Annotated in this window: 53 protein-coding genes and 1 tRNA gene (1 of these 54 running past the window's edge); 17 read left to right on the top strand and 37 right to left on the bottom strand. The window is 61.4% G+C overall.

The annotated features are described in order from the left end of the window. The 11 genes from recB to rppH form a co-directional block, all read right to left on the bottom strand. Positions 1–607, bottom strand: partial view of an exodeoxyribonuclease V subunit beta gene (recB, locus tag Q9R34_RS18930; RefSeq protein WP_485895708.1) — the 5' portion only. 2,930 nt of this gene lie to the left of the window's left edge; only the first 607 of its 3,537 coding nucleotides appear in the window; its start codon is at positions 605–607; its stop codon lies beyond the left edge, outside the window. Beyond that, a complete protein-coding gene (gene ptrA, locus Q9R34_RS18925) occupies positions 604–3,495 on the bottom strand; it encodes a pitrilysin (protein ID WP_485895706.1) in 2,892 nt (963 codons plus the stop codon). The genes recB and ptrA overlap by 4 nt, the downstream gene beginning before the upstream one ends. Before the next feature lie 117 nt (positions 3,496–3,612). After that, complete coding sequence (gene recC / locus Q9R34_RS18920; protein ID WP_485895704.1) at positions 3,613–6,990, bottom strand: exodeoxyribonuclease V subunit gamma; 3,378 nt, start codon at positions 6,988–6,990, stop codon at positions 3,613–3,615. A gap of 102 nt (positions 6,991–7,092) precedes the next feature. Continuing rightward, positions 7,093–7,452 (bottom strand): prepilin-type N-terminal cleavage/methylation domain-containing protein, encoded by a 360-nt coding sequence (locus tag Q9R34_RS18915; protein ID WP_434126872.1) that lies wholly within the window; start codon positions 7,450–7,452, stop codon positions 7,093–7,095. Further along, complete coding sequence (locus Q9R34_RS18910; protein ID WP_434126873.1) at positions 7,379–7,771, bottom strand: DUF2509 family protein; 393 nt, start codon at positions 7,769–7,771, stop codon at positions 7,379–7,381. Before Q9R34_RS18910 ends, Q9R34_RS18915 begins: the two co-directional genes overlap by 74 nt. After that, on the bottom strand, positions 7,768–8,301 hold the full coding sequence (locus Q9R34_RS18905) for a prepilin peptidase-dependent protein (protein WP_485895702.1): 534 nt from the start codon (positions 8,299–8,301) through the stop codon (positions 7,768–7,770). Before Q9R34_RS18905 ends, Q9R34_RS18910 begins: the two co-directional genes overlap by 4 nt. Beyond that, a complete protein-coding gene (locus Q9R34_RS18900; protein WP_485895700.1) occupies positions 8,292–8,756 on the bottom strand; it encodes a prepilin peptidase-dependent protein in 465 nt (154 codons plus the stop codon). Before Q9R34_RS18900 ends, Q9R34_RS18905 begins: the two co-directional genes overlap by 10 nt. Positions 8,757–8,943: 187 nt before the next feature. After that, on the bottom strand, positions 8,944–9,738 hold the full coding sequence (gene thyA / locus Q9R34_RS18895) for a thymidylate synthase (protein ID WP_485895698.1): 795 nt from the start codon (positions 9,736–9,738) through the stop codon (positions 8,944–8,946). Beyond that, positions 9,735–10,616: a prolipoprotein diacylglyceryl transferase gene (gene lgt / locus Q9R34_RS18890; RefSeq protein ID WP_434126915.1), complete on the bottom strand. Its 882-nt coding sequence runs from the start codon at positions 10,614–10,616 to the stop codon at positions 9,735–9,737. The genes thyA and lgt overlap by 4 nt, the downstream gene beginning before the upstream one ends. A gap of 119 nt (positions 10,617–10,735) precedes the next feature. Then, entirely contained in the window at positions 10,736–12,982 is a 2,247-nt protein-coding gene (ptsP, locus tag Q9R34_RS18885; protein WP_434126877.1) for a phosphoenolpyruvate--protein phosphotransferase, read from the bottom strand. Positions 12,983–12,993: 11 nt separating this feature from the next. After that, a complete protein-coding gene (gene rppH / locus Q9R34_RS18880; protein WP_033752842.1) occupies positions 12,994–13,524 on the bottom strand; it encodes an RNA pyrophosphohydrolase in 531 nt (176 codons plus the stop codon). 686 nt (positions 13,525–14,210) lie between these two features. On the opposite strand from rppH, the gene mutH reads away from it, so the two are divergent. The 4 genes from mutH (at position 14,211) to Q9R34_RS18860 (ending at position 17,220) form a co-directional block, all read left to right on the top strand. Next, positions 14,211–14,888 carry a DNA mismatch repair endonuclease MutH gene (mutH, locus tag Q9R34_RS18875; RefSeq protein WP_434126878.1) on the top strand — a complete coding sequence of 226 codons (678 nt, stop codon included), beginning with the start codon at positions 14,211–14,213 and terminating at the stop codon, positions 14,886–14,888. A 60-nt stretch (positions 14,889–14,948) separates the two neighbouring features. Beyond that, entirely contained in the window at positions 14,949–15,659 is a 711-nt protein-coding gene (locus Q9R34_RS18870) for a TerC family protein (protein WP_434126879.1), read from the top strand. Positions 15,660–15,820: 161 nt separating this feature from the next. Continuing rightward, positions 15,821–16,039 (top strand): YgdI/YgdR family lipoprotein, encoded by a 219-nt coding sequence (locus Q9R34_RS18865; protein ID WP_434126880.1) that lies wholly within the window; start codon positions 15,821–15,823, stop codon positions 16,037–16,039. 140 nt (positions 16,040–16,179) lie between these two features. Further along, a complete protein-coding gene (locus Q9R34_RS18860; protein WP_485895695.1) occupies positions 16,180–17,220 on the top strand; it encodes an NADP(H)-dependent aldo-keto reductase in 1,041 nt (346 codons plus the stop codon). 184 nt (positions 17,221–17,404) lie between these two features. Here the strand turns inward: Q9R34_RS18860 and dinB are convergent, their stop codons facing one another. Continuing rightward, positions 17,405–18,457 carry a DNA polymerase IV gene (dinB, locus tag Q9R34_RS18855; RefSeq protein ID WP_434126882.1) on the bottom strand — a complete coding sequence of 351 codons (1,053 nt, stop codon included), beginning with the start codon at positions 18,455–18,457 and terminating at the stop codon, positions 17,405–17,407. A 288-nt stretch (positions 18,458–18,745) separates the two neighbouring features. Between dinB and dpaA the strand changes: the two genes are divergently transcribed. Beyond that, entirely contained in the window at positions 18,746–19,492 is a 747-nt protein-coding gene (gene dpaA / locus Q9R34_RS18850) for a peptidoglycan meso-diaminopimelic acid protein amidase (protein ID WP_434126883.1), read from the top strand. On the opposite strand, the gene Q9R34_RS18845 is transcribed toward dpaA, so the two are convergent. Continuing rightward, positions 19,463–20,230 (bottom strand): class II glutamine amidotransferase, encoded by a 768-nt coding sequence (locus tag Q9R34_RS18845; RefSeq protein WP_434126884.1) that lies wholly within the window; start codon positions 20,228–20,230, stop codon positions 19,463–19,465. The two genes, dpaA and Q9R34_RS18845, sit on opposite strands and share 30 nt — an antisense overlap. A gap of 54 nt (positions 20,231–20,284) precedes the next feature. Next, positions 20,285–20,863 (bottom strand): D-sedoheptulose 7-phosphate isomerase, encoded by a 579-nt coding sequence (lpcA, locus tag Q9R34_RS18840; RefSeq protein WP_434126885.1) that lies wholly within the window; start codon positions 20,861–20,863, stop codon positions 20,285–20,287. Between the two features lie 224 nt (positions 20,864–21,087). Between lpcA and fadE the strand changes: the two genes are divergently transcribed. Continuing rightward, the gene (fadE, locus tag Q9R34_RS18835) at positions 21,088–23,535 is read left to right on the top strand and encodes an acyl-CoA dehydrogenase FadE (RefSeq protein ID WP_485895692.1); all 2,448 of its coding nucleotides are present in this window, start codon (positions 21,088–21,090) and stop codon (positions 23,533–23,535) included. 184 nt (positions 23,536–23,719) lie between these two features. Here the strand turns inward: fadE and mtnK are convergent, their stop codons facing one another. Next, on the bottom strand, positions 23,720–24,919 hold the full coding sequence (mtnK, locus tag Q9R34_RS18830) for an S-methyl-5-thioribose kinase (RefSeq protein WP_434126887.1): 1,200 nt from the start codon (positions 24,917–24,919) through the stop codon (positions 23,720–23,722). A 131-nt stretch (positions 24,920–25,050) separates the two neighbouring features. On the opposite strand from mtnK, the gene mtnA reads away from it, so the two are divergent. Then, entirely contained in the window at positions 25,051–26,070 is a 1,020-nt protein-coding gene (gene mtnA, locus Q9R34_RS18825) for an S-methyl-5-thioribose-1-phosphate isomerase (protein WP_485895690.1), read from the top strand. A gap of 32 nt (positions 26,071–26,102) precedes the next feature. On the opposite strand, the gene Q9R34_RS18820 is transcribed toward mtnA, so the two are convergent. From Q9R34_RS18820 to Q9R34_RS18810, 3 genes are read right to left on the bottom strand one after another with little or no spacing between them, the layout of a single operon-like run. After that, positions 26,103–26,645 (bottom strand): 1,2-dihydroxy-3-keto-5-methylthiopentene dioxygenase, encoded by a 543-nt coding sequence (locus Q9R34_RS18820; RefSeq protein ID WP_048781551.1) that lies wholly within the window; start codon positions 26,643–26,645, stop codon positions 26,103–26,105. Next, on the bottom strand, positions 26,642–27,319 hold the full coding sequence (gene mtnC / locus Q9R34_RS18815; RefSeq protein ID WP_485895687.1) for an acireductone synthase: 678 nt from the start codon (positions 27,317–27,319) through the stop codon (positions 26,642–26,644). The genes Q9R34_RS18820 and mtnC overlap by 4 nt, the downstream gene beginning before the upstream one ends. Further along, entirely contained in the window at positions 27,316–27,930 is a 615-nt protein-coding gene (locus tag Q9R34_RS18810) for a methylthioribulose 1-phosphate dehydratase (RefSeq protein ID WP_485895685.1), read from the bottom strand. Before Q9R34_RS18810 ends, mtnC begins: the two co-directional genes overlap by 4 nt. Before the next feature lie 132 nt (positions 27,931–28,062). Here Q9R34_RS18810 and Q9R34_RS18805 point away from each other — a divergent pair, with 132 nt between their 5' ends. Both Q9R34_RS18805 and Q9R34_RS18800 read left to right on the top strand, forming a co-directional pair. Then, positions 28,063–29,223, top strand: coding sequence for a pyridoxal phosphate-dependent aminotransferase (locus Q9R34_RS18805; RefSeq protein ID WP_485895683.1), 1,161 nt, complete (start codon positions 28,063–28,065; stop codon positions 29,221–29,223). After that, positions 29,211–29,981 carry an amidohydrolase gene (locus Q9R34_RS18800; RefSeq protein ID WP_485895681.1) on the top strand — a complete coding sequence of 257 codons (771 nt, stop codon included), beginning with the start codon at positions 29,211–29,213 and terminating at the stop codon, positions 29,979–29,981. Before Q9R34_RS18805 ends, Q9R34_RS18800 begins: the two co-directional genes overlap by 13 nt. 83 nt (positions 29,982–30,064) lie before the next feature. On the opposite strand, the gene katG is transcribed toward Q9R34_RS18800, so the two are convergent. The 10 genes from katG to hpxU all read right to left on the bottom strand — a co-directional run bounded on the left by katG (position 30,065) and on the right by hpxU (position 39,609). Further along, positions 30,065–32,323, bottom strand: coding sequence for a catalase/peroxidase HPI (gene katG, locus Q9R34_RS18795; protein ID WP_485895679.1), 2,259 nt, complete (start codon positions 32,321–32,323; stop codon positions 30,065–30,067). A 106-nt stretch (positions 32,324–32,429) separates the two neighbouring features. After that, a complete protein-coding gene (gene uraH, locus Q9R34_RS18790) occupies positions 32,430–32,765 on the bottom strand; it encodes a hydroxyisourate hydrolase (RefSeq protein ID WP_485895677.1) in 336 nt (111 codons plus the stop codon). Next, positions 32,762–33,256: a 2-oxo-4-hydroxy-4-carboxy-5-ureidoimidazoline decarboxylase gene (uraD, locus tag Q9R34_RS18785; RefSeq protein ID WP_485895675.1), complete on the bottom strand. Its 495-nt coding sequence runs from the start codon at positions 33,254–33,256 to the stop codon at positions 32,762–32,764. The genes uraH and uraD overlap by 4 nt, the downstream gene beginning before the upstream one ends. Further along, on the bottom strand, positions 33,253–34,512 hold the full coding sequence (hpxK, locus tag Q9R34_RS18780) for an allantoate amidohydrolase (protein WP_485895674.1): 1,260 nt from the start codon (positions 34,510–34,512) through the stop codon (positions 33,253–33,255). The genes uraD and hpxK overlap by 4 nt, the downstream gene beginning before the upstream one ends. Then, on the bottom strand, positions 34,509–35,741 hold the full coding sequence (locus Q9R34_RS18775) for a pyridoxal-phosphate-dependent aminotransferase family protein (protein ID WP_485895672.1): 1,233 nt from the start codon (positions 35,739–35,741) through the stop codon (positions 34,509–34,511). Before Q9R34_RS18775 ends, hpxK begins: the two co-directional genes overlap by 4 nt. Before the next feature lie 18 nt (positions 35,742–35,759). Then, entirely contained in the window at positions 35,760–36,491 is a 732-nt protein-coding gene (locus tag Q9R34_RS18770; protein WP_434126898.1) for an amino acid ABC transporter ATP-binding protein, read from the bottom strand. Beyond that, positions 36,472–37,128, bottom strand: a complete 657-nt coding sequence (locus tag Q9R34_RS18765; protein WP_485895749.1) for an amino acid ABC transporter permease — start codon at positions 37,126–37,128, stop codon at positions 36,472–36,474. Before Q9R34_RS18765 ends, Q9R34_RS18770 begins: the two co-directional genes overlap by 20 nt. Then, positions 37,128–37,793: an amino acid ABC transporter permease gene (locus Q9R34_RS18760; protein ID WP_485895670.1), complete on the bottom strand. Its 666-nt coding sequence runs from the start codon at positions 37,791–37,793 to the stop codon at positions 37,128–37,130. Before Q9R34_RS18760 ends, Q9R34_RS18765 begins: the two co-directional genes overlap by 1 nt. A 9-nt stretch (positions 37,794–37,802) precedes the next feature. After that, positions 37,803–38,588, bottom strand: coding sequence for a transporter substrate-binding domain-containing protein (locus Q9R34_RS18755; protein WP_485895668.1), 786 nt, complete (start codon positions 38,586–38,588; stop codon positions 37,803–37,805). 181 nt (positions 38,589–38,769) lie between these two features. Beyond that, positions 38,770–39,609, bottom strand: coding sequence for a MurR/RpiR family transcriptional regulator HpxU (hpxU, locus tag Q9R34_RS18750; protein WP_434126901.1), 840 nt, complete (start codon positions 39,607–39,609; stop codon positions 38,770–38,772). Between the two features lie 135 nt (positions 39,610–39,744). Here hpxU and Q9R34_RS18745 point away from each other — a divergent pair, with 135 nt between their 5' ends. Genes Q9R34_RS18745 through hpxZ form a run of 4 tightly spaced genes read left to right on the top strand, consistent with a single transcriptional unit; the run spans position 39,745 to position 43,304 of the window. Next, the gene (locus Q9R34_RS18745) at positions 39,745–41,331 is read left to right on the top strand and encodes a gamma-glutamyltransferase family protein (RefSeq protein WP_485895665.1); all 1,587 of its coding nucleotides are present in this window, start codon (positions 39,745–39,747) and stop codon (positions 41,329–41,331) included. Between the two features lie 14 nt (positions 41,332–41,345). Then, positions 41,346–41,531 carry an oxalurate catabolism protein HpxX gene (gene hpxX, locus Q9R34_RS18740; RefSeq protein ID WP_033752868.1) on the top strand — a complete coding sequence of 62 codons (186 nt, stop codon included), beginning with the start codon at positions 41,346–41,348 and terminating at the stop codon, positions 41,529–41,531. Continuing rightward, positions 41,528–42,925 carry an AtzE family amidohydrolase gene (locus Q9R34_RS18735; protein ID WP_485895663.1) on the top strand — a complete coding sequence of 466 codons (1,398 nt, stop codon included), beginning with the start codon at positions 41,528–41,530 and terminating at the stop codon, positions 42,923–42,925. The genes hpxX and Q9R34_RS18735 overlap by 4 nt, the downstream gene beginning before the upstream one ends. Continuing rightward, positions 42,915–43,304, top strand: coding sequence for an oxalurate catabolism protein HpxZ (gene hpxZ, locus Q9R34_RS18730; protein ID WP_434126905.1), 390 nt, complete (start codon positions 42,915–42,917; stop codon positions 43,302–43,304). The genes Q9R34_RS18735 and hpxZ overlap by 11 nt, the downstream gene beginning before the upstream one ends. Before the next feature lies 1 nt (position 43,305). Here hpxZ and Q9R34_RS18725 read toward each other — a convergent pair whose 3' ends face one another. The 5 genes from Q9R34_RS18725 to Q9R34_RS18705 form a co-directional block, all read right to left on the bottom strand. Further along, positions 43,306–44,034 (bottom strand): HPP family protein, encoded by a 729-nt coding sequence (locus tag Q9R34_RS18725; protein ID WP_485895747.1) that lies wholly within the window; start codon positions 44,032–44,034, stop codon positions 43,306–43,308. 140 nt (positions 44,035–44,174) lie between these two features. Next, on the bottom strand, positions 44,175–45,386 hold the full coding sequence (locus Q9R34_RS18720) for an oxalate decarboxylase family bicupin (protein WP_485895661.1): 1,212 nt from the start codon (positions 45,384–45,386) through the stop codon (positions 44,175–44,177). A 310-nt stretch (positions 45,387–45,696) separates the two neighbouring features. Further along, positions 45,697–46,653, bottom strand: coding sequence for an allantoinase PuuE (puuE, locus tag Q9R34_RS18715; protein ID WP_434126907.1), 957 nt, complete (start codon positions 46,651–46,653; stop codon positions 45,697–45,699). Positions 46,654–46,687: 34 nt separating this feature from the next. Then, the gene (gene hpxA / locus Q9R34_RS18710; RefSeq protein ID WP_096072615.1) at positions 46,688–47,419 is read right to left on the bottom strand and encodes an allantoin racemase; all 732 of its coding nucleotides are present in this window, start codon (positions 47,417–47,419) and stop codon (positions 46,688–46,690) included. After that, positions 47,416–48,138, bottom strand: a complete 723-nt coding sequence (locus Q9R34_RS18705; RefSeq protein WP_485895658.1) for a GntR family transcriptional regulator — start codon at positions 48,136–48,138, stop codon at positions 47,416–47,418. Before Q9R34_RS18705 ends, hpxA begins: the two co-directional genes overlap by 4 nt. Before the next feature lie 144 nt (positions 48,139–48,282). Here Q9R34_RS18705 and Q9R34_RS18700 point away from each other — a divergent pair, with 144 nt between their 5' ends. Next, positions 48,283–49,779, top strand: coding sequence for an NCS1 family nucleobase:cation symporter-1 (locus Q9R34_RS18700; protein ID WP_485895656.1), 1,497 nt, complete (start codon positions 48,283–48,285; stop codon positions 49,777–49,779). 54 nt (positions 49,780–49,833) lie between these two features. On the opposite strand, the gene Q9R34_RS18695 is transcribed toward Q9R34_RS18700, so the two are convergent. Both Q9R34_RS18695 and dnaQ read right to left on the bottom strand, forming a co-directional pair. After that, positions 49,834–49,910, bottom strand: a tRNA-Asp gene (locus Q9R34_RS18695). Positions 49,911–50,044: 134 nt separating this feature from the next. Next, entirely contained in the window at positions 50,045–50,776 is a 732-nt protein-coding gene (gene dnaQ, locus Q9R34_RS18690; RefSeq protein ID WP_434126910.1) for a DNA polymerase III subunit epsilon, read from the bottom strand. 54 nt (positions 50,777–50,830) lie between these two features. Between dnaQ and rnhA the strand changes: the two genes are divergently transcribed. Beyond that, the gene (gene rnhA / locus Q9R34_RS18685) at positions 50,831–51,298 is read left to right on the top strand and encodes a ribonuclease HI (RefSeq protein ID WP_033752878.1); all 468 of its coding nucleotides are present in this window, start codon (positions 50,831–50,833) and stop codon (positions 51,296–51,298) included. Here rnhA and Q9R34_RS18680 read toward each other — a convergent pair. Beyond that, positions 51,280–52,017, bottom strand: a complete 738-nt coding sequence (locus Q9R34_RS18680; RefSeq protein WP_434126911.1) for a class I SAM-dependent methyltransferase — start codon at positions 52,015–52,017, stop codon at positions 51,280–51,282. The genes rnhA and Q9R34_RS18680 overlap by 19 nt on opposite strands. 42 nt (positions 52,018–52,059) lie before the next feature. Here Q9R34_RS18680 and gloB point away from each other — a divergent pair, with 42 nt between their 5' ends. Both gloB and mltD read left to right on the top strand, forming a co-directional pair. Continuing rightward, positions 52,060–52,815, top strand: coding sequence for a hydroxyacylglutathione hydrolase (gloB, locus tag Q9R34_RS18675; protein ID WP_485895653.1), 756 nt, complete (start codon positions 52,060–52,062; stop codon positions 52,813–52,815). A gap of 71 nt (positions 52,816–52,886) precedes the next feature. Continuing rightward, on the top strand, positions 52,887–54,266 hold the full coding sequence (mltD, locus tag Q9R34_RS18670; RefSeq protein WP_485895651.1) for a murein transglycosylase D: 1,380 nt from the start codon (positions 52,887–52,889) through the stop codon (positions 54,264–54,266). Positions 54,267–54,494: 228 nt separating this feature from the next. Here the strand turns inward: mltD and Q9R34_RS18665 are convergent, their stop codons facing one another. After that, a complete protein-coding gene (locus tag Q9R34_RS18665; protein WP_434126914.1) occupies positions 54,495–55,286 on the bottom strand; it encodes an endonuclease/exonuclease/phosphatase family protein in 792 nt (263 codons plus the stop codon). Positions 55,287–55,448: the final 162 nt, after the last annotated feature.

Raw genomic sequence — 55,448 nt, 5'->3', positions numbered from 1 at the left:
CGCCCTGCAGCCAGGGCCGCAGCGTCGTCAGCAAACTCTCTGGCCCGTTCCACTCGGCGACGATGGCGCGCGCCACATCCAGCGTCAGCGGATAGCAGTGGCGTCGCCAGAAATCCGCCGTCGCCTGCTTAAACAGCGCCGCCTCATCCTCTATCAGCTCCTGCTCGAACAGCATGCCGGACTCGAAGGCGTTCAGGTTAAGCATGCGCTGGCAGAAGCCGTGAATGGTGAAGATCGCCGCTTCGTCCATCTGACGCTCCGCCGCCAGCAGCAGCGAAGCGGCCTGCGAGAGATCGTCAATCTGCTCCAGCAGAAGCGCCAGCATCGGATTGCCGCTCGCGCCGCGCACGCAGGCCAGGCGCAGCTCGTGAATATTTTCGCGGATGCGCCCGCGCAGCTCAGCGGTGGCGGCCTCGGTAAAGGTCACCACCAGTATCTCTTCCACCGACAGCGGACGGCTGTAGCTGTTTTCGCCGCCTAACCCTAACAGCAGGCGCAGGTAGAGCACGCCGATGGTAAAGGTTTTGCCGGTGCCCGCCGAAGCCTCGATCAGACGCTCACCGCGCAGCGGCAGCGTCAACGGATTCAGCGATTCAGGGTAACTCATTGCGTCTCACTCTTGACCGGTAGCGACTGCTGCAGTTTCGCCACCTCATTCCAGGTTTTCCAGCCGGACAGTTGGGCAAAAGCCGCTTTATCTGTGCTGTTGCCGGCAATCTGCGACGTCATCGCCATCCCCTCTTTCTGCAGTACGGCGCGATGGAAGAAGTCCGCCAGCGCGTCCGGCGTCAGCTGCTGGATCTGCGCGATAACCTTCTGCCGCGTATCGAAGGCGTAATTCTGGCGATCGAAGTCGCGGCTATAGCGCGACGCCTCTTCGTCAAGGGTCTGCGGCCGCTGCTTCAGCTGATTGATCATCGCCTGCTGATACTGCGCGAAGTCGCTCTGCGGCATGGCGCGCAGCCGCTTCTCCGCCTGCGGGTAGAAAGCCTGGTAGCGCTGCAGCAGATAAGCGGGCTGCTTGCTGTTGCTCTGCAGCAGGAAGCCGATGCCCCACTGACGGCCGATCGGCATCTGGAAAGCGAAAACCGCATAGCCCAGCTGCTCTTCGGTGCGCAGCTGGTTGTAGAACCAGGGCTGCACGATCTGGCTCAGCATCGAACTGTTCGCCATGCCCTGATACTCGTCGTAGCCGAGCGGCACATAGAGCGCCGCCAGCGCCGAATCGGTGCTGCTGCCCGCTTTTTGCAGGTTGGCTTTTACCGGCTTAGCGAAAGAGACGTAGTTGCTGCGCCAGAGCTGCGTGCCCTGCGTCTGCATCTGCTGCTTCAGCTCGCGGCCAAGCTGGGTCACGCTTTCAGCGCTGAGGTTGCCCACCGCCAGCAGTTCAGGCGTCGCATGATGGATCAAATTGTCGCGATACGCCACCACCTCGTCGAGGGCGATCGCCTTCACCAGCGCGCGGCGCGTCTCGCGCTGCGTATAGGGGAGCTGCGACAGCATCTGCATCGGCTGGATCGCCAGCTCGAACGCCTTGCCCTTGTCCGCCGCGTCAAGCTGATCGAGATACCAGGATTTCGCCTGCTCCAGCTGCTGCGGCGTAGGCTGAAAGGTGGCATAGCCTTCCACCAGCTTTTTCAGCAGCGTCGGCAGCCGCTGGGTAAAGCCGCTGGCGCTGAAGACCAGCCCGTCGTTTTCGCTGGTAGAGAAGCTGATACCGCCGACCGACGCCTGCGAGTTAAGCTCATCCAGCGCCAGGCTGGAGAGATAGTCGTTGAGGCCGAACAGCACCTGCTGGCGTGCGTCGCTGATGGCGTGCTGGTTACGCAGCGCCAGCGTCACCGAGGCTTTCGGCTCGCTGGCGTAAAAACGGCTCGGCATCCAGTAGATCGGCATGCCGAAGTCGTTGGGCAGCGCGACCGGATGGCTGTAGCTTTTGCCATCCTGCGGGATCAGGGTGAAATCGTCAGGAATATAGGGATTCAGCGTCGGCATCGAGAGCTGGATCTGGCTGGCGCGCTGACGCCAGTCGGCGAAGGTCTGGTCGCTAATGCGATCGACCTGATAGGGCGCGTTAACGAAGTAGGCCTCTTTGTTGTGCGGCTCCTGCGGGCTGATATACCAGATGCGCGCCTGCTGCGGCGTCATCTCGTCGAGGCGCGCTTTAATGGCAGCGGCGTCATAGTCGTCAGCCAGATAAGGCGCATCCAGCGTATGCTCCACCGGCACGCGCAGCATGGTGTCCGCCAGCCACTCGATGTAATCCATATCGCGCGTCAGCGAGGGATAGCGAAAATCGAGCGCCAGCACGTGCGAAACTTCGTCAAAGTAGCGCTTGTCGATGCCCTGCTCGCGCAGCATGGCGATGTAGCTGAAAATCGCCGCCACCACCTCATCGCGCTGCGCCAGCCCTTTGTCGGTGAGCGAGGCGGTAATGGCGAAGACGCCGCTGCTGCGTTCGCTCATCGGATCGGCACCGGCATTGACGCCGTCAGCCAGCCCACGCTTTTGCAGCCAGTCGGCCAGGGTGTTTTTGCTGCGGTTGCCGATCAGATAGCCGATCAGCGTATCGGTTTTGCTGCGGAAGCGATCGCTGTTATTGGCGATGCGGAACTCGATCTTCAGCTGCTTGCGCGGCTGCGCCGGAACGTAGTGGATAATAATGCCCTGCTGCGCCTCGGTCACCACAGGCACGTCGATAGCGGGTACCGTCGCGTTGTGATTGGCGATGCGGCCAAAAGTGTTGGCGGCGATCTGCGCCATCTCCGGCAGCGGTTTATTACTGTAGAGCACCGCCTTCATCAGGTTGGCGGAGTAATGGGTATGGTAGAACGCCGACAGCGCGTCGAGCAGTTTGCTGTCAGGCTTATCCTTCAGCGTGTCGAGGTTGCCGCCGGAAAAGCGCGAGCCGGGGTGGGCCGGATTGAGCGTCTCTGCGCCAACCTGCGCCATACGCAGACCGTCGCGCGAGCGCGCCATCGTCAGCTCGGCGTTGACGGCGTTGCGTTCGCGATCGGCGTTGACCGGATCGAGCAGCGGCGCGGCAATGGCATCCGCCATGCGGTCCACCGCCGGCTCCAGCGCATCGTTTTCCACCTCAAGGTAGAAGGCGGTGCGGTAGGCGGCGGTGCTGGCGTTATGGCTGCCGCCATGCTTTTTCAGGAACTCCGCCAGATTGTCCGGCTGCGGATAGCGCTGCGATCCCATCAGCACCATGTGCTCAAGGAAGTGCGCCAGCCCGAGCTGTCGATCCGGATCGTCCAGCGAGCCGATAGGCAGCGTCAGCGCCGCCAGCGACTTCGGCGCCTGCGCGTCGGAAACCAGCAGCACGGTCAGGCCGTTATCGAGCCGGACGGCCTGATACTGGCGCGGATCGTTTTCGCTTTTGCGAATAGTTTCATTGACCGGCGTCCAGCCCGTCGCGGCTTGCGCCAGCGTGGCGCAGGCCGCCAGGCTCAACATCAGCGCCGCTATCCAGCGAGCGTATCTACGCATGTAAACCCCTTCTGTTACCCTTGAAACTGCGCTGCCAGGCAGGCGCAGCCGAAAATGGTGCAAACTGACAGACCTTGTTATCCGGCGTCGAGGTGTCAGAGCTCGTCGCGCCGCTTGCTATTCATCATCCAGGTGAGCCTGCAACACCGGCAGATACCAGCGCTGCGCAGCCTCGGCAATTTGCGCAATCTGCGCCTCGTTCAATACGCGACAGAGTCGCTGCAGGTAGGGATCGCCGCCCTCGCCTTCCTGCTGATAGCCGCCCGTCCAGGCCTGCAGCAGGCGGTTGCGCGCCTTGACCTGGGTCGCTTCGTCCAGCAGCAGCTGCTGCGTTTTCTTGTCGTAACTCGCCGTCAGCCAGGCGCCACCGCTCTTGTTGAGCAGCATCAGCGGCTGCGACATGCCTTGCTGATAGCCCTGCATATAGCGCGTCAGCATCGCCTCCGCCTCTGGCTGCGCCACTGCCGCAAAGCGCCAGCGGCTCTTTTCTCTGCCCATCATGCGGCTTTCCCCGTCGCCGCCCAGCGCACAGTAGATAAGGTGCTCCAGCCAGAGCAGCAGGCCGTCGTTCATGTTCAGCACCCCAGGACGCCAGCGCAGCAGGCCGTCGCGCTGGACCTGCGTCAGCCAGCCGGTCAGCGTGACGCCGCCGAGCGGCAGCGTGACTTCCCAGCTGTCGCCTTCGCTGCGCTGCTCGATGACCGCCGCCGCCACCTCCTGCATCTCCTCCTGCTGCGCCTGCCAGAACAGCTCGCCGAACGCGCCGTAAGGCAGGTTGCCCGCCGCGCGATGCAGCGCGTAAAGACGCTGCGTATCTTCGCCCTCCACCAGCGCGTTCAGCAGCTCGGCGTTGATCTGGTAGCGCTCCAGGCTGTCGAGCGCGAAAGGCTCGTTGTCCGACAGCTCCGTCTCTTCCAGCCAGAAAGCGACGCCGAGCCGCTGGTGGAACCAGGCGCGCACCGGATGCCGCCAGAAGCGCAGGAACTGCTCACAGGAGACCGATTCGATCTCCGGCAGCGGCAGCGGCTGCACAAAGTCGGGCTGCGCCTCGCCTTTCCCCTGGGCAGCGGGCAGCCATTCGCGTGCAAAGCTGTGGCTGCGCGACTGCGGATGAAAATTCTCGGCGGCGAACGGCATGCGGCTGTGCAGATGCTGAATATGGTGCTGTACGCGCTGCGCGCTCTCGTCCAGCTCCTTCGCCTCGTCGCCAGGCAAGCAGAAGCTCTGGCCGATGTAATCCAGCAGCTCTGTGACCAGCACCGAGGGATAGCGTTCCGTATTATCCTGAATTGCGCGGCCGATATAGCTGATATAGAGCCGATCCTGCGCCGAAAGCAGCGCCTCAAGAAAGAGGTAGCGGTCGTCGTCGCGGCGGCTACGATCGCCTTTACGCGTCTGCTGCTGCATCAGGTCGAAGCCCGGCGCCGGCAGCGTACGGGGATAGACGCCGTCGTTCATGCCAAGCAGGCAGACCACGCGGAAGGGAATCGAGCGCATCGGCATCAGCGTGCAGAAGTTAATCTGACCGGCGAGAAAGCGCTGGCTGATACGCTGCTGATCGAGACGCGCGCGCAGATCGTCGCGCAGCAGCGTCACCGGAATAGCCGCCTCATAACGCGCCGCCTGGCCATATTCGATCAGCTGCTTCCACTGCTCTTCAACCAGCAGCAGCGCGGCTTCCGCTTCGGCGTCGCCGTGGAAGAAGTCGTTGATCATTTCCCGACAAAGCGGCAGCCAGCCCTCCAGCGGGCGGGATTCGCTGAGCCGCGCGCGCCAGTGGTTCAGCCGCATCAGCAGCTCCGCCAGGTGTCCGGCCAGCTCGCCGACCAGGCCGCTCGACTCATCGTAGGGCAGAATGCCCTGCCAGTCGCCGTGATGGCTCTCCATTGCATAGCCCAGCAGCATGCGCTCCAGGCCGAAACGCCAGGTGTGCTGGCCGGTGACCGGCAGCGCCAGCGCTTCGGCGCTGTCGTCGTCCAGCCCCCAGCGCACGCCCGACTCATCTACCCAGCGGCGCAGCAGGCGCAGACCGCTCTCATCCACCGAAAAACGGTTCGCCAGCGCCGGCACCTCCAGCAGCGCCAGCACATCTTCCGCCGCAAAGCGGCTGTCCGGCAGCGCCAGCAGGCTCAGAAAGGCGAAGATCGCCGGATGCGCCTGGCTGGCGCGGCGATCGGAAATAGAGAATGGCAGGTAGCGATCGGCGGGCGCATTAGCGAAGACCGCCTGAATAAAAGGCGCATAGCTGTCGATATCAGCCACCATCACGATAACATCGCGCGGTTTGAGGCCAGGATCCGCCTCCATCATCGCCAGCAGATGATCCTGCAGGACCTCCACCTCGCGCTGGGCGCTGTGGCAGATCTGCACGCTAATCGACCGATCGTCAGGATCGAGCAGGCGCTTGCTGCCGCTCCAGGCGAGCTCTTCCGCGTTCAGCCCCAGCACCGCGTTATCCTGCAGATGCAGCAGGTCATGCTGCATGGCGTGCAGCAGGTTGTCTTCCTCGACCTCGACGAAGGCGTCAACGTCATCCGCCTCGTCCATCTGACTCAGCAGGAACAGGTTGTCGCGGCCCAGCTTGCCCCAGGAGGCGAGCAGCGGGTTGCTGAGCTGCTGTTCCCCTTCGGCGTTGAAACGCGCGGGCGCGTCGAGCGGATCGCTGAAAAGATCGCGCGCCTCTTCGCTGTCGAGACGACGGCGCTGGCGGCTCTGCAGCTTCGCCAGGAAGGCGTAGTCCTGAATATCGCCCCAGTAATCGCGGCAGGGATTGGTAAACAGCAGATGAATATCGATATGGCGGCCCAGCGCCTGCAGCGCCTGGAGATAGACCGGCGGCAAGGCGGAGATGCCGCAGATAAAGACGCGCTTCGGCAGGCTGGGCGGCGCATGCTCGGCTCGCTCCAGCGTCTGAATAAAGCGCGCATAGAGACTGGCGCGGTGCCATTTCGGCTGTCCCAGCGCCTCGGTGTAGGCCACTAAATCGCGCCACAGCGCCGACTGCCACAGCTGCGCATCCCCCAGTCCCTCTACCAGCCCGCCCTGCTCCCAGCGATTCAGCCAGTCGGCGCGATAGACCAGATACTGGTCGAAGAGATCGGCGACGCGTGAGCAGAGCTGGAACAGCTTGCGCTTGTCGCTGTCGTCATGCAGATAGTGGCGCAGCGAGACAAAGGCCTCCTCGGTCAGTAACGTCGGCAGGCGGTGCATCAGCTTCCAGCTCATGCTGGCTTTGGTAAAGGCGCTTTCGGCAGGAATATCCGGCAGCACGCGCACAAACATATCCCAGATAAAGGAGGCAGGAAGCGGAAAGTCGATATTGGCGGCGATGCCGAAGGTGTGCGCCAGCTCCATCTGCAGCCACTGCGCCATGCCGGGACTCTGCACCAGCACGGTTTCAGCGGCGAAGGGATCGCTAAGGGGGTCATGTTCAATCACCGCTGCCGCGAGAATCTTCAGAACATCGAGCTGGTTTGAGTGATAAACGTGAAACATGCAAACTCCTGTGGTGACACTGTCTGGCGCGGCAAAGCGGCAGACTGGTCACTCTACCGCGTATCGCCGGGGTTTCCCATAGCGCGGGGGCGCTTTTGCCTCTCAGCAACGTAAACGGGTTAGCCTGGCGCGCACCGCGTACGGCCCGCTGACCTCGGCGCGCTCCAGCATGCAGGTCGAGAGCGCGCCGCTGCGCTGGAGCGAGCTGCGCCAGCCTGCGACCTCGTGGCCCATCAGACGCTGCGCGGCGACGCGCACCGCCACGCGCTGCTGCCACTGCTGGTCAAAGCCCTGCGTCAGGGCACGGTGATAGTGCAGCAGCGCGCTGACGCTTGTCGCCAGCAGCAGCAGCGCGAACAGCGCTTCCGGCAGGCTGAACCCGCGTTGCCTACAGGCAGCGCGCCGCTGCCAGCGGGCAGTAGTCGATCCAGCCGTGCGGCAGCGGCCTGATCCGCTCGCCATCCCTCGCCACCCAGCGCCGCAGCGCCAGTTCGCTCGCCGCCGCGCGGCCTGTAAGTAACGCTCGCTCATCGCTTACCCTCTGCAAACAGCTTTGCCAGCCCTGCTCCGGCGCCTGCTGGCAGCCCTGCGTCCTCCAGCTCAGCGTCAGCCCCCACTGCAGCGCCGACTGCGCCGCCCAGAAATCGCGATAGTGCTGCCGCTCGTCGGCTACCAGCGACATGCCCTGCTCCAGTCGCTCCCGGCTGGCGTGCAGCGTCAGGCTGCCTGCCAGCAGGATCGTCAGCACTATGCCCAGCGCGCTGTTACCCTGTTGATTCACAGATTTTCGCCCTCGATCCAGCTCTCCAGCGTTTCCAGCCAGCGACCGGCGCGACCGGTCAGTTGCAGCTTAATCAGCGCGCCCGCGCGTTCAACGCTGAACTGCTCAATAGTGAGAAAGGCGGGATCGGTCAGGCGTTCCCAGCCGGTGTCGCCGCAGCCGTCCACGCCGCGCTGGGTTTCCAGCTGCTTTTGCCGCAGCCGAAAGCCGTAGTAATCGCTTTCGCTGTGGCCCACGCCTTCCCATTTCCCGTTGCTGTTGTCATCCCAGCGCAGCAGCAGGCAGCTGGCGGAGAGGCTGAGCGCCGTCCCGCCGCACTCGCCGTTGCAGTAGCCAGCACGGCGCACCGCTTTTTCCAGCGTCTGCATCAGCTGCTGCAGATCTTCCCGCAGCTGAACGCGCTGCTGAAGGCGCAGGCTCTCGCCGATCAGCAGCGGTAAAAAGCGTCCCGCGCTCAGCATCAGCACGGCGCTAACGGCCATCGCCACCAGCATCTCCAGCAGGCTGAATCCTGCCATCTTCAGTCGCATCCCTGCTCCTCCGGCTGGCAGAGACGAATGCGGGCGCGGGCGGAGATGATCAGCCGCAGCCTGCCGCTGGCGTTGCCGAACTCGAGGCTGCCCGCCTTCGCCATATTGCGGCGGCCATAAAAGCCCGGCTCGCCGCGCAGGCTCAGCATCTGCACGCCAGCATAGGGCGCGACGAACCGCAGCCGCCCGCTGCGCGCGCAGCCGCCGTCGGGCTTCGGGCCGCTGCCCAGACAGCCGCGCTCGCCCGGTATCAGCCAGAGCGCGCGATCCTGGTTTTGCCAGTTAGCCTGGGCGCGCAGCCGCTGTAAAAAGCCCTGCAGCTGTTGCGCAGCTTCGCGCAGCTGCTGTCGCTGCTGCCAGCGCTGCCAGCCCTGCAGCGCGCCGAGGCTGAGGATGCCGACGATAACCAGCACGAACAGCAGTTCCGCCAGCGTAAAGCCTTTCTCTGTTTTCATGGCGCTACTCTGCCGCGCTGCGCGCACCGTCGCCAGCGGCGCTGGCCAGGCATGCGTGCCGCTTTCCCGCAAAAACGCGCGTGTTGCAGCGAGCCGCAAAGAAATGCGGCAGAAGGCGCAAAAGCTGGATAAAAAAAGCCCCGGCGAGCAGGGCTTCGCCGGGGCGTGGTTAGCGCAGATCGGAAGGTTACACCGCGACCGGCGCCTTAATGGCCGGATGGGGATCGTAGCCTTCGATTTCGAAATCCTCGAAGCGGTAGTCAAAGATGGAGTCGGGCTTGCGCTTAATCACCAGCGTCGGCAGCGCGCGCGGCTCGCGCGTCAGCTGCAGACTCGCTTGCTCCAGATGGTTGCTGTAGAGATGCGTGTCGCCGCCGGTCCAGACGAAATCCCCGACCTGCAGGTCGCACTGCTGCGCCACCATATGCACCAGCAGCGCATAGCTGGCGATATTGAACGGCAGGCCAAGGAAGATATCGCAGGAGCGCTGGTAGAGCTGGCAGGAGAGTTTGCCGTCTGCCACGTAAAACTGGAAGAAGGCGTGGCACGGCGCCAGCGCCATCTCGTCCAGCTCGCCGACGTTCCACGCCGAAACGATAATGCGGCGTGAGTCGGGATCGCGCTTCAGCTGTTCGATAACCTTCGCAATCTGGTCGATCTCTTCGCCGCGCGCGCTGCCCCAGCTGCGCCACTGTTTGCCGTAAACCGGCCCAAGATCGCCGTTTTCATCCGCCCACTCGTCCCAGATAGTGACCTTGTTCTCTTTCAGGTAGCGGATATTGGTCTCCCCTTTCAGAAACCACAGCAGCTCGTGAATGATGGAGCGCAGATGCACTTTTTTCGTGGTCACCAGCGGAAAGCCATCCTGCAGGTTGAAACGCATCTGGTGGCCAAAAATCGACAGCGTGCCGGTGCCGGTACGGTCAGATTTCGGCGTGCCGTGGTTCAGCACGTGTTGCATCAGGTCCAGATACTGTTTCATTTTACCTCTCGAGTGTGTTGCTGCGGGCGACGACGATACGCCCAGACCATCATGATAATGCCCGCCAGGATCATCGGAATGGAGAGGATCTGCCCCATACTGACGCCGCCCTCGAACAGGCCGAGCTGCGCATCCGGCTGACGGAAGAATTCAACGATAATGCGAAACGCGCCGTAGCCGATGAGGAACAGGCCAGAGACGCTGCCCATTGGACGCGGTTTGCGAATAAACAGGTTAAGGATAATAAACAGCACCACGCCTTCCAGCATCAGCTCATAGAGCTGGGAGGGATGACGCGGCAGTACGCCGTAGGTGTTCAGCAGCTCCTGATAGCGCGGGTTATTCGCCGCCAGCGCCACATCCTCGCTGCGCGAGCCGGGGAAGAGCATGGCATATTTGAAATCAGGCGCTACGCGGCCCCACAGCTCGCCGTTGATAAAGTTGCCGAGACGGCCTGCGCCGAGGCCGAACGGGATCAGCGGCGCGATAAAGTCAGAGACCTGGAAAAAGGTGCGTCTGGTGCGGCGCGCAAAAATCAGCATCACCACGATAACGCCGATCAGGCCGCCGTGGAACGACATGCCGCCATCCCAGACTTTAAACAGATAGAGCGGGTTGTCGAGAAACAGCGGCAGGTTATAGAAGAGCACGTAGCCGATGCGGCCGCCGAGGAAGACGCCGAGGAAGCCAGCATAGAGCAGGTTTTCAACCTCCTCTTTTTTCCAGCCGCTACCGGGTTTGTTGGCGCGGCGCACCGCCAGCCACATGGCAAAAACAAAGCCGACGAGGTACATCAGTCCGTACCAGTGCAGCGAAACCGGTCCGATAGAGAAGATCACCGGATCGAACTGCGGAAATGCGATATAGCCGTTATTCATCATTCACCATTCAATTTTCTGCCCTGAAAAAGGGGCGCCAGGCGGATATGTTAAAGGCTGCGCATGATAGCACAGCCTGGTTTTTTACAGAGCAGCGTAAATGTAAACGAGGATAACGCTTAGCGCCCGCCGCGGATCAGGCCGCCCAGCCCGCGCCGCTCCATAAAGACGGCGACCAGATGGCGGACCTCCGACGCGGTGTGTGCGCTCAGGCCCTGCTCGCTTAGCTTTTGCGTCTCTTCTTTATCCAGATGGCGCAGCAGATATTTTACGCGCGGCACGTTCTTGCCGTTCATGCTGAGATGGTGATAGCCAAGCCCCACCAGCAGCGCAACGCACATCGGATCGCCCGCCATTTCACCACAAAGGCAGAGTTCAAGATTCGCCAGACGGGCTTCGGTGGCGATCGCCTGCAGCGCGCGCAGCATCGCGGGATGGAGCGGATCGTAGAGGTTGGCGACGCGCGTGTTGTTGCGATCCACCGCCATCAGATACTGGGTCAGATCGTTGGTACCGACCGAAACGAAATCGACGCGCGACTGTAGCTGCGGGATCATAAACAGCATCGACGGCACTTCGATCATTACGCCGATGCGCGGTTTGGGGATCACATAGCCCAGCATCTCTTCTACTTCGCGTCCGGCGCGCTGGATAAGACGCACCGCGTCGTCGATCTCGTCAATATGGCTGATCATCGGCAGCAGAATGCTGAGGTTGCCGGAGGCGGCGTTGGCGCGCAGCATAGCGCGCACCTGTACCAGAAATATCTCTGGCTGATCGAGCGTCAGGCGAATGCCGCGCCAGCCGAGGCAAGGGTTCTCTTCGCTGATCGGCATATAGGGAAGCTGTTTATCAGCGCCGACGTCGAGCGTGCGCAGCGTGACCGGCTTGTTGTGAAACAGCTGCAGCATGCCCTGATACTGCGCCACCTGCTCCTCTTCGGACGGGAAGCCGTTCTGCAGCATAAAGGGAATTTCGGTGCGGTAGAGGCCGATGCCGTCTACCCAGCTGTCGAGCGTCTGCTCATGCTCCGGGCTGAGGCCAGCGTTGAGCATCACCTGAATGCGCTCGCCGCTTTTCAGCTCGCCCGGCTGATCCACCACCCCTTCCGCCATTTTGCTCAGCGCGTTCTCTTCGCTGATCAGACGCTGGTACTCCTGCACCAGCACCGGCTCGGGATCGATTAACAGCTCGCCGCGGTAGCCGTCGACGATCAGCAGTCGTTTATTGAGCTGCGCAGGCAGAATATCCGCGCCCATGACGGTGGGAATGCCCATGGCGCGCGTCAGGATAGCGGCGTGCGAGTTAGCGGCGCCGTCGCGCACCACGATGCCCGCCAGCCGCTCGTGCGGCAGCTCCGCCAGCGTGGTGGCGGTGAGCTCGTCGGCCACCAGCACAAAGCGTTCCGGCCAGGCATTGGTGCCGACCAGCGAGTCATCGAGATGAAACAGCAGACGCTGGCCCAGCACGCGCAGATCGCCCGCACGCTCGCGCAGGTAGCTGTCGCTCAGGCTGGCGAACTGGGCGGCGAATTTTTCGATAACCTTTTTGACCGCCCATTCGGCGACCGAACCCTGCTCGATCTCGTCGAACAGATCTTTCTTCAGGCGGGCATCGGTCAACAGGTGGGAGTAAAGATCGAAGATCGCCGCGCTCTCTTTCTGCACGCCAGCGGCAAAGCGTTTACTGAAGCGGCGAAATTCGCTGGCGGCTTCGCTCATCGCCAGCACCAGCCTTTCGCGTTCACGCTGCACGTCGAGCGTCGAGGCGGCGGAGACCTGATCCAGCAGCGGCTGCGTTTCGTCTACCCAGCCCGGTGCGACGGCGACGCCCGGCGCGGCGGCGATAGCGCGCACCCGCGTCTGGCGGAACTGGCCGAAAAGCTGGCCGAGCTGCGACTGCGACAGCAGGGTCGCCATCTGCGTCGCCAGCGTGACCAGGAAAGACTCTTCGCTCTCGTCGAACTGTCGATGTTCGCGCTGCTGCACCACCAGCACGCCCAGCAGCTGGCGGCGGCTGATGATCGGCACGCCAAGGAAGGAGCGATAGCGCTCTTCTTTCACTGCGGGGATATATTTGAAGCTGGGGTGACTTTGCGCATCCGCAAGGTTGATGGGCTCGGCAAGCCGTCCCACCAGGCCCACGATCCCTTCGTCGAACGCCAGCGTGACGGTGCGCCCGCGCGGTTTTTTCAGGCCGCGTGTCGCCATCAGGTAGTAGCAATGGTGATCGTGATCCGCGAGATAAACGGAGCATACTTCCGTGTCCATCGCCAGGCAGATCTCATTGACCAGGATGTCGAGCGCGTCGTTAAGCCGCGGCGCGCCCGCCACCTTTTCTACTATTTCGCGCAACTGAGTGAGCATAAGGGCGTGGCCTATCCTCTTTTCCGTCGATGGGCTGGCGCGCTGCGCTGCTGCCCCGCACTCTCCTGCATCGACATTACCACGCCAGCGAATTCCTTCATTACGCGGCGATAGACGTCGCGTTTAAAGGAGACAACCTGACGCACCGGATACCAGAAGCTCACCCAGCGCCAGCCGTCGAACTCTGGCGTGCTGCTGTGTTGCACATTGATATCCGCGTCACTGCTCATCAACTGCAGAAGAAACCACTTTTGTTTCTGGCCGATACATACCGGCTTTGTGTCCCAACGCACCAAACGTTTTGGCAATTTGTAGCGCAACCAGTTTCGGGTAGATGCAAGTATTCGAACATCTTTACGGTGTAAACCCACTTCTTCGAACAGTTCGCGATACATCGCCTGTTCGGCGGTTTCACCGGGATTGATGCCTCCCTGAGGAAACTGCCAGGAGTGCTGTCCAAAGCGCCTGGCCCACAACACTTGTCCTTGCCTGTTACAGATTACGATACCAACATTCGGGCGGTAGCCATCATCATCGATCACTGGACTACCTCAAAGCTAAATTTGAATAGCCTGATTGTTTCACACTCCTTACAGGCGGTAAACCACTGGATTGTCGGGAAGAACGCGGCACAGCACCTGGATAACTCACAGTATTGCCCCAAGTTATAAACAATTACGCCGGCAAAGAGGCGATCTTATTCACGTTTTCTGTGGATAGCTTTGTGCAGAACACGGGAATTAGCTGAAGAAACTTTTGCGCCCCTTATCAGCCCCGCATAGTGACAAATGATTTTTATAGTTTAAAAACAGGAAATTAATTGAATCTTATTCAGAATAAAAACAGCCCTGTTTGCGGTGGAAGGCGCGAAAGCGTTTTAGCTGGTTAAAGATCAAGCGACGTCGTTTTTATCCACAGACAATGCAGTAAACTTGCTCATCGATGGATAAAAAAGCGCCTTTTCCGCTAAAGTCAAGGCTGTAAATGGAACCAGTAGCGGGAGGCTGGCAGGGTTATCCCACCGATCTGTGGATAACTCAGGCGAAGATCCTGTTCATTATTGCCGTCAGTCCGGGATAACCTTGTACGGTCGTCGCAGGCCAGCAGGGCGTGCAATTAAAAAAGCATGAGGAATCATGCTATTATCGGCATCCTTTTGCCTGGCGCCGCTGTGGGAAAAGTTTGCGGAAGAAAAACTGTCTATTTTTTAACCAACAGAGTATTCGTCATGTTCCAGCTGCCTGCCCCGCCCGAAAATGAAGCCGTTCTGCTGGCGCGCGCCCATGCGCTGGCAGGCCAGACGCTGGCGACGCTGGCCGCGCAGGCTGGCCTGCCGATGCCGGCCGATCTGAAACGCGATAAAGGCTGGGTCGGCATGCTGCTGGAGCGCTATCTGGGCGCCAGCGCAGGCAGCAAGGCGGAGCAGGATTTCGCCCATCTCGGCATCGAGCTCAAAACCATCCCTGTCGACGCACAGGGCAAACCGCTGGAAACCACCTTTGTCTGCGTGGCGCCCCTGACCGGCAACAGCGGCGTGACCTGGGAGACGAGCCACGTACGCCATAAGCTGGCGCGCGTGCTGTGGATCCCGGTAGAGGGCGATCGCGCAATTCCCCTTGCCCAGCGTCGCGTCGGCGCGCCGCTGCTGTGGAGCCCGAGCGAAGAGGAAGATCGCATGCTGCGCCAGGACTGGGAGGAGCTGATGGATATGATCGTGCTGGGCCAGGTTGAACGCATTACCGCGCGCCACGGCGCCTGGCTGCAGATCCGACCGAAAGCCGCCAATAGCCGGGCGTTGACCGAAGGCATCGGCGAACACGGCGAGCCGGTCATGACGCTGCCGCGCGGTTTTTACCTGAAAAAGAGCTTCACCGCCCCGCTGCTGGCGCGTCATTTTTTACTGTAAGTTCATCAAAGCGGATGCGTATAATCGCCGTTTACTTTTCGTTTAAGATTGAGTGTACGCATGTTTGAGTGGATAACCGATCCCAACGCCTGGCTGGCGCTGGGCACGCTGACCATCCTCGAAGTGGTTCTGGGTATAGATAATATTATTTTCCTGTCGCTGGTGGTGGCGAAACTGCCTAAACATCAGCAGGCCAGCGCGCGTCGTCTCGGCCTGATGGGCGCTATGCTGATGCGTCTCGCCCTGCTGGCCTCGATCGCCTGGGTTGCGCGTCTGACCCACCCGCTGTTTACCCTTTTTGATCACGCTTTCTCCTGGCGCGATCTGATCCTGCTCGGCGGCGGCCTGTTCCTGCTGTGGAAATCGAGCATGGAGATCCATGAAACCATCGAAGGCGGTGAAGAGGAGCACAAGACCAACGTGCACTCTTTCTTCGGCGCTATCGTGCAGATTATGCTGCTGGATATCATCTTTAGCCTGGACTCGGTGATTACCGCCGTCGGCCTTTCCGATCATCTCTTTATTATGATGGCTGCCGTGGTGATCGCCGTACTGATGATGATGTTCGCCGCGCGCGCCATCGGCGAGTTTGTCGATCGCCATCCTTCGATCAAAATGCTCGCCCTCTCTTTTCTGATTCTGGTAGGTTTTACCCTGATTCTGGAGAGCTTCGCCGTGCATGTTCCAAAAGGTTACATCTACTTTGCCATGTTCTTCTCTATGGCGGTCGAGTGTCTGAACCTGATGCGCACCAGGAAAAGCGCGGCATAAAATGTCAAGGGCGGCCACAGGCCGCCCTTTTATTTTCAGATTCATGCGATAACGCAACGCGCCAAAACCATTTATTACTACACTTTTTGCTGTCGATGCTGCGTAGCCTCTGACAGGGCGACGCGGCCCACTGGCTGACGGGAGTGAGAGGAATACATGTGATGAAAGAGTTGGCAGGCGTAGCAGTGTTGTTTTTTGCCGCCGTGACACTGAGCGGATGCAGTTCAGATTATGTTATGGCAACCAAAAACGGCCAGATGATCATGACGGAAGGCAAGCCGACCATCGATAAAGAGACCGGTCTGGTGAAATATACCGATCAGTCAGGCCATGAAGTGCAGATAAATGGCGACGAAGTGTCGACCATTATTGAGCGTTAAGTGCCATTTCAGCTCACCTGTCCCGCAATTTGCCCGGACAGGTGATTTCCCCGATTTTCCCCACTTCCTTCCCTGCTAACTCACGCGCTATAGTCCCAAATGACACACCATTACATTCCATAACAATAAGGAAGACGGCTATGCATTATCACCGCATCCCCCATAGCACGCTGGAAGTGAGTCAACTGGGGTTGGGAACCATGACGTTTGGTGAACAGAATAGCGAAGCCGACGCCCACCAGCAGCTCGATTTCGCCCTTGCCAGCGGCATCAACTTTATCGATACCGCTGAAATGTATCCGGTGCCGCCGCGCCCGGAAACCCAGGGTTTGACCGAACAGTATATTGGCAGCTGGCTGAAGGCGCGCGGCAGCCGCGATAAGGTGATCCTCGCCAGCAAGGTTGCAGGTCCGTCACGCGGCGCAGATGCCTCGATTCGTCCGAACCAGGCGCTGGATCGCAAAAATATCCGCGACGCGCTGGACGCCAGCCTGAAGCGCCTGAATACCGACTACCTCGATCTTTATCAGCTGCACTGGCCGCAGCGCCAGACCAACTATTTCGGCAAGCTGGGCTATCAGTACAGCGAGACCGCGACGCCCGTCACGCTGCTGGAGACGCTGGAAGCGCTGACCGAGCAGGTGCGCGCCGGCAAAATTCGCTATATCGGCGTATCGAACGAAACGGCCTGGGGCGTGATGCGCTATCTGCAGCTGGCGGAGAAGCATGAGCTGCCGCGCATCGTGACCATTCAGAATCCCTACAGCCTGCTGAACCGCAGCTTTGAAGTGGGCCTGGCGGAAATCAGCCAGCATGAAGGGGTGGAGCTGCTGGCTTACTCCAGCCTCGCCTTCGGCACCCTGAGCGGCAAGTATCTGAACGGCGCGAAACCGGCCGGCGCGCGCAATACGCTGTTCAGCCGCTTTACGCGCTACAGCGGCGAGCAGTCGCAGCGGGCGATTGCGGAATATGTGGCACTGGCGCAGAAGCATCAGCTGGATCCGTCGCAGATGGCGCTCGCCTATGTACGTCAGCAGCCGTTCGTCGCCAGCACCCTGCTGGGCGCAACGACGCTGGAGCAGCTGAAGATCAATATCGACAGCTTCAACCTGACGCTGGACGCTGAAGTTCTGGAAGGGATCGAGGCGATTCACCGCCGTTACACCTATCCGGCGCCATAAGAGCCGTCGTCTGTTAGCCTGGCGCCTGCGCAGGTCGCCAGGCCCGATCGCAAAGTCGCTTTACGCATCCATGCTCGCTCGGCCCGCAACATCCCTGTTGCGGGACGCTTTGCTCTTCGGGCCTGGCGACCTGCTTTTCCAACACTTTGCGGTCTGTAAGGCTCAGTTCAGGTGCCCTGTCTGACTACAACCCCAGCAGCAGCTGCCGCTCAAGCTGCGGATCGAGCAGCGTAACGTGCAGCCCCACCAGCCGCACGCCGCGTCCGGCGCGGCGCTCATCCCAGGTTTTGCGCGCCACCGCGATCAAATCCTCTTTGTTCAGCTCCGGCCAGATATGCTCCTGCGTCGTCAGCTGGAAATCGTTGAACTTGAGCTTCACGCCCTGCCGCGCGATTTGCCTGTCGGGCCGAACCTGCGTCAGGCGGCGCTCCAGCTCCGCATAGAGAAAATCGATAATCTCCAGGCAGGCTTCCCAGCTGTGAATATCTTCCGCCAGCGTGCGCTCGACGCCGACGGACTTGCGTTCGCGCTCCACCACCACGCCGCGCTCGTCGATGCCGTGGCTGCGCTCCCACAGCACGCGGCCAAACTTGCCGAAGCGCTTGAGCAGCTGCGCCACATCCGCTTTCTGCACGTCGGCGCAGGTATGCAACCCCATCTCCTCGAGCTTTTTCGTCGCCACCTTGCCGACGCCAGGGATCTTCGCCAGCGGCAGCGACAGTAGAAAATCGGGCATCTCCTGCGGCGTAATCACGTACTGCCCGTCGGGCTTGTTAAGATCGGAGGCGATTTTTGCGAGAAACTTAATCGGCGCGATGCCGGCCGAGGCGGTCAGCCCCGTCTCGCGCTGAATAGTATTGCGGATCTCGCGGGCGATCAGCGTAGCAGAGCCGTGACAGTGCGGACTGTCGGTGACGTCGAGATAGGCTTCGTCCAGCGACAGCGGTTCAATCAAGGGGGTATAGCGCAGAAAGATGTCGCGGATCTGCTGCGACGCCTCTTTATAGGCGTCGAAGCGCCCCGGCAGCAGCTTCAGATGGGGACAGAGCTTCAGCGCCATGGCGGTGGGCATCGCGCTGCGTACGCCGAACTTACGCGCCGGATAGTTGGCGGTGCTGATTACGCCGCGTCGTTCGCGGCTGCCGCCAATGGCGATGGGAATATCGCGCAGCGCCGGATTGTCGCGCATCTCTACCGCTGCATAGAAGCAGTCCATATCGACATGTATGATTTTCACGCTTGCCCGCCATTCGTTTTCCGTCACGCCTTATGATACTGTATAGATGTACAGATGCAAAAGCGCCGCCGCGTCAGGCGCGCCTGAAAAACGGATTTACCCTCCGTCGCCACTAAAGTTTACAAATTTATGGCCGTCATACCTTGAGGAAAACGCGAATTTACCTGGCGGCGTCTTGATAAAAAAACAGACAATGCTAATGTTGCGCTGCGGTAGCGGAGTTTTCCGATAATGCAAGTCTGAGACGCGTCTCGCGTCATCGTTCTCTTCACTCAAGGTACACACAGCATGGGCAAAATCGCACTTCTGTTTGCGATGATTTTGATGCCAGCCCTCAGCATGGCAATGACTCCCGAGCCGACGCAGCCAGTGTCGACGCCGGTAAGTAAAGAATTAAAGAAACAGTTACTCGGTACCCCGGTCTATCTGCAGATTTTCAAGGAAGAACGCACGCTGGAGCTCTATGGCAAAATCGGCAATGAATTTCGCCTGCTCGATACCTACCGCATCTGTAACTTTTCCGGTGGCCTCGGCCCGAAGCGCCGCGAAGGGGATTTTAAAAGTCCGGAAGGCTTTTACAGCGTCAGGCTCAACCAGCTTAAGCCCGACAGCCGTTTTTATCGCGCCATCAACGTCGGGTTTCCTAACCAGTACGATCGCGAGCATGCCTACACCGGCAACTATCTAATGATCCACGGCGACTGTAAATCAATCGGCTGCTATGCGATGACCGACGCCTATATGGACGAGATTTTCACCTATGTGAACGCGGCGCTGCGTAACGGCCAGTCAGAGGTGCACATCAGCATCTTCCCGTTCCGCATGACCGACACCAACATGCAGCGCCATCGCTACTCCACCTACGCCAGCTTCTGGCGCGAGCTGCAGCCCGGCTACGCTTACTTTGCGAAATACCATCAGCCGCCGACGGTCAGCGTCGCCAGCGGCAGCTACGTGATGAACAGCGGCAGCCCGGCGATCGTCAATCCCGAAGCCGCCTCTAAATCATTCCTGGCGCTCTCCAAGGTAGAATAGCGCCCACTCGCCTGGCACGATGCGGTGCCAGGTTTCATTTGCCGTCAGCGGCTGCGTCGCAATCACCGTCACCACGTCGTTGGCGGTGGTGTGCTGCTGGAAATCAATCTCGACATCCTGATCGAGCAGTTGCGCTTTGCCGAAGGGCGCGCGGCGCGTGATCCAGTAGAGGTTGGTCGAGCAGAACGCCATCAGATAGCGCCCGTCCGACAGCAGCATATTGAACACCCCTTTCTGCCGCAGCTCTCCCGCCAGCTCCGCCACATAGCGAAACACCGCTGGCCAGTTGGCGGGCGTGCGCGGATAGCGCGTCGCCAGCTTGTGCAGCAGCCAGCAGAACGCCTTCTCGCTGTCGGTTTCGCCCACCGGGCGGAAATGGCCGGTTTCCAGCTGGCGATAGCCTTTGAGCTGGCCATTATGCGCGTAGGTCCAGTTACGCCCCCACAGCTCGCGGGTAAAGGGGTGGGTATTCTCCAGCGAGACCGGCCCGCGGTTCGCCTGGCGAATATGCGCCACTACCGATTGCGATTTAATGGGGTACTCCTGCACCAGCCGCGCAACAGGCGAGTTATAGCTCGGCAGCGGATCTTTAAAGGTGCGGCAGCCCCGGTCTTCATAAAAGGTGATGCCCCAGCCATCTTTATGCGGCCCGGTTCCCCCCCCGCGCTGCACCAGGCCGGTAAAACTGAAACAGATATCGGTTGGAACGTTAGCGCTCATCCCGAGCAATTCGCACATAGCTACCGCCTTAGTCAGAAAAGCCGCCAGCCAGCAAGATGGCGGCCGGCACCCTTACTTCACCATCTCTTTTTCGATCAGCAGCATCAGGATATGGATCACTTTGATATGGATCTCCTGGATGCGGTCGGCGTAGCCAAAGTGCGGCACGCGAATGTCGATGTCCGCCGAGCCCGCCATTTTGCCGCCATCTTTGCCGGTCAGGGTAATGACCTTCATGCCCTGCGCGCGCGCCGCCTCGATCGCCTTGATGATATTGGCGGAGTTGCCAGAGGTCGACAGCCCCAGCAGCACGTCGCCCGGACGGCCCACCGCTTCGATATAGCGGGAGAAAACGTAGTCGTAGCCGAAATCGTTGCTGACGCAGGAGAGATGGCTGACGTCGGAGATGGCGATCGCCGGGTAGCCCGGACGGTTCTCGCGGTAGCGTCCAGTCAGCTCTTCGGCGAAGTGCATCGCGTCGCAGTGCGAGCCGCCGTTGCCGCAGGAGAGCACTTTCCCGCCCGCCTTAAAGCTGTCGGCCAGCAGCACCGCCGCGCGCTGAATGGCGTGAATATTCGCCTCGTCGCTAAGGAAGGTATTAAGCGTGTCCGCTGCTTCATTCAGCTCGGAGCGAATGATGTCCTGGTACATAGGGATGTCCTTGTTAGTAAAAGAGTGACTCTGCAAGTTTAACGGAATGGCGGGTTGGCGCAAAGCGCGCACCGCGCGAAAGCCCGCCTTCGCTCCGCAGCGGATTTGTCGATTTTGTGAGTAAGGTTGTAATTGCGATGTAAACAAATTGCTAATTGGGCGCAGGTGGCATACACCTCTACAGATAACAGGTCAGACCTCTTACTACTTACGGAGCCGTGATTATGATGGTTGTGTCGATCCTCGCGACGCTGGTGTTAATCAGCGCCCTGTTTTATCACCGCATTTCTCTGGCGGCGAGCAGCGCGATTTTACTCTTGTGGACCGCCGCTTGGGCGGCGGCGCACATCTGGACGCCCTGGCTGCTGCTGCCGCTGGCGATCCTTCTGCTGCCGCTTAACCTCCCCTCAATGCGCCGTTCGCTGTTTTCAAAGCCGATACTGCAGCGCTTTCAGAAGGTGATGCCGCCGATGTCGCGCACGGAAAAAGAGGCGATCGACGCCGGGACCACCTGGTGGGAAGGCGACCTGTTCCAGGGCAAGCCGGACTGGCAGAAGCTGCACAACTATCCGCAGCCGCGCCTGACGCCGGCCGAGCAGGCGTTTCTCGACGGCCCGGTGGAAGAGGCGTGCCGCATGGCGAACGACTTCGCCATCACCCATGAGATGGCGGATCTGCCGCCGGAACTCTGGGCCTATCTGAAAGAGCAGCGTTTCTTCGCCATGATCATCAAGAAAGAGTATGGCGGCCTCGAGTTCTCCGCCTATGCGCAGGCGCGCGTGCTGCAAAAGCTGGCGGGCGTTTCCGGCATTCTGGCGATTACCGTCGGCGTGCCTAACTCGCTTGGCCCAGGCGAACTGCTGCAGCATTACGGCACCGACGAGCAGAAAGATCACTATCTGCCGCGTCTGGCGCGCGGCGAGGAGATCCCCTGCTTCGCGCTGACCAGCCCGGAAGCGGGCTCCGACGCCGGCGCCATCCCCGATACCGGCGTGGTCTGCATGGGCGAGTGGCAGGGCAAGCAGGTGCTCGGTATGCGCCTGACCTGGAATAAGCGCTACATTACGCTGGCACCGGTGGCGACCGTGCTGGGGCTGGCCTTCAAGCTCTCCGACCCTGACCATCTGCTGGGCGATACCGAATCGCTGGGCATTACCTGTGCGCTCATCCCTACCAGCACGCCGGGCGTTGAGATCGGCAAGCGCCACTTCCCGCTCAACGTGCCGTTCCAGAACGGCCCGACGCGCGGCAACGCTATTTTCGTGCCGATCGATTTTATTATCGGCGGGCCGCAGATGGCCGGTCAGGGCTGGCGGATGCTGGTTGAGTGCCTGTCGGTAGGACGCGGCATTACCCTGCCCTCGAACTCCACCGGCAGTCTGAAAAGCGTGGCGCTCGCCACCGGCGCCTATGCGCATATTCGTCGCCAGTTCAGGGTCTCTATCGGCAAGATGGAAGGCATTGAAGAGCCGCTGGCGCGTATTGCTGGTAACGCCTACGTGATGGACGCCGCAGCGACGCTGATCACTACCGGCATTATGCAGGGCGAAAAACCGGCCGTGCTGTCGGCGATTGTGAAGTACCACTGCACCCACCGCGGCCAGCGCGCCATCATGGACGCCATGGATATTGCGGGCGGCAAAGGCATTATGCTCGGCAACAATAACTTCCTCGCCCGCGCCTATCAGGGCGCGCCTATCGCCATTACGGTTGAAGGCGCCAATATCCTGACGCGCAGCATGATTATTTTCGGTCAGGGCGCTATCCGCTGCCATCCGTACGTGCTGAAAGAGATGGCGGCGGCGGCCAGTCAGGATCTGAATGCCTTCGACGCCGCGCTGTTCAGCCATATCGGCTATGTCGGCAGCAACGCCGTGCGCAGCCTGTGGCTCGGCCTGACGGCCGGACGCGGCAGCGCCACGCCGACGCGCGACGCCACGCGCCGCTACTACCAACACCTTAACCGTCTCAGCGCTAACCTGGCGCTGCTGGCGGACGTGTCGATGGCGGTGCTCGGCGGCAGCCTGAAGCGACGCGAGCGTATTTCGGCGCGACTGGGCGATGTACTGAGCCAGCTCTACCTCGCCTCTGCCACGCTGAAACGCTATGACGACGAGGGACGTCACGAGGCCGATCTGCCGCTGCTGCACTGGGGCGTGCAGGATGCGCTGCATCAGGCTGAGCAGGCGATAGAGGATCTGCTGCGCAACTTCCCCAACCCACTGGTGGCTGGCGCGCTGCGCATGATGATTTTCGCTGGCGGCAAGCACTGCCCGGCGCCGAGCGATCGTCTCGATCATAAGCTGGCGAAGCTGCTGCAGCTGCCTTCCGCCACGCGCACAAGGCTGGGACGCGGCCAGTATCTGACGCCGAGCGAGCATAACCCAGCCGGTCAGCTTGAGCAGGCGTTGCAGGAGGTGATGGCGGCGGAAGTGATCCACGATCGTCTGTGCAAGCAGCAGAAAGAGCACTTCTCGTTTACCCGGCTGGACGCGCTGGCGCAGCGGGCATTAAAAGCGGGCTGGATTGACGCCGCCGAGGCCGAGGTGCTGACGCGCGCCGAAGCGAGCCGTCTGCGCGCCATTAACGTCGATGAGTTTGAAGCGGATGCGCTGGCGGTGCCGGTGAAGCAGCCGACGATGAAGGCGGCGCGGGAGAGCGAGGCGGCGTAACAGTAATAACAGTAAGGCTGGCGTGGAAAGAGCATGAGGCATGGAGCATGCGCGGGTGGCAACGCTCGATCGCAAAGTCGCTCAAGGCATCCCTGCTCGCTCGGCCCACGCCATCCCTGGCGTGGGACGCTTTGCTCTTCGAGCCTTGCCACCCGCGCCTAAACTAACGTGCGGCCTGCCGCCCTTACCCCGCCTGCCGAATACGCGCGATCAGCGCCTCGGCGTCCTCGATGTGATCCGCCGCCAGAATCAGCGTCCGCCCCAGCGTAATGCAGCTGCGAATACACTCGGTGCGCATCGCCTCATCCTTAATCAGCTTCATATCCGCCACGTGGGACATGCCGACGGTGCGGCGAATCAGCTCGGTGCCGCAGTAGCCAATGGTATCGGCCCACACCTTGCGCAGAAACGCCTGCGCGTAGCCCGGATAAGCCAGCGCCACGTCCGCTGTTTTCTCCTGCGCCAGCGCCAGAAAGCGCGCGGCGAAACTGTTCCACACCTCGCGCACGTCGTTAAGACGCAGCTCGCGCCCTTCCGCCGCCTCGCGCGGGGCCAGCAGCCCCGGCAGACCGCAGTAATTGATCAGCAGATTGCCCAGCGCCGTGCCGACGTCAAAGCCGATCGGGCCAAAATAGCCGAACTCCGCGTCGATCGCCTTCAGGCTGTTGTCGGCAACGAAAATCGAGCCGCTGTGAATATCGCCGTGCAGCAGCGCTTCGGCATGGGCGAAAAAGCGATGCTTCAAGCCGGCAACGGCGATGCGTAGCGCCTCATCGTCGCGCAGGCTGGCGACCAGCGGCTCCAGCGCCAGCGGGTAGCTGTTGCGCTCGTGATCGGTGTAGGGATCGTTGAAGAAGAGATCTTCGGTAATCTCGCACATCTCTGGATTGATAAAGCGCGCCACTGCGGCTTTTTTCTGATGAGGATGCAGCACGAAATCGGAGGTGTGAAACAGCGTCTGCGCCAGATATTCGCCCAGCTGCGCCGCCGCCTGCGGGTAGAAAGCGCCCTTCACCAGCTCGCTGCGCCAGATGCGGTGGCTGGAGAGATCCTCCATCACCATCACCGCCAGCGTCTCGTCATAGTGCGTCACCCTCACGGTGTGCTGGGGGCAATGTTTATAGTGCTCGATCAGGGTTTGCGCTTCCAGCCGCGCGCGGTCCAGCGTCAGCGGCCAGGATTCGCCGACGCAGCGCACGTAAGGCAGCGCCTGTTTAACGATAACCCGGCTGTTGCCCTGACGGTCGAAAATTTTGAAGACCAGGTTAAGGTTGCCATCGCCAATCTCTTCCGCCTCGACCAGCGAAGCGGGATCGTTTACGCCGCCAAACTGCCGGGCATACTCAACGGCATCCGCCGCGGTGAAGGTACGGTATTGCGACATTGCCTTTCCTCTTATACCAAACTGAAACGAAATCCCGCCAGGGCAGCATAATAAGCCGTTCAGACGTCTATACATCCGTTCCGCATGTTGGCACAATACGCGACAACAACGCAACAGGGATTTCACAGACAATGCAAACACTCCGCACCACCAGCTTACAGGTTCGTGACAGTCAGCTCTGGATCCTCGATCAGCAGGCGCTGCCGCAGCAAAAAAACTGGCTGCCAGCGCACGACGTGGCGCAGCTGGTCGACCATATTCACGCCCTGCGCGTGCGCGGCGCGCCGCTGATCGGCCTCTCCGCCTCGCTGCTGCTGGCGCTGCTGGCTGAGGCGGGCGTAAGCCGCGACGCGCTGGCGCAGGCGCTGGAGGTGCTGCGCGCCGCGCGTCCTACGGCAGTCAACCTGATGAATAATCTCGATCGCATGAAGCTGGCGCTGGCGCAGCCAGATTTTGCCGCCGCACTGAGCCAGGAAGCGCTGCGCCTGGTCGAGGAGGATCGCCAGCTATGCGACAACATCGCCGAGGCGGGCAGCGCGCTGGTGAAGCCAAACAGCCGCCTGCTGACGCACTGTAACACCGGCGGGCTGGCAACGGCGGGCGTCGGCACGGCGCTGGGGGTGATTGCCCGCGCGCATCAGCAGGGCAAGGTAGCGAACGTCTGGGTGGGTGAAACGCGCCCGCTGCTGCAGGGTGGGCGCCTTACCGCCTGGGAGCTGGGCGAGCTGGCGATCCCTTTTCAGCTGATCACCGATTCAATGGCGGCCAGCCTGATGGCGAGCGGCCAGGTCGACGCCGTCTGGGTCGGCGCGGACCGCATCGCGGCCAACGGCGACGTGGCGAACAAAATCGGCACCTACAGCCTGGCGGTGCTGGCGCAGTACCATCAAATCCCCTTCTACGTTGCCGCACCGCATACCACGCTGGATCGCCAGTGCGTCAGCGGCCGCGACATTCCTATCGAGCAGCGCGCCGCCAGCGAAGTGACCGGCGCGGCGGGCAGCTTCGGCAGCGTGCAGTGGGCGCCGGAAGCGGCAAACGTCTTTAACCCGGCGTTCGACGTGACGCCTGCGGCGCTGATTAGCGGCTGGGTGCTGGACACCGGCGTGGTGACGCCGGAGGCGGTTGCGACGGGGATTTTTCAGCCCTGACCGGGCGCGCTGAGCGCGCCCGGCTGGCCTGATTAAGGCAGGCGCGGATAGGCGTCGGCGATGGCGTCGCCGGTAAAGTGCGCCACCCAGCCTTCCTGATTATCGAAAATGCGGATAGCGGTGAAGTTGGGCGAGGAGCCCATATCGAACCAGTGCGGCGTGCCCGCCGGTACTGAGATCAAATCGTTCTTTTCACACAGGATCTGGTAGACCTGCCCATCGAGATGCAGGCAAAAAAGGCCCGCGCCCTCGACGAAGAAGCGCACCTCATCTTCGCCGTGGGTGTGCTCAGAGAGAAACTTCTGACGCAGCGTCTCTTTTTGCGGGTTGTCGGCGCGCATGCTGATCACATCCCAGCTCTGATAGCCTTTCTCCGCCACCAGCCGATCGATAGCGTGCTGATAGGCTTCAATGACGTCGGCGGGTTGGGGGTTATCGCCTAAATCGCGATCCGCCGCCCAGCGCTCGAAGCGCACATTCTTTGCATTCAGCCGTTCGCGGATCATCTCCGCATCGGTACTGTGCCACACCGGCAGCGTGGCTTCGGTATCGGTAAAAATGGTCAATGCGCTCATGCTAAAACGACTCCCGAAAAGGTGTTCACCTGATGATGGCGGCTTTCGCTGTCTGCGGGGCCGCGAATTAACTGCACGGTATTCCATCCGGCTTCCGCTGCCGCATCCAGCTCCTGACGAATGTCGGAGAGGAACAGCAGCTGCTCAGCGGGCAGGCCGGTTTGTTCAGCGATAGTGCGGTAGGAGGCGACCTCTCGCTTGGCGCCAACGCGCGTGTCGAAATAGCCGCTAAACAGATCGGTAATATCGCCTTCATCACTGTAGCCAAATAACAGTTTTTGCGCCGCAACCGAGCCGGAAGAATAGACGTAGAGCGCAAGGCCCTGCTCCCGCCAGGCGCGCAGCGTCGGCACCACATCGGGATAGAGATGGCCGGTAAAACTGCCGTTCACATAGCCGTCGCGCCAGATCATCCCCTGCAGCGCTTTTAGCCCGGTGGATTTGCGATCCTCATCCATAAAGCCCAGCAGGATAGCGGTGAGCGCCTCAAGGTCAGCTTCCGGCTGGCCCGCTTCGGCGCGCACCGCGTCGAGCGCGGCGCTGACGTCAGGTTGCGCATGCTGCGCACGGATAAAGGCGGCGAGATGTTCACGCGCGTAAGGAAAGAGCACATCATGCACGAAGCGAATATCGCTGGTGGTGCCTTCTATATCAGTAACAATGGCGCGTATCATGGGGCCTCCAGCAGGCGACGTTGGCGTTCACATTCAAATAAAAACTCCAGACCTTCCAGATGACGACGCGCTTCATTCACGTCCTGGCCCCAGCAGGTTAAGCCGTGGCCGCGCAGCAGAAAGCCATAGCGCAGCGGAGCGTTGCGGGCGTACGCCTCAATGCGCCCCGCCAGCGCGTCGATATCCTGATCGTTATCAAACAGCGGGATCGCCACGCTGGCAAGATGGGTGCGCTGCCCCGCCAGCGATTTCTGCATCTCATAGCCTTCCAGCCGCAGCGCAGCGCCCTTCTCAACGCGCGACAGCACCGTCGCGTTCACCGTATGGGTATGCAGCACTGCGCCCGCCTCGGGGAACAGCCGGTAGATCAGGGTATGCAATCCGGTTTCCGCCGACGGCCTGCGCCCGGACGGCGCGCGGCTGGTGGCGATCTCTACCTGAATAAAGTCGTCGCGCGTCAGGCTGCCTTTATCCTTGCCCGACTCGCTGAGCAGGCAGAAGCGGGCATCTTCGCGTACTGACATATTGCCGCCGGTGGCGGGCGCCCAGCCTTTGGCGCCAATCCAGTGGCAGGCCGCCACCAGCTGGTCGAGTGGAGAGAGTTCAGACATAGCGTATCAGGCATCCTGTAAGGTAGGTTTTAGACGTCTAAGCGTCTCGATTGCCAAATACTAACATCCTGTTTATAGTGGCTTCAACACAGGGTTACTCCGCAATAACATTCGCGCTTAAGGCCATTAACCATGACGCAGCCCAACCTGACGCCGGAGAGTAAACTTCCTGCTCTCGGCACCACCATCTTTACCCAGATGAGCGCGCTGGCGCAGCAGCATAACGCCATCAACCTTTCGCAGGGCTTCCCCGACTTTGACGGCCCGCGCTATCTGCAGGCGCGCCTGGCGCATCACGTCAGCGAGGGCGCCAACCAGTATGCGCCGATGACCGGCGCGCTGCCGCTGCGCGAGGCGATCGCCAAGAAAACCGCTGAGCTGTATGGCTACCGCCCCGACGTCAACAGCGATATCACCGTGACCGCCGGCGCGACCGAAGCGCTCTATGCGGCGATCACCGCGCTGGTGCGTCCGGGGGACGAGGTGATCTGCTTCGACCCAAGCTACGACAGCTATGCGCCCGCCGTCGAACTGTCGGGCGGCGTGCTAAAACGCATCGCGCTGCAGCCGCCGGGCTTTCGCGTCGACTGGACGGCGTTCGCCGCGCTGCTCTCCGACAAAACCCGTCTGGTGATCCTCAATACGCCGCACAACCCTTCCGCCACCGTCTGGCGTAAAGCGGATTTCGCGGCGCTCTGGCAGGCGATCGCCGAGCGGGAAATTTACGTGTTGAGCGACGAAGTGTACGAGCATATCTGCTTTGACGAGGCGGGCCACGCCAGCGTGCTGGCGCATCCGCAGCTGCGCGAGCGCGCCATCGCCGTCTCCTCTTTCGGCAAGACCTTTCATATGACCGGCTGGAAGGTCGGCTACAGCGTCGCGCCCGCCGCCATCAGCGCGGAGATCCGCAAGGTGCATCAGTATCTGACCTTCGCGGTGAATACGCCCGCCCAGCTGGCGATCGCCGATATGCTGCGCCACGAACCCGCCCACTACCGCGAGCTGTCCGCGTTTTACCGCGCGCGCCGCGACCGTCTGGCGCAGGCGCTGGAGAAGAGCCGCTTTAGGGTGCTGCCGTGCGAAGGCACCTATTTTCTGCTGGCGGACTACAGTGCCATCTCCGATCTCGACGACGTCAGCTTCTGCCAGTGGCTCACCAAAGAGGTGGGCGTGGCGGCGATTCCGCTGTCGGTGTTCTGCGCCGACCCGTTCCCGCACAGGCTGATCCGCCTCTGCTTCGCCAAACAGGAAGCGACGCTAGACGCCGCCGCGGAGCGCTTATGTCAGATTTAAACATTACCGTTTTGCAGGAAACCCTGCACTGGATGGATGGCGAAGCAAACCTGCGCCATTTCGACGCCGTGCTTGAGGGGGTGACGGGCCGCGATCTGATTCTGCTGCCCGAGATGTTCACCACCGGCTTCGCGATGGAGGCGGCGCAGCGTTCGCTGCCGCAGGCGCAGGTGGTCGACTGGCTGCGCAAACACGCCGCGGCGAGCGACGCGCTGGTGGGGGGCAGCGCGGCGATTCAGACGGAAAAAGGCGCGGTAAATCGCTTTCTGCTGGTGGAGCCAGACGGCACGCTGCACCAGTACGACAAGCGTCATCTGTTCCGCATGGCGGACGAGCATAGCCACTATCTGCCGGGCGAGACGCGCGCGGTGCTGGAATGGCGCGGCTGGCGCATTCTGCCGCAGATCTGTTACGACCTGCGCTTTCCGGTCTTCTCCCGCAACCGCGACGACTACGACCTGGCGCTCTATGTGGCAAACTGGCCGGCGCCGCGCGCCCTGCACTGGCAGGCGCTGCTGCTGGCGCGCGCCATCGAGAATCAGGCCTACGTCGCAGGCTGCAACCGCGTCGGCAGCGACGGCAACCAGCATCACTACAGCGGCGACAGCCGGATTATTTCGCCGCAGGGCGAGATCCTCAGCGAAGCGGAGCCGTTTGCCCAGGCGCGGCTTGACGCCACGCTGTCGCGGGAGGCGCTGATCGCCTATCGCGAGCGCTTTCCGGCCTGGCGCGACGCCGATAGCTTTACGCTGTCGTAGCGCGCCTGCGGTCGCATCAACGCGAGCCAAAAAAAAGCCGCAGCGGTTACGCTGCGGCTTTCTCGTTTTTACGCGTCGCGCGATCAGATATCGAAGCGGTCCAGGTTCATTACCTTAGTCCAGGCCGCCACGAAGTCGGTCACGAATTTCTGGTGCGCATCGCTGCTGGCGTAGACTTCCGCCAGCGCGCGCAGGATGGCGTTTGAGCCAAAGACCAGATCGGCGCGGGTCGCATGATATTTCACTTCCCCACTCTGACGGTCGCGCCCTTCGAACAGCTCCTCGCTCTCATCGGTAGCGCGCCATGCGGTGCGCATATCCAGCAGATTAACGAAAAAGTCGGTGCTCAGCACGCCAGGGCGATCGGTAAAGAGACCACGATCGCTGCCGTCGAAGTTGGTGCCCAGCACGCGCAGGCCGCCCAGCAGCACCGTCAGCTCCGGCGCGCTCAGCGTGAGCTGCTGCGCTTTATCCAGCAGCAGCGTCTCGGTCGACGACCCGCCCTGCACGCGACGATAGTTACGGAAACCGTCGGCCAGCGGCTGCAGAAGATCGAAGGATTCGACATCGGTCTGATCCTGACGCGCATCGACGCGGCCCGGCGTAAAGGGCACCTGCACCGCCACGCCCGCCGCCGCCGCGGCCATTTCGATGCCGACGTTGCCCGCCAGCACGATGACGTCCGCCAGCGACGCTTTGCCCGACGCCTGCTGAATCTGCTGCAATACCGGCAGCACGTCGCGGATCACGCTGGCGTTAACCGCCCACTGGTTTTGCGGCGCCAGCGCCAGACGTGCGCCGTTCGCCCCGCCGCGCTTGTCGCCGCCGCGGAAGGTCGAGGCGGATGCCCAGGCCGCGGAAACCAGCTGGCTCACGCTCAGCCCGGAGGCCGCGATCTTCGCTTTCAGCTCGCTGATGTCGCTGGCGTCCGGCTGATGGATCGCCGCCGGCAGCGGATCCTGCCACAGCAGATCTTCCTTCGGCACTTCCGGCCCCAGGTAGCGCGCTTTCGGCCCCATATCGCGGTGGGTCAGCTTGAACCAGGCGCGGGCGAAGGCTTCGTTGAACGCCTGCGGATCGTTGAGGAAGCGACGGGAGATCTTTTCAAACTCGGGATCGAAGCGCAGCGTCAGGTCGGTGACCAGCATGGTCGGCTTGCGCTTTTTCTCCGGATCGAAGGGATCGGGAATAATTGCGTCGGCGTTGCTGGCTTCAAACTGGATGGCGCCCGCCGGGCTCTTCGTCTGCACCCACTCATATTTGAACAGGTTCTCGAAGAAGTAGTTGCTCCACTGGGTTGGGGTCTGCGTCCAGACTACTTCCAGACCGGAGGTGATGGCGTCTGCGCCCGCGCCGCTGCCGTAGCTGCTGCGCCAGCCGAAGCCCTGGGCTTCAATTGGCGAGGCTTCCGGGTCAACGTCGAGGTGGCTGGCGGCGCCCGCGCCGTGGGTTTTGCCCAGCGTATGGCCGCCGGCGATCAATGCCACGATCTCTTCGTCGTTCATGCCCATATTGCCGAAGGTGGCGCGAATGGCTGGCGCGGCCGAGGCCGGGTTGCCGCTCGCTTCCGGGCCTTCCGGGTTAACGTAGATCAGGCCCATTTCCGTCGCGCCGAGCGGCGCATTGGCGAGGCTTTCCGGATGGCGGTGCGCCAGCCATTCGGTTTCGTGGCCCCAGTCCACATCCATATCCGGCTCCCACACGTCTTCGCGTCCGGCGCCGAAGCCGAAAGTACGGAAGCCCGCGTTCTCCAGCGAAACGTTGCCCGCCAGGATATAGAGGTCGGCCCAGGAAATTTTCTGTCCATATTTCTGTTTCACCGGCCACAGCAGGCGACGCGCTTTGTCCAGGCTGACGTTGTCCGGCCAGGAGTTGAGCGGCGCGAAACGCTGCTGCCCACGCCCGGAGCCACCGCGACCGTCGATGGTGCGATAGGTGCCCGCGCTGTGCCACGCCATACGGATAAACAGGCCGATATAGCTGCCCCAGTCGGCTGGCCACCAGGATTGCGAATCGGTGAGCAGCGCGCGGATATCCGCTTTCAGCGCCGAATAGTCGAGCTTGCTGAATTCGTCGCGGTAGTTGAAGTCGTCGCTAAGAGGGTTGGAACGGCTGGAGTGCTGGTTCAGCAGGTCGACGCGCAGCATATTGGGCCACCAGTCGCGGTTGGTGGTGCCGCTGCCGGCGCCGCGCGCCAGCACGCTCTTCTCTTCAGAGGCGCCATGGTTAAACGGGCATTTACCGGCGTCGGCGCCGCTCTCATTCTGGTTTTTCTCTTGCGATGCGCCATGAGGAAAAGGGCATTTACCTGCGGCGTTATTATTATCTTCGGACATGCTCATTATCATCGGCTCCGTTGGCTTTTGGTTACTCGGTTACGATAGCGTTACGCTTGCGTAAACACCATTTGGCTAAGCCGACGGTTTCGATAGCCGCAGGCTTTCAAAATCAGCTTCCACGATAGGTAGACCACGACCAGGGCGAAATTAAAAAAGGCAGGTGGAAATGGCTGCCCGCCTCGGGGATAACGAAGTCGATCTGCGCGGAGACGTAGAGCGCATCGCGCCCGTCCGCCGCGAAATAGTCGCCAATCTCAGCGGTCAGCCGATAGTGGCCCGGCGTCAGCGGCTCCGGCGTTAAGTCACCGATGCGTCCATCGCTGTCCGTCTCGCCGTCGGCAACCGGCAACCAGCCCTCGCGGCTATTCTGCTCCAGGGAGATAGCGACGCCGACCGCTGGTTTGCCCAGCGCCGTGTCGAGAATATGGGTGGTGATGGTGCTCATGTCAGGCTCTCCTTCAGACGCAACAGGGTGATCTCCCGCAGTTGCTCCAGCGCTTCGCGCGCTTCGGTGGGTTCGTCATTCGTCAGGCGGCGCTGAAGCTGCGCCAGCATCTCTTCGCCGCTGCGCCCTTTGGCGCGGATTAAAAAGAGGCGGCCAAAGCGCGCTTCATAGGCCTGATTACCCGCCTGCATCGCCCGCTTTAGCGCTGCATCGGCATCGCTCATCACGGCCTGCTCCTGCCGCGACAGCGCCGCCTCTTTGTCCACGCCGCCGGCGCGTTCACCGATGCGCGGATGGGCGGCCAGCGCCTGCTCAAGATCGTCGCGGTTCCACGTCTGCGCCAGCCGCTCCGCCTCTGCCAGCAAGGCTGCGACAGAGGAGAATGGCCGCGCGGCCGCCAGCGCCTGCCGCCAGCGCGGGATCGCCACGCAGTGCGCGATGGCCGCCTGCGCCGCCGACGTCGGCAGCGCGTTGAAGGTGGCAAGATTCATGGCGCGCCTCGCTGCGCCAGCTGGCACACCGCCTGCAGGTAAGCGCGCACCGCCAGCGCCACGTCCTCGCTCATGACCGCTTCCGCCGGATGGTGGCTGATGCCGCGTTCGTTACGCACAAACAGCATACCGACCGGCCAGCGCTCGGCGATGGCGATAGCGTCATGGCCCGCGCCGCTCGGCAGCGACAGCGTGCGGCCCTGCACCGTCTCGACGGCGCTGCTCAGCGCCTGCTGCAGCGCGCTGTCGCAGGCGGTGGCGCTGATGCGGTAATACTCCTCCGCCTCAAAGCGTAGCCCACGTCGCAGCGCGATCGCTTCGGCCTGCGTCAGCAGGCTCGACAGCAGCCGCTCCAGCGGCAGATCCTGCGGGCCGCGCACGTCGAGCGACAGCGTGACCTCGCCGGGAATGACATTGACCGCGCCGGGCGCGCAGCTCAGGGTGCCAACCGTCGCTACCAGCTGCGGATCCTGCTCGCGCGTGGTCGCCTCGATAAACACCATCCACTCCGCAGCCGCCGCCAGCGCATCTTTGCGGTGGACCATCGGCACCGTGCCCGCGTGGCCCGCCTCGCCGGTAAAGCGGCAGCGAAGGCGGCGAGCGCCGTTGATGGCGGTGACCACGCCCAGCGCCAGTCCCTCCTGCTCCAGGCAGGGGCCCTGTTCAATATGCAGTTCGACATAGGCGACAATATCCTGCAGATCGCGAGCGGCGCGCGGAATCGCCTCGGCGTCCAGCCCCACGTCCGCCATTGCCTGGGCGACGGTTATACCGTTGCCGTCTGGATGGGTGGACCAGCTATCCGGCCAGCTTCCCGTGATGCCCCGGCTGCCGAGCAGCGTAATGCCGAAGCGCGTGCCTTCTTCGTCGCCGAAGCCGACGATCTCAATCGCCAGCGGCAGGCGCTGCCGCTGCTGATGCAGCCACTGCACGGTCTCAATTGCGGTCAGCACGCCGAGCATGCCGTCGTAGCGGCCAGCGTTGCGCACCGTATCGAGATGGGAGCCGAGCAGCAGCGCGGGCGCGCCGTCGCTCGCCCCTTCGTAGCGGCCGCAGATATTGCCAACTTCATCCTGCCAGACGCGCATGCCCGCCTGCGCCATCCACTCGCCGACCTGCGCGTTGGCGCGCAGATGCTCTGGCGAGAGGTAGACGCGCGTCAGCTGATCGGGCGATTCGCTAATTGCCGCCAGCGCGTCGCAGCGCGCCATAACGCGTTCGGCGGCCAGCTGCGCCTCAGCGGCGTTCATCATCATGCGCAACTCCCGTAGTGGTCCCACGCCGCCTGCATCGCCGCGCCCTGGGTCGCGCGGAAGCCGACGTGCGTCAGCACCGCCTCCAGCGCCGCCAGCGTGGTCATCACGCAATCTTTGCGCGCGTTGAAGCCCATGGTGCCGATGCGCCATACCTTGCCGTGCAGTGGGCCGAACGAGGTACCGATTTCGATGCCAAAATCCTCCAGCATCAGCTGACGCACCTGGTCGCCGTTAACGCCCTGCGGAATCACCACGCCGAGCACGTTGTTCATCTTGTGCTTCAGATCGCCGAAGGTTTCCAGCCCCATGCCCTGAATGCCTTTCAGCAGCGCGTCGCCGTGCAGCTTGTGACGCGCGATGCCCTCGTCCAGCCCTTCCTGCAGGATCAGCCGCGCGCACTCGCGCGCGCCGAACAGCGCGGTGGTCGCTTCGGTATGGTGGTTAAGGCGCTCCGGCCCCCAGTAATCCATGATCATGCCGAGATCGAAGTAGTTCGAGTAGATCATCTCTTCATCGCCGTCCTGATGCGCGGCGGTGCGGATCCCCTCTTCGACGCATTTGCGGCGGCGGATCGCCTCTTCCATCTGCGGGCTTAAGGTGATCGGCGAGGTGCCGGAGGGGCCGCCGAGGCATTTCTGCATCCCGGCCGAGACCGCATCCAGCCCCCACGCGTCGGTTTCCAGCGCGTTGCCGCCGAGCGACGCGGTGGCGTCGGTATAGAAGAGCACGCCGTACTTTTTGCAGATGGCACCCAGCTCCGCCAGCGGCTGCAGCATGGTGGTCGAGGTGTCGCCCTGCACCGTCAGCAGCAGGCGCGGCTTCACGCGCTTAATGGCGTCCTCGATCCGATCCGGGGTAAACACCTCGCCCCACGGCACTTCGATAGTGTGCACCTCGGCACGACAGCGGCGAGCGATCTCGCACAGCAGATGGCCGAAGCGGCCGAATACCGGTACCAGCACCCGGTCGCCAGGGCGGATCGCCGACAGCAGGATCGCCTCGATCCCGGCGCGCGAAGTGCCGTCGATCAGCAGCGTCCAGCGGTTTTCAGTGCGTAAGACGCCGCGATAGAGCTCCATCACCTCATTCATATAGTGGGTCATCGCCGGATCGTACTGGCCGATCAGCTGGGTCGACATGGCGCGCAGCACGCGCGGATCGGCGTTGATCGGGCCGGGGCCCATCAGCAGGCGCTGCGGCGGATTGATTTGCGGATAGTGGTTTTCCATGTTGATTTCCTTACTAAATTAGAGTCGCACCGAGGAGATGAACTGCTTCAGCTCCGGCGTCTGCGGCGCGGCGAACAGGGTTTTGCTGCTGCCCTGCTCCCAGACGCGCCCCTGATGCATAAAGACCACGCGATCGCCGACGTCGCGGGCGAAGTTCATTTCATGGGTGACCAGGATCAGCGTCATGCCTTCGGCGGCGAGCTGCTCCAGCACTTTCAGCACCTCGCCCACCAGCTCGGGATCGAGCGCCGAGGTGATCTCATCGCACAGCAGTACCTTCGGGTTCATCGCCAGCGCGCGGGCGATGGCGACGCGCTGCTGCTGCCCGCCGGAGAGGTTGGCCGGCGAGTAGTTGAGGCGCTCGCCAAGACCGACTTTCTCCAGCATCCGGGTGGCCAGCGCGCGGCACTCTGCCTCACTCTTTTTCAGCACGCGGCGCGGCGCCAGCATGACGTTTTCCAGCGCGGTCATATGCGGAAAGAGGTTGAAGTTCTGAAACACCATGCCGACCGAGCGGCTGATGTCGCGCGCCTGAGCATCGCGGTCGGTAATGGTCATGCCGCCCAGCTTGATGCTCCCTTCCTGATAGCCTTCCAGGCCGTTCATACAGCGCAGCAGCGTGCTTTTGCCTGAGCCGCTGCGGCCGATAATGGAGATCACTTCGCCCATCTCAATATCGAGATCGACGCCTTTCAGCACGTGGTTGTCGCCGTAGTATTTCTGCACCTGATTAATGGTGATGAGCGGCATGGAATTTTTTCTCCAGATACTGGCTGTAGCGCGACAGCGGATAACACATCAGGAAGTAGCCCAGCGCGACCAGGCCAAACACCTTAAAAGGCTGATAAGTCACGTTGTTCAAAATGGTCCCGGCTTTGGTGAGTTCGATAAAGCCGATAATTGAGGCGAGCGCGGTGCCCTTAATCACCTGCACGGCGAAGCCGACCGTCGGCGCGATGGCGATGCGGATCGCCTGCGGCGCGATCACCCGGCACAGCGTCTGGCCGAAGCCGAGGCCGAGACAGCGTGACGCCTCCCACTGCCCTTTCGGCAGCGCGCGAATGCTGCCGAACCAGATATCGAGCAGAAAGGCGCTGGTATAGAAGGTGAGCGCGAGCGAGGCCGCCGTCCAGGGCGCGACGTCGATGCCGAACAGCCCGACGCCGAAGAAGGCGAGGAAAAGCTGCATCAGCAGCGGCGTGCCCTGGAACAGCTCGGTGTAGCAACGGATCAGCCGCATCAGCCACTTGCGCTGCAGCAGGCGCAAAAAGAGCAGCGGCAGCGTCACCAGCGTGCCGCCGACAAAGGCGGTCAGCGACAGCAGCAGGGTCCAGCGCGCCGCCAGCAGCAGGTTGCGCAGAATGTCCCAGTCGGTAAAGGTCGTCATCATGCCTGCACTCCTAACCATTTACGCCCCAGCGCCAGCAGCACCTGGCGCATGGCGATCGACAGCAGCAGATAGATCAGCGTGGTTACCAGGTAGACCTCGAAGCTTAAAAAGGTGCGTGACTGGATCAGGTTGGCGGCGAAGGTCAGCTCTTCATAAGAGACCTGCGACACCACCGATGAGCCGAGCATCACGATAATGCACTGGCTGACCAGCGCCGGATAGATACGCTGCAGCGACGGCGGCAGCACCACGCGCAGAAAGGTTTGCGTGCGCGTCAGGCCCAGCACGCGCCCCGCTTCCCACTGCCCTTTCGGCGTCACCTGAATGCCGGCGCGGATAATTTCGGTGCTGTAGGCGCCAAGGTTGATCAGCATCGCCAGCAGCGCCGCCTCGCCCGCCGTCAGCTTCAGCCCCAGATTGGGCAGGCCGAACACGATAAAAAAGAGCTGCACCACAAACGGCGTGTTGCGGATGATCTCAACGTAGAGGCCCCAGAGACGGCTGGCCCAGCTCGCTTTGCCGCTGCGCAGCGCCGCGCCGAGGATCCCCAGCCCGACGCCGCCGACGGTGGCCATCACCGTCAGCTGAATGGTGACCCACAGCCCGGCGAGCAGCTCCGGCCAGTAGGGCAGGAGCGCAGGGAAATTAAGTTGCCCGAGCATAGCGCGCCCTTATGCGCCGAGGCTGGCGGGCAGCGGCGCTTTCAGCCACTCTTCCGACAGTTTGTTGAGCGTGCCGTCTTTGATGCCCTGCTCAATCAGCGCGTCCACTTTTGCCTTCAGCGCCGGCTCATCTTTTTTCAGGCCGATAAAGCAGGGCGAATCCTTCAGCATAAACTGCGCAACCGGCGCCTTTTGCGGGTTCTGCCGCGCGATCGCCGCCACGACCAGGTTGCCGGTCGCCACGTACTGCACCTGGCCAGAGAGGTAGGCCGACAGTGTGGTGTTGTTGTCCTCATAGCGCTTCACCTGCGCCTCTTTCGGCGCGAGGCTGCTCAGCACCATATCCTCCACCGCGCCGCGCGTCACGCCGATGCTCTTGCCGCTCAGCGCCGCCGCGTCTTTCAGCGTCTCGCCTTTCGGGCCGAAGACGCCGAGGAAGAACGGCGCATAGGCGCGGCTGAAGTCGATCACTTTTTCACGCTCGAGGTTTTTCCCCATGCTGGAGATCACCAGATCGACCTTATCGGTTTGCAGATAGGGCACGCGGTTGGCGCTGGTGACCGGCACCAGCTGCAACTTAAGTTTCATCTGTTTCGCGAGGTATTTCGCCGTATCGATGTCATAGCCCTGCGGCTGCAGATCGGTGCCAACCGATCCAAACGGCGGGAAATCCTGCGGCACCGCCACGCGCAGCACGCCGCGCTTCTCGATATCCTGCAGCTGATCCGCCAGCGCGCTGCCAGCCTGAACCATCAGTAACGCCGCCGCTGCCACCGCCATTAACGCTTTTTTCATTATGCACCCCGGTAAGTTGAGCTGAAACAAAAGATTCTTGTAAATGTGATTTGCAACTAATGTGCCAATCACTGGCTCGGCGGATTAAGCGGCAGAAACGCTGATTCAAGCGAAGGAAGGCGGCCTGACGCCGCCTGATATCAGAGGATCAAAATGAGGCAAAGCACCAAAAAGGTGCTCTTTAACGGTGCTCCAGCTCGTCCAGCTGCTGGTAGAGGTCGGCGATTTGATGAATACGCTGGCGGCCCTGGGTCAGCATTTCATGCAGCAGCGCGTTGGTCAGCAAATTGATCAGGCTCATCGCCGACGCGTAGCTGTCAAAGGCCGATACGCTGTCGAGCGGCGCACAGAGCTGCCAGCGCGCCAGGCCGCTCATCGACTGCGCCTGCGGCTCGCACAGCGCCAGCAGCGGAATATCTCGCTGCTGCAGCTGCTGCATCAGCGGGCGAATCAGGCGCGGACGACGGCGAAACGCCATCACCACCACCATATCCTCAGGCGTGATATCGACAATTTCTTCCGCCAGCGTCTGGCCCGGCTGCGGCAGCACCATCACGTCGGCGCGCGCCTGGAGCAGCTGCTGGCGCAGGTGCAGCGCCAGCGGCCAGGAGTTGCGCATGCCGATGACGAAAATGCGCTTCGCCCGGGTCATCTGCTGCACCGCCTCGCCGAACTGCTGCGCGTCGAGCGCGTTCACCCACTGCGTCAGGTTCGCCATCTCCTGCTTATAGTGGCGCGCCAGCAGCGTATTGCCCTGCACCGCATCGCGGTTGTCGGTGAGCGGCATGCCGCTCTGACGCAGAATGCGCAGCTCGTCGCGCATATCTTTATATTTGTCATAGCCCAGCCGCCGGAACAGGCGGCTGACCGTGGCCTTCGACACGCCGCTGAGCCTTGCCAGCTCGGCGCTGTTGTAGCTGATCAGATCGTCGAAATGGTCAAAGACGAAATCCGCAATACGCTGTTCCTGCGGCGAGAGCTGCGGATAGTGGCTTCTGAGTCGTTCATCAAGCTGTTTCATGCGTCGTCCTGTAACTTTCGTTTCAGCAAAAGCTAGCATAATTCGATCCAGGTTACCGCCGTCGTGCGCCACAGCAAAAAACTGGAACGGCTCTTGCTTGGATCCCCGCTCTGTTACCCAATAAGAACCCTCACTATGATTCAGAGCAATATGGCTCCGCTGGGCATGGCGGTCGCGCCGCATCACCTGGCGAGCGAGAGCGCGCTGGCAGTGCTGCGCGACGGCGGCAACGCCATTGAGGCGATGGTCGCCGCCGCCGCGACCATCGCCGTAGTCTATCCCCATATGAACGGCCTCGGCGGCGACGGTTTCTGGCTGGTGCTGCCCCCGAACGGCGATCCCGTGGCTATCGACGCCAGCGGCGCGGCGGGCGCGCTGGCACATCCCGATTTCTACCGCGGCCAGAGCGCGATTCCGCATCGCGGCCCCGCCGCCGCGCTCACGGTGGCCGGGACGGTGAGCGGCTGGCAGGAGGCGCTGACGCTCTCCGGCGAGCTGGGCGGCGCCCCGCTGCCGCTGCCGCGCCTGCTGCGCGACGCGATCCGCTATGCCGCCGACGGCATTCCGGTTACCGCCTCGCAGGCGGCCGCCACCGCTGCGAAACAGCATGAACTGGCGCATCAGCCGGGATTCGCCTCGACTTTTATGCCGGACGGCGAACCGCCGCGCGAGGGCAGCCGCTTTACCCAGCCGGCGCTGGCGCAGACGCTTAGCCTGCTGAGCGAGCAGGGTCTCGACAGCTTCTACCGCGGCGAGCTGGCGCATCATCTGGCGCGCGAAATGTCAGCGCTCGGTATGCCGGTGACGCTGGCGGATCTGCAGCAGCAGCGCGCGCGTCGCTGCGTGCCGCTGCACGTGGCGCACAGCGAAGGCGATCTGTGGAATATCGCGCCGCCGACGCAGGGGCTGGTGTCGCTGGCGATCCTCGGCGTGACTGACCATCTGGCGATGGCGCAGGCTGACGAGGCGCAGACGGTGCACCGCATTGTGGAAGCGACCAAAAAGGCTTTAGCGCTGCGCGACGCCCATCTTACCGATCCGCGCCATATGCGCTGCGAGGCGCAGTCGCTGCTGACCCAGGATCACTTCGCCACGCTGGCGAGCCAGATTAGCGAGACGCAGGCGGCGCCCTGGGGCGTCGGGCGCGGTCCCGGCGACACGGTGTGGATGGGGGTGGTGGACAGCAGCGGCCTCGCCGTCTCCTTTATTCAGAGCATTTATCACGAGTTCGGCAGCGGCGTGGTGATCCCCGGCACCGGCATTACCTGGCAGAACCGCGGCGCCGCTTTCAGCCTCGACGCGGATCATCTGCTGGCGCTGGCGCCGGGCAAACAGCCGTTCCATACCCTTAATCCCGCCGCCGCGCGCCTGAAAGATGGCCGCACGCTGGTCTACGGTGCGATGGGCGGCGACGGCCAGCCGCAAACCCAGGCAGCGATCTTTACCCGCCACGTCATCCAGGGCATGCCGCTGCAGCAGGCGGTGAGCGCGCCCCGCTGGCTGCTGGGCCGCACCTGGGGTCAGTCCTCCGACTCGCTCAAGCTGGAGGGCCGCTTCGCGCCGGAGAGCGTCGCCAGGCTACGCCAGCTGGGGCACGAGGTCGAGCTGCTGCCCGACTTCAGCGAGGCGGTCGGCCACGCAGGCGCCATCGTGCGCCATAACAACGGCATGCTGGAAGGCGCATGCGATCCGCGCAGCAACGGCAGCGCGAGCGGATTCTGACAGGAGAAAAAAAGATGAATCAGACAACCGACTGGGGGCGCTATCTGGCGCTGATGGAGCAGCTGCTGGCGCTGGAGCTGGACGACCCGCGCCGCGCTGAACTGGTGATTCAGCTTGAGCGCATCGCCGCGCTGGCGGCGCCGCTGATGGCGTTTCCCCTCGACGATCGGCTCGAAGTGGCGGGAGTGTTTCATCCATGAATCTGAGCGAACTCTCTCTCCGCGCGCTGCAGCAGGCGATCCAGCGCGGCGATCTCAGCGCGCGCGAGGTGGCGCAGCAAACCCTGCGTGGAATTGAACGGCACCGGGCGATTAACGCCTGGACCGAGCTCACCGACGAACGCATGCTGCGCGAGGCTGACGCCGTCGACGCGCAGCGACGCCGCGGTGACGATCTGCCGCCGCTGGCGGGTGTGCCCTATGCGGTGAAAAATCTGTTCGACGTGGCAGGCCACACTACGCTGGCGGGAGCTGCCCTGTTTCAGGATCGCCCGGCGGCGACGCAGGACGCCTGGGCGGTGAGCCGCCTCAGCCGCGCCGGTGCGCTGCTCTCCGGCATGCTGAATATGGACGCCTACGCCTACGGCTTCACCACCGAGAACAGCCACTTCGGCGCAACGCGCAACCCGCACGATCTGACGCGCGTCGCGGGCGGCTCGTCGGGCGGCTCCGCGGCGGCGGTTGCCGCCGGACTGGCGCACTTCTCGCTCGGTACCGACACCAACGGGTCCATTCGCGTGCCTGCGTCGCTGTGCGGCATCTTCGGCCTGAAACCGACCTTTGGCCGCCTGTCGCGCAGCGGCAGCCATCCCTTTGTCGCCAGCCTCGATCATATCGGCCCCTTCGCGCGCCGCGTTGAAGATCTGGCGCTGGTCTATGACATGCTGCAGGGCCACGACCCTCAGGACGCCTTTCAGGCAAACCGGCCCGCCGATCCGGCGCAGGTGGGGCTAGAGGAAGGGGGCCAGCGCTGTGCCGTGCTGGGCGGCTTTTTCTCGACCTGGTGCGACGACGACGCGCGCGATGCGCTGGCACGCGCCGCGCGGGCGCTGGAGATCCAGGATGAGGTGACGCTGCCGGAGGCGGAACTGGCGCGCTCGGCGGCCTTTATCCTGACCGCCTGCGAGGGCGGCAATCACTATCTGCCCGCGCTGCGCGCCTCGCCGGAGCGGTTCGAACCCGCCTCGCGCGAGCGGCTGCTGGCGGGCGCGATGCTGCCCGCCGCCTGGTACGTGCAGGCGCAGCGCTTCCGCCGCCATTTCCAGCAGCAGGTGCTGCCGCTGTTCGAACGCTTCGACGTGCTGATCGCCCCCGCCACGCCCTGCGTCGCACCGCTGATCGGTCAGGATAGCATCCGCGTTAACGGCGCCGACCTGCCGTCGCGCGCCAGCATGGGCATGCTGACGCAGCCGATCTCCTTCCTCGGGCTGCCGGTGTGCAGCGTGCCGCTGGCGACGAAAAGCGGCCTGCCGATCGGGCTTCAGCTCATCGCCGCGCCTTTTAACGAGGCTGCCGCGCTGCGCGTCGCCTTCGCCCTTGAGCAGCAGGGCATTACCCTGGCACCAACGTCTATGGATAACCGCAATGAACCCTGAAGAGATTAATTTACCGCACGTCGTCGCGGAGGTGACCGCCGCCTTTTACCGCTATGAGCAGGCGCTGGTGAGCAACGATATCGCGACGCTCGACGCGCTGTTCTGGCACGATGAACGCACCGTTCGCCTCGGGGCAGGCGAGAACCTCTACGGCATTGAGCAGATCCGCGCCTTTCGCGCCCAGCGTCCCGCGGCCGGGCTGGCACGCACCCTGCGCAACAGCGTTATCACCACCTTTGGCGAAGATTACGCGGTATGCAGCACCGAGTTCACGCGGGAAGGCTCGTCGAAAACTGGCCGTCAGCAGCAGAGCTGGGTCAGGCTGCCTGAGGGCTGGCGCATCGTCGCCGCGCAGGTCAGCCTGATGAGCGAAAGCTAGATTAGCGGGCGCGCCGCGCCTGGCGCGCCACCGCAATCGCTTCGGCGCGCTGCAGCAGCTGCTGGAGGTCATCTTCATCAATATCCAGCAGTTCGCCGCTTTCCAGCGCCTGATGCAGATCATCGCGGGTAATCGGCACGTCCAGCGCCACCGGCGCGGGTTTCGCTTCGGCAGCGGCCAGCGGGTGCGGATAGCGGCGGCCCGCCAGGTTATTGAAGAGGATCGCCAGCAGCGCCAGGCAGAGGGAGTTAAGCAGTATGGGCGTCAGAATATAGTGGTAGCCCAGCTGGTGGACGTGCCCACCGCCGAGAATCGCGGTCAGCGCCACCGCGCCGCTGGGCGGATGCAGGCAGCGCAGCTGAAACATCACGGCGATCGCCAGGCAGGCGGCGACGCCGCAGGCCAGCGGCGCATAAGGGATCGTGATGGCGGCGGTCACGCCAATCGCCGCCGCCACCATATTGCCGCCGACAATCGACCAGGGCTGCGCCAGCGGGCTGTTCGGGATGCCGAACAGCAGCACGGCAGACGCGCCCATCGGCGCAACAAACCACAAATTAACCTGCCCTAACAGCCAGTGGCTTATCAGGCTGGTGATGGTCAGGCCAAGCCCGGCGCCGACGCTGGCGATAACGATCTCTTTTTTGGCCACCGGCAGCGGATGCGGCCAGAAGCGGGCAAAAAAAGTGCGCAGCCCGCTCCTCCCCTTCGCCTGACGCGATTCAGTCATGTTCACAACGCTTATTCATCAGAAAAAATTATGGAATGGGCGATTGTCGCCGATCGATTTGGCCGCCACAACCGCTGGGTGGAGTGACTGGTCAGGATTCGGAATTGTGCCCAGGGCTGGCGGCGCGCCAGCCCGGAGGGCTATTTGACGACCGGACTTCTCTTCAGCGACAGCGCCGAGAGGAACGCATCGTCGAGCTGCAGATGCTGCGCCACCAGCTCGCGCGGCGTGCTGGCGAGCCACTGATTAAGAGAGATATCGGCGTAGTAATCGCTTTTGAACAGCTCCAGAAACCGTAGCGGCCCGGTGCCGGTGTTCTCGATATAGTGCCCCATGGCGAACGGGACATAGCCGACGTCGCCTGCCCGGTAATCAAAGGTTCTTGCCTGGCCGGAGGAGGCGAATACGCCCATACGCCCCTCGCCTTCAAGATAGTATTGCCACTCATCGTTGTTGGGATGCCAGTGCAGTTCGCGCATGCCGCCCGGTGCAACCTCCACCAGCGCGGCCGCGATGGTTTTCGATACCGGAAAGGTCGAGGAGTCGGTAATGCGTACCGTGCCGCCCGGCGCGTTAATCGGCGTCTGCGCCAGCATATGATGGGTGAAGACGCGTTTTGATTTCTGCGCCCCCTTGATGGCGTCCGCAGCCAGGCTACCCGGCACCTTGCCGGCAAAAATATATTCGTCGTCCGGGGAAGGCAGTTTTGCAAAGGTTGAAACCGGCACGCTGAAGTTTTTTGCCAGAATATCGGGCGGAATATGTTTGAACCAGTCTGACAAGAGAAAGGTGCTGTCTTCATCGAAGCTGCCGTCGTCAAACGCCAGCAGAAACTCACAGCCGTCGGGCCCCAGTCCCTGAATCGAGTGCGGTATGCCCGGCGGAAAGTACCAGAGATCGCCGACCCCGATATCATCGACAAACCAGCCGCCGTCGGTATCGAAGGCGGTCACGCGCGCTTTGCCGAAGGTCATATAAGCCCACTCGCCCTCTTTGTGCCAGTGCAGTTCGCGGATGCCGCCCGCGTTGAGGCGCATATCAACCCCCGCGATGGTGGTGGAGATGCCCAGCTCGCGCTGCGTCACCTGGCGCGTCCAGCCGCCGCTGCCTTTGCGCACGTGCGCGTCGCTGAAAGAGAAGCGCAGATTGGGCAGCGTGCCGCTGTCGGTAGCGGGCGGATTGACGATATCGGGGTTCTGCGCCTCGCGCGCCGGATCGTGCGGCCCGGGATCGCGCGGCGTGCCCGCAGGCCAGGAGGCAATGGTGTCGTGGGCGTGGACCTGGCCTGCCGCCAGGGCTACCGTGCCGCCAGCGGCGAACGCCATAAAATTCCTTCGGGAAAGCTTGCTCATTTACAGGGTTCCTCATTCCGTGGTTAGTCCGGAATATCTATACGCGCAAAGCGAACCGTCGGCGGCAGGCAAGATGTAACAGTCCATCGGGCGACGAGGAACCTCAGGTTTTTTAATCAATTTTATGAGGGGAAAATTTTTACTTCATTTAACCATGGTTAAAAATGGCGTCAGAATGGGCTTTACCGCGCGCACGAATTGCTAACGGTTGAGCAGATGCATTAATATTTCTGGTAAATAACCCGTTACATCTTTTTAACAAGAACGGTCCGGAAAGCGCGGCTGTTTGCGCAGCCGCGTCGGGTAATACTCAGGGCTGCGGCGCGGGATGCACCGCGGCCCAGTGATCGGCGATCTGCTGGCGGGTACAGATCCAGACATCGTTATGCTGCTGAATATGGTCGAGGAAGTTTTGCAGCGCTTTGAATTTCCCCGGCCGGCCCAGCAGGCGACAGTGCATGCCAACCGACATCATTTTCGGCTGGGTTTCGCCCTCTTCATAGAGCACGTCAAAGGTGTCGCGCAGGTAGGTAAAAAACTGCTCGGCGGTATTGAACCCCTGCGGCGTCGCGAAGCGCATATCGTTGCACTCCAGCGTGTAAGGGATCACCAGATGCGGCTTCACGGTGCCGTCCTGACAGGTGACCTGCGTCCAGAACGGCAGGTCGTCGCCGTAATAGTCGCTGTCGTAGCTAAAGCCGCCCTGCTCGACCACCAGCCGCCGCGTGTTGGGGCTGTCGCGCCCGGTGTACCAGCCGGTGGGCGCCTTGCCGAACAGGTCGGTAAGCACGTCGACCGCCTGCTGCATATGCTGGCGCTCGGTTTTGGCGTCCATCGACTGGTAGTGGATCCAGCGCCAGCCGTGGCTGACCACGTCGTAGTCGGCCTGTTTGATCGCCTCGACGATCTGCGGATGACGCGCCAGCGCCATCGCGACGCCAAACACCGTCAGCGGCAGACCGCGCTTCTGGAATTCGCGGTGGATGCGCCAGAAGCCAGCGCGCGAACCATATTCGTAGAGCGAATCCATCGACATATGGCGATCGGGATAGCTGGCCGCCCCGATGATGTCGGAGAGGAACTGCTCGGAACCGGCATCGCCGTGCAGCACGTTGTTCTCGGCGCCCTCTTCATAGTTGAGCACGAACTGTACCGCCACGCGTGCCTTGTTCGGCCAGGCGGCGTGCGGCGGCGTGGCGCCATAGCCGATCAGATCGCGCGGATAGTTTTTGTTGAAGCTGTACTCTTTCTTCTCTGCACTATCCATTCATCAATTCCTGTTTAATTACGGCAAGGTTTCGTTAGTTTAGATGCTGAAACGCGCCTGAGAGAGGTTTAGCGATCGGCTGAGCGAGATCGCCATGCTTGCTGGTGCCAAAGCCAAGCGCTACCAGTGCCTCCACCATTTTTACCGCCGCGCTGACGCCGTCGATAACCGGCATCCCCAGCTCCTGCGTCAGCTCGCGCGCCAGCGTCGCCATGCCGCCGCAGCCCAGCACGATGGCGCCGCTGCCATCCTGTTGCTTCGCCTGCAGGCACTGCTGGCGCACTTTCTCCTGCGCCAGCCCCGAACCATCCTCCAGCGCCAGCACCGGCAGATCGATGGCGTGCAGCGCGGCGCAGTGATGGGTAAAGCCGTACTGCTGCAGCAGATGGCGCGCGATAATCAGCGTGCGTGGCAGCGTGGTGACGATGGAAAAGCGCGTGGCCACCAGCGTCGCGGCGTGCATCGCCGCTTCGGCGATGCCGATGACCGGCCCGCTGGCCAGCTCGCGCGCCGCCAGCAGCCCGGGGTCGCCAAAGCAGGCGATAACGTGGCCGCTGACGCCCTGCGCTTTGCCGCGCTTCACCTGCTCCAGCACGCCAATCGCCGCGATCGCCTCATCGAAATGGCCCTCAATCGAGGGCACGCCCTGCGAGGGCGACACGGCAATAATCTCGGTGCCTGGCGCAGCGACCGCGCGCGCCGCCGCGCCGATGGTTTCCGTCATCGCCAGGCTGGTGTTGGGGTTGATGACCTGGATCAGGCTCATGATGTCACCTCTTTATGACGGGCAAATAACCGTGAGAAGTCGGGCAGCGTTTCACCGCTGCGCTCGAAGTGCAGGCTGGAGACGATGTGGTCGAAGTGGTGCTGCAGCGCCTGAGTCAGCGCGGCGAGGTCGCCCGCGCGCAGGTGGGCCACCAGCCGGTCGTGGTCGTCGCAGCGGCAGCCCTGCTGCCAGGGCGCGCCCCAGGCAGCGATCACCAGCGAAGAGCGCTGCGTCAGGCGCGTGACCAGTTCCGTCAGCACCGCATTACCCGCAATCGCCTGCAGTTCGATATGGAAAGCCGCGGAGAGACGGATCGCCGCTGCGCCGTCACGCACATCGTGCGCCTGCTGCTCCTGAGCGATACGCTGCGTCAGCCCCGCCAGATGCGGCGGCTGCAGATGCGACAGCACGGCGGGCAAATTGGCGCACTCGATTAGCGCACGGGTGCGGAAAATGTCGCGCGCTTCATCAACGCCTGGCGTGGTCACCTGTGCACCGCGCCTGGGCAACAGCGTCACCATCTGCACTGCGGCGAGGCGCTGCAGGACTTTGCGAATGCCGGTGCGGCTGACGCCGAACACCTCTGCCAGCGCTTCTTCCGGCAGTTTGCTGCCCGGCGGCAGCTGATGCTCCACGATGGCGTTCATTAACGCCTGGTAGATAGATTCGTCTTTATCCCCGCGATCGGCGGCCAGTGCCTGGCCTGTCTCACTTCTCATACCGGACTCCCTTTACAAGCTGTGTGCCACCATCGTATACGCGAAAACCTTTTTTTGTATACAAGATTTCAATTCTGGCCTGGATCCTGCAACAGCTTTTCACGTTGCTAAGACCGTTAACTCTCGAGATAAGGAGCAGGTTTCATGCCAAACCCTCAAAAACATGTTTCCGCGTCGGCCGCTGAAGCCCGCGCGCGCTACAGTCCCCGCCTGACCAATGAGGATCTGGCGCCGACGCGCCAGCAAAACTGGACGTGGTACAACATTTTCTCTTTCTGGATGTCGGATGTGCACAGCATGGGCGGCTATGTGGTCGCGGCCAGCTTTTTCACCCTTGGGCTGGCGAGCTGGCAGGTGCTGATTTGCCTGCTGGCGGGGATCTGCATCGTGCAGCTCTGCGCTAACCTGGTGGCGAAGCCGAGCCAGATGGCAGGCGTACCTTATGCGGTGATCTGTCGCCAGGCGTTCGGCGTTTTTGGTGCCAATATTCCGGCGGTGATCCGCGGGCTGATTGCCTTCGCCTGGTATGGCATTCAGACCTACCTGGCCGCCAACGCGCTGATGCTGGTGCTGCTGAAATTCTTTCCGACGCTGGCGTCGATGACCCACGCCAGCTGGCTGGGCCTGTCGCTGCTCGGCTGGTGCTGCTTCGGCGTGATGTGGCTGCTTCAGGCGATGGTGTTCTGGCACGGCATGAGCGCCATTAAGCGCTTTATCGACGTGGCGGGTCCCGCCGTTTATGTGGTGATGGTGGCGCTGGCGGGCTGGATTGTATACAAGACGGGGTTCGACGGTATCTCGTTTACCCTGGCGAGCAAATCCCTGAGCGCAGGCGAACAGAGCTGGCAGATGATCACCGCCACCGCGCTGGTGGTCTCCTACTTTTCCGGGCCGCTGCTTAACTTCGGCGACTTCTCGCGCTACGGCAAAAGCATGGGCGAGATCCGCCGCGGCAACCGCTGGGGCCTGCCCTTTAACTTTTTGCTCTTCTCCGTGGTGACGGTGGTGATCGTCTCCGGCACGCAGTCGCTGTTCGGCAAGATGATTACCGATCCTATCGAAACCGTCAGCATGGTCGGCAATGACCTGGCGGTGGCGATTGGGCTGCTGACCATGATCACCGCCACCATCGGCATTAATATCGTGGCGAACTTCGTCTCGCCAGCGTTCGATTTCTCTAACTGCTCGCCGCAAAAAATCAGCTTCCGCACCGGCGGTATGATCGCCGCAGTAGGCTCGGTGCTGCTGACGCCGTGGAACCTGTTCCAGTCGCCCGAACTGATCCACTATACGCTCGACGTGCTGGGCGCCTTTATCGGGCCACTCTTTGGCATCCTGCTGGCAGATTTCTATCTGATTAAACGCGGCCGCGTCTTTGTCGATGACCTGTTCGACGCAACGCCGAAAGGACGCTACTGGTATCGCGGCGGATTCAATCCAAAAGCGATTGCCGCACTGCTGCCTTCAGTGGCTATTGGTCTGATCATCAGCTTTATGCCGTCGCTGCATGAGGTCGCCAGCTTTAGCTGGTTTATCGGTGCGGCGCTGGGCGGCGGATGCTATCGCTATCTGGCGCGCCACGAGCGTGAAGCAGGCGCCGCCCAGCCTTTCGCCGGTGGCGTTGCGATGCAGAAAGAGTAAGGAAGCAGAAAAGCAAAAGGCCGATTCATTGCTGAATCGGCCTTTCTGAAGAGTTGGCGGTGCGGACGGGACTCGAACCCGCGACCCCCGGCGTGACAGGCCGGTATTCTAACCGACTGAACTACCGCACCGCGCTGTGTTCCCCGTCGGGAACGAGGCGCATATTAATGGCCGCTCAGGATCCCGTCAACGCTTTTTCTCGCCGCGTTGCGCGTTTGCTGTTTTTTTACGCTTAACGCTGATTTAACCAGCGAAACGCTTTCTGTTAACCGCGCCAGAGGCAGCTTCCACCTTTTTTCATCACCAGATCGAGGCGTGACTCATGCGCCATCACCTCTTCGTCCGACGCCGCCACGACCCGCAGCGCTGAGGCGGGCCGCACGATGCGCTGGATAGCTTCGCCCTCGTTCTGCTGCGCGCCGTCGCCTTCCTGCGAAAACGCCAGCGACGTCTGGCCGCCGGTCATTGCCAGGAAGACTTCCGCCAGGATTTCGGAGTCGAGCAGCGCGCCGTGCAGCGTACGCTTGCTGTTGTCGATCTCATAGCGCGAGCAGAGCGCATCCAGACTGTTGCGCTTACCCGGGAACATCTTGCGCGCCATCGCCAGGCTGTCGGTGATGCGACAGAAGGTTTCGGTTTTCGCAATGCCGCGGTTCAGCATGGAAAACTCATAATCCATAAAGCCGATATCAAACGAGGCGTTATGGATCACCAGCTCGGCGCCGCGAATATAGTCAAGGAATTCGTCCGCGATCTCGGCGAAGGTCGGCTTATCGGCGAGAAACTCATCTGCAATACCGTGCACGCCGAACGCTTCCGGATCTACCAGGCGATCGGGACGCAGATAGATATGGAAGTTGTTGCCGGTCAGGCGACGATTTACCACCTCTACTGCGCCGATTTCAATGATGCGGTGACCTTCATAATGCACACCGATCATGTTCATGCCGGTGGTTTCAGTATCGAGTACGATCTGGCGGTTATTTGCAGTGCTCATAGGATTCGTTTTATGTCAGACTTGGCGTTTTTCTCAGAAGGGAGTCTACCAGAGATGCGCAAGCAGGTAGAAATATTCACCGACGGATCCTGCCTCGGCAATCCCGGTCCCGGCGGCTACGGCGCGATTTTACGCTACGGGCAGCACGAAAAGCTGTTTAGCGCCGGTTACCGCCTTACCACCAATAACCGCATGGAGTTGATGGCGGCGATTGTGGCGCTGGAAGCGCTGAAAGAGCCTTGCCACGTGGTGCTGAGCACCGACAGTCAGTATGTGCGCCAGGGCATTACCAGCTGGATCCATAACTGGAAAAAGCGCGGCTGGAAAACGGCGGATAAGAAGCCGGTAAAAAATGTCGATCTCTGGAAGCGCCTCGACAGCGCGCTGGCCGGGCATGAGATCCAGTGGGAATGGGTCAAAGGCCATGCTGGCCATCCCGAAAACGAACGATGCGACGAGCTGGCGCGCAGCGCAGCGTCGCATCCGCAGTCAGAGGATATCGGCTACAAAGTCGAGTCCTGATCTTTCGCCGCGCGGAACTGCCGCGTGGCGTTCACCGCCGGACGCAGCTGCGCCTTGCCCAATGTCTTTTTCGCCTTTGTCGGCGTTAGCGGGAATGTGCGTTTACGCGCCACGACGATATTCAGGCAGCCCAAGGCAGGCAGATGCGCGCTGATCACCTTGCCGCCCTGCCGGTGCCAGGGCACCACCTGAAAACGGGTGCGGAACACCACTTCGTAATTGAGCAGGCTCAGCCAGTCAAGCAAGCGCATCTGGCTAAACATCCGTCCGCTCCAGGGCGCTTTGCGCTGAATGCCGGGCAGCGCTTTGCTGATGCCCAGCAGCGAAAAGGGATTAAAGCCGCTGATAATCATCCAGCCGTCGTCAATCAGCACGCGATCTACTTCGCGCAGCACCCGGTGCGGATCCTGGCTCCAGGCCAGCGTATGCGCCAGCAGGCAGGCGTCGATAGACTTGGACTCAAACGGCAGCTGCGTCGGGTGCGCCAGCACCTGCAGCAGCTCGCCTTCGCTGCCGACATTGACCTGATGTGAAATAGCGCAGTGCTCGGTGTTGATTTCTGCACTAAGGTTGCCAAGCTTAAGCATATGAAAGCCATATAGCTTTCCCAGGTAGGGCTGGAGTTGCTGCGTCAGCGCGTCGCGGAAATAGTCTCCCCACGGCATATCGCGCCATGAGCGCGGCGCGGTCAGAATCTGGCGTGTTTTAGCGCGCTTCATGCTTTACCATCTTCCTTTTCTAACGGCCTGCGAGAGGTGATTATGAATCTTACCAGTATTCCTGCGCTACAGGATAACTACATCTGGACGCTGAACGACGACGCTGGCAACTGCCTGATTGTCGATCCTGGCGAAGCGCAACCCGTGCTGGAGAAAGTTTACGCGAACGGCTGGAAACCGGCGGGGATTTTACTGACTCACCATCATCACGATCATGTCGGCGGCGTACAAGCACTGCTGGAAAAATTTCCTGGCCTTGAGGTTTTCGGTCCACAGGAAACAGAAGATAAAGGCGCGACAACGGTGGTCAGCGAAGGCGACACGGTGTCGCTAATGGGAATGGACTTAAGCGTGATTCATACGCCCGGTCATACTTTAGGACATATCTCATATTACAGCTCGCCTTATCTTTTTTGCGGCGATACCCTGTTTTCCGGCGGTTGCGGGCGTCTTTTTGAAGGCACAGCTGAGCAAATGTATGAATCATTTCAAAAGATTGAACAACTTCCCGACGACACTCTGGTTTGCTGCGCGCATGAGTACACTTTATCTAATTTGAAGTTTGCTGCGGCTATTCTGCCCCATGACCCGCAAATTATGGCCGAATATCAGAAAATTAAGGACTTACGCGCCAAAAACGGCATTACTTTACCCACAAAACTGGCGCACGAACGGCAAATAAATTTATTTTTGCGTACGCAAGATCCTGATTTGAAAAGGGCATTGAACATAAATTTAACACCTGACCACATATGGGACACATTTGCTCTTTTACGGGAAAAGAAAGACCAGTTTTGATTTTTCGGGTTGTGTTGTGACAGGGCGTCGCGTATAGTTGCTCGTCTTTTAAGCGAACTATTGACACACACATGAAGGCTAAAGCGATATTACTCGCCTCGGTCTTGCTGGTGGGATGTCAGGCATCACGGAATGACGCCAATATCCCCGAACAGCATGCCCAGAGTCTGTCTTCAGCTGGTCAAGGTGAAAATGGAAAGTACGGTGATCGAATGTTGTCGCCGCGATGGCAGGAAGATGGAACTGGCCTCGCAGAAGATACCGATCTCTGGAGTTTCATTAGTGACGAGTTGAAGATGGGGATTCCGGAAAACAGCCGGATCCGCGAACAAAAACAAAAGTACTTAAAAAATAAGAGCTATCTCCACGATGTAACATTACGGGCAGAGCCGTACATGTACTGGATAGTCGAGCAGATACATAAACGTAAGATGCCGATGGAACTGGTACTGCTACCCATAGTGGAGAGCGCTTTTGACCCCCATGCAACCTCATCAGCCAATGCCGCTGGCATCTGGCAGATTGTTGCAAGAACGGGCAAAAACTATGGTTTGAAACAAAACCAGTGGTACGACGGGCGCCGTGATGTGGTCGCCTCGACCAGGGCTGCGCTGGATATGATGCAGCGTCTGAACAAGATGTTTGACGGCGACTGGTTGCTGACCGTCGCGGCTTATAACAGCGGTGAAGGACGTGTATTAAAGGCAATTAAACAGAACAAGGCGCGTGGCAAGCCCACCGACTTCTGGAATCTGTCGCTGCCGCGTGAGACCACGGTCTACGTACCGAAGATGTTGGCCTTGAGCGAACTGCTTAAGAACAACAAGCGCTACGGTATTAAACTGCCGACACCGGACGAAAGCCGCGCGCTGGCGCGCGTTGAAGTCGGTCAGCAGATGCAGTTGACGCAGGCTGCCGAAATGGCGGGTATGTCGCTCAGCAAGCTCAAGAGCTTCAATACCGGCTATAAAAAAGGTGCTACCGCGCCCAACGGACCGCAGTACATTTTAGTACCCAAGTCCCACGTGGCGAAGCTGCGTAGCTCGTTGGCTTCTGGCGACATTGCAGCAGTACAGCCGACGCAGCTGGCGAAAAACAGCGCGTCTGGCAGCAGCTATAAAGTGCGTCGCGGCGACACGCTTTCCGGCATTGCCAGCAAACTGGGCGTCAGCGTCGCATCGCTGAAGCAACAGAACAATTTACGGAGCGCCAGCGTTCGCATCGGTCAGACGCTGACCGTGGGCGACAGCGGCACGAGCCTGGCTGATAATAGCAACAGCATCACCTATCGCGTGCGCAAAGGTGATTCTCTTGCCAGCATTGCAAGGCGCCATGGCGTCGATATCAAAGATGTGATGCGCTGGAATACGGTCCTGAGCAGCACGAAAGATATTCAGCCTGGAGACAGGCTAACGCTTTACGTAAATAATAGCGCATCGCCTGATACCTGATGCGTTGAAAAGGCCAACATTTGTTGGCCTTTTTTCATTTCCGCCTGCTTTTCTCTTTCCTTTTTCAATAACTTATTAGTCGAATATGAAACGCGCCTCTCCTCATGTATGGCCTGAAGCCCTATAGGCGGCAAAAATCAGAGCGAAGGAGGCGGGAATGGCATTCAGCCGGGTAAGTCGCCCTCTCGCACTATTGCGATAGAGAAGGCGAACAGGCGCGTGCTGCCCTTAGCGTGCGGCGTTAAACTCGACCAGTAAGGGGTTATGGTCGGAGGCACGCGTAACCAGCACAGAAGCCCTGCTGACGTTCATATCGCGATAGAAGACGAAATCCAGAGGGCGGCCAAACGCTTTACGTCGATGATCGTCCGTAAACCTTACCTCTTTTAGCGTCATTTCGCGCGCAAACCGATAGAGCGCGTGGATGCGCTGACGGCTCCATGCGTTGAAATCACCTGCCATGATAACCGGGCCTTTATGATGCAAAATCTGCTCGCCTATCGGCCCTAGCTGCTTGCTGTAGACATCGATGCCAAGGCTGAAATTGACCGCGTGGATGTTGACGACCATCAGCATTTCGCCGGTCGGCAGCGGATAGGCGGTGACCAGTGCCGACTTAGCCAGCCGCAGCAGCGGCTCTCGCTCGCGCAGCGGGCAGCAGTAGACCGGATGGGCGGAAGCGAGCGTCATCACGCCAGAAGGATGCTGAGGCAGCACAAAAGCGGGGACCTGATCGGCGGCAAGATAATTGCTGGTCGCAAACTTTATCAGTTCAGGCGTGGTTTGCGCCTCCTGCAGCAGTACCAGGTGTGCGTCTTTACCGAACCCCTGCAGTACAGACATCCAGTCGGCGCGCTGCTGTTTGAAAATATTCCACACTAACACTTTAAGATGGGCATCAGGCGACAGCGGCGCCCCTGGCGGAAGCGCCTGGCCAAGATGTAGCATGGCACCCGGCGGAAAGATCTGTTCTACCGGCTGACCCGCGACATAGCGCATTGCATAAGTTTTTTTTCGCACGTTTTTGCCTGCTTCCTTCCGTACCCGTTGCACCTGTCAGTTATAGGGATTTTAGTCGGGGGTTTCAATCGGTGTTGGGAATTGTAGGAATCATCGTGTGCGAATGAGGCTTTTTAACGCAAAAGAAAAAGCCCTGACTTTGCAGTCAGGGCTTATCTGTTA

Origin of the sequence: Enterobacter sp. BRE11, assembly GCF_031844285.1 — a bacterium.
In the GTDB taxonomy this organism is placed as follows: domain Bacteria; phylum Pseudomonadota; class Gammaproteobacteria; order Enterobacterales; family Enterobacteriaceae; genus Pantoea.
This window is presented reverse-complemented; position numbering and strand designations above follow the sequence as displayed.

What these genes read in the sequence shown, in the direction of transcription:
- ptrA (WP_485895706.1), bottom strand. Translation starts at nt 3,495, where the DNA reads ATGCGTAGATACGCTCGCTGGATAGCGGCGCTGATGTTGAGCCTGGCG.
- recC (WP_485895704.1), bottom strand. Translation starts at nt 6,990, where the DNA reads ATGTTTCACGTTTATCACTCAAACCAGCTCGATGTTCTGAAGATTCTC.
- Q9R34_RS18915 (WP_434126872.1), bottom strand. Translation starts at nt 7,452, where the DNA reads ATGGCGAGCGGATCAGGCCGCTGCCGCACGGCTGGATCGACTACTGCC.
- Q9R34_RS18905 (WP_485895702.1), bottom strand. Translation starts at nt 8,301, where the DNA reads ATGCGACTGAAGATGGCAGGATTCAGCCTGCTGGAGATGCTGGTGGCG.
- Q9R34_RS18900 (WP_485895700.1), bottom strand. Translation starts at nt 8,756, where the DNA reads ATGAAAACAGAGAAAGGCTTTACGCTGGCGGAACTGCTGTTCGTGCTG.
- thyA (WP_485895698.1), bottom strand. Translation starts at nt 9,738, where the DNA reads ATGAAACAGTATCTGGACCTGATGCAACACGTGCTGAACCACGGCACG.
- lgt (WP_434126915.1), bottom strand. Translation starts at nt 10,616, where the DNA reads ATGAATAACGGCTATATCGCATTTCCGCAGTTCGATCCGGTGATCTTC.
- ptsP (WP_434126877.1), bottom strand. Translation starts at nt 12,982, where the DNA reads ATGCTCACTCAGTTGCGCGAAATAGTAGAAAAGGTGGCGGGCGCGCCG.
- mutH (WP_434126878.1), top strand. Translation starts at nt 14,211, where the DNA reads ATGTTCCAGCTGCCTGCCCCGCCCGAAAATGAAGCCGTTCTGCTGGCG.
- Q9R34_RS18870 (WP_434126879.1), top strand. Translation starts at nt 14,949, where the DNA reads ATGTTTGAGTGGATAACCGATCCCAACGCCTGGCTGGCGCTGGGCACG.
- Q9R34_RS18865 (WP_434126880.1), top strand. Translation starts at nt 15,821, where the DNA reads ATGAAAGAGTTGGCAGGCGTAGCAGTGTTGTTTTTTGCCGCCGTGACA.
- Q9R34_RS18860 (WP_485895695.1), top strand. Translation starts at nt 16,180, where the DNA reads ATGCATTATCACCGCATCCCCCATAGCACGCTGGAAGTGAGTCAACTG.
- dpaA (WP_434126883.1), top strand. Translation starts at nt 18,746, where the DNA reads ATGGGCAAAATCGCACTTCTGTTTGCGATGATTTTGATGCCAGCCCTC.
- Q9R34_RS18845 (WP_434126884.1), bottom strand. Translation starts at nt 20,230, where the DNA reads ATGTGCGAATTGCTCGGGATGAGCGCTAACGTTCCAACCGATATCTGT.
- lpcA (WP_434126885.1), bottom strand. Translation starts at nt 20,863, where the DNA reads ATGTACCAGGACATCATTCGCTCCGAGCTGAATGAAGCAGCGGACACG.
- fadE (WP_485895692.1), top strand. Translation starts at nt 21,088, where the DNA reads ATGATGGTTGTGTCGATCCTCGCGACGCTGGTGTTAATCAGCGCCCTG.
- mtnK (WP_434126887.1), bottom strand. Translation starts at nt 24,919, where the DNA reads ATGTCGCAATACCGTACCTTCACCGCGGCGGATGCCGTTGAGTATGCC.
- mtnA (WP_485895690.1), top strand. Translation starts at nt 25,051, where the DNA reads ATGCAAACACTCCGCACCACCAGCTTACAGGTTCGTGACAGTCAGCTC.
- Q9R34_RS18820 (WP_048781551.1), bottom strand. Translation starts at nt 26,645, where the DNA reads ATGAGCGCATTGACCATTTTTACCGATACCGAAGCCACGCTGCCGGTG.
- mtnC (WP_485895687.1), bottom strand. Translation starts at nt 27,319, where the DNA reads ATGATACGCGCCATTGTTACTGATATAGAAGGCACCACCAGCGATATT.
- Q9R34_RS18810 (WP_485895685.1), bottom strand. Translation starts at nt 27,930, where the DNA reads ATGTCTGAACTCTCTCCACTCGACCAGCTGGTGGCGGCCTGCCACTGG.
- Q9R34_RS18805 (WP_485895683.1), top strand. Translation starts at nt 28,063, where the DNA reads ATGACGCAGCCCAACCTGACGCCGGAGAGTAAACTTCCTGCTCTCGGC.
- Q9R34_RS18800 (WP_485895681.1), top strand. Translation starts at nt 29,211, where the DNA reads ATGTCAGATTTAAACATTACCGTTTTGCAGGAAACCCTGCACTGGATG.
- katG (WP_485895679.1), bottom strand. Translation starts at nt 32,323, where the DNA reads ATGAGCATGTCCGAAGATAATAATAACGCCGCAGGTAAATGCCCTTTT.
- uraH (WP_485895677.1), bottom strand. Translation starts at nt 32,765, where the DNA reads ATGAGCACCATCACCACCCATATTCTCGACACGGCGCTGGGCAAACCA.
- uraD (WP_485895675.1), bottom strand. Translation starts at nt 33,256, where the DNA reads ATGAATCTTGCCACCTTCAACGCGCTGCCGACGTCGGCGGCGCAGGCG.
- hpxK (WP_485895674.1), bottom strand. Translation starts at nt 34,512, where the DNA reads ATGATGATGAACGCCGCTGAGGCGCAGCTGGCCGCCGAACGCGTTATG.
- Q9R34_RS18775 (WP_485895672.1), bottom strand. Translation starts at nt 35,741, where the DNA reads ATGGAAAACCACTATCCGCAAATCAATCCGCCGCAGCGCCTGCTGATG.
- Q9R34_RS18770 (WP_434126898.1), bottom strand. Translation starts at nt 36,491, where the DNA reads ATGCCGCTCATCACCATTAATCAGGTGCAGAAATACTACGGCGACAAC.
- Q9R34_RS18765 (WP_485895749.1), bottom strand. Translation starts at nt 37,128, where the DNA reads ATGACGACCTTTACCGACTGGGACATTCTGCGCAACCTGCTGCTGGCG.
- Q9R34_RS18760 (WP_485895670.1), bottom strand. Translation starts at nt 37,793, where the DNA reads ATGCTCGGGCAACTTAATTTCCCTGCGCTCCTGCCCTACTGGCCGGAG.
- Q9R34_RS18755 (WP_485895668.1), bottom strand. Translation starts at nt 38,588, where the DNA reads ATGAAAAAAGCGTTAATGGCGGTGGCAGCGGCGGCGTTACTGATGGTT.
- hpxU (WP_434126901.1), bottom strand. Translation starts at nt 39,609, where the DNA reads ATGAAACAGCTTGATGAACGACTCAGAAGCCACTATCCGCAGCTCTCG.
- Q9R34_RS18745 (WP_485895665.1), top strand. Translation starts at nt 39,745, where the DNA reads ATGATTCAGAGCAATATGGCTCCGCTGGGCATGGCGGTCGCGCCGCAT.
- hpxX (WP_033752868.1), top strand. Translation starts at nt 41,346, where the DNA reads ATGAATCAGACAACCGACTGGGGGCGCTATCTGGCGCTGATGGAGCAG.
- Q9R34_RS18735 (WP_485895663.1), top strand. Translation starts at nt 41,528, where the DNA reads ATGAATCTGAGCGAACTCTCTCTCCGCGCGCTGCAGCAGGCGATCCAG.
- hpxZ (WP_434126905.1), top strand. Translation starts at nt 42,915, where the DNA reads ATGAACCCTGAAGAGATTAATTTACCGCACGTCGTCGCGGAGGTGACC.
- Q9R34_RS18725 (WP_485895747.1), bottom strand. Translation starts at nt 44,034, where the DNA reads ATGACTGAATCGCGTCAGGCGAAGGGGAGGAGCGGGCTGCGCACTTTT.
- Q9R34_RS18720 (WP_485895661.1), bottom strand. Translation starts at nt 45,386, where the DNA reads ATGAGCAAGCTTTCCCGAAGGAATTTTATGGCGTTCGCCGCTGGCGGC.
- puuE (WP_434126907.1), bottom strand. Translation starts at nt 46,653, where the DNA reads ATGGATAGTGCAGAGAAGAAAGAGTACAGCTTCAACAAAAACTATCCG.
- hpxA (WP_096072615.1), bottom strand. Translation starts at nt 47,419, where the DNA reads ATGAGCCTGATCCAGGTCATCAACCCCAACACCAGCCTGGCGATGACG.
- Q9R34_RS18705 (WP_485895658.1), bottom strand. Translation starts at nt 48,138, where the DNA reads ATGAGAAGTGAGACAGGCCAGGCACTGGCCGCCGATCGCGGGGATAAA.
- Q9R34_RS18700 (WP_485895656.1), top strand. Translation starts at nt 48,283, where the DNA reads ATGCCAAACCCTCAAAAACATGTTTCCGCGTCGGCCGCTGAAGCCCGC.
- dnaQ (WP_434126910.1), bottom strand. Translation starts at nt 50,776, where the DNA reads ATGAGCACTGCAAATAACCGCCAGATCGTACTCGATACTGAAACCACC.
- rnhA (WP_033752878.1), top strand. Translation starts at nt 50,831, where the DNA reads ATGCGCAAGCAGGTAGAAATATTCACCGACGGATCCTGCCTCGGCAAT.
- Q9R34_RS18680 (WP_434126911.1), bottom strand. Translation starts at nt 52,017, where the DNA reads ATGAAGCGCGCTAAAACACGCCAGATTCTGACCGCGCCGCGCTCATGG.
- gloB (WP_485895653.1), top strand. Translation starts at nt 52,060, where the DNA reads ATGAATCTTACCAGTATTCCTGCGCTACAGGATAACTACATCTGGACG.
- mltD (WP_485895651.1), top strand. Translation starts at nt 52,887, where the DNA reads ATGAAGGCTAAAGCGATATTACTCGCCTCGGTCTTGCTGGTGGGATGT.